The 44,823-nt window shown below is 69.2% G+C and carries 40 protein-coding genes; 7 read left to right on the top strand and 33 right to left on the bottom strand.

The features are described from left to right. The first annotated feature begins 173 nt into the window (after positions 1-173). Entirely contained in the window at positions 174-1,511 is a 1,338-nt protein-coding gene (locus WBL06_RS09430; RefSeq protein WP_424455738.1) for a M20/M25/M40 family metallo-hydrolase, read from the top strand. Here the strand turns inward: WBL06_RS09430 and WBL06_RS09435 are convergent. From WBL06_RS09435 to deoC, 4 genes are all read right to left on the bottom strand, one after another. Then, a complete protein-coding gene (locus tag WBL06_RS09435; protein WP_424455739.1) occupies positions 1,508-2,410 on the bottom strand; it encodes a glycerophosphodiester phosphodiesterase in 903 nt (300 codons plus the stop codon). The two genes, WBL06_RS09430 and WBL06_RS09435, sit on opposite strands and share 4 nt — an antisense overlap. A gap of 146 nt (positions 2,411-2,556) precedes the next feature. Next, positions 2,557-3,420 carry an aldehyde dehydrogenase family protein gene (locus WBL06_RS09440; protein WP_424455740.1) on the bottom strand — a complete coding sequence of 288 codons (864 nt, stop codon included), beginning with the start codon at positions 3,418-3,420 and terminating at the stop codon, positions 2,557-2,559. Next, positions 3,420-4,994, bottom strand: a complete 1,575-nt coding sequence (locus WBL06_RS09445; RefSeq protein WP_424455741.1) for an aldehyde dehydrogenase family protein — start codon at positions 4,992-4,994, stop codon at positions 3,420-3,422. The genes WBL06_RS09440 and WBL06_RS09445 overlap by 1 nt, the downstream gene beginning before the upstream one ends. Further along, positions 4,995-5,999, bottom strand: coding sequence for a deoxyribose-phosphate aldolase (gene deoC / locus WBL06_RS09450; RefSeq protein ID WP_424455742.1), 1,005 nt, complete (start codon positions 5,997-5,999; stop codon positions 4,995-4,997). Between the two features lie 15 nt (positions 6,000-6,014). On the opposite strand from deoC, the gene WBL06_RS09455 reads away from it, so the two are divergent. Then, the gene (locus WBL06_RS09455; protein ID WP_424455775.1) at positions 6,015-6,914 is read left to right on the top strand and encodes an ROK family protein; all 900 of its coding nucleotides are present in this window, start codon (positions 6,015-6,017) and stop codon (positions 6,912-6,914) included. Here WBL06_RS09455 and WBL06_RS09460 read toward each other — a convergent pair. The 3 genes from WBL06_RS09460 to dusB are packed head-to-tail and all read right to left on the bottom strand — an operon-like array spanning position 6,883 to position 10,551. After that, positions 6,883-8,121, bottom strand: coding sequence for an MFS transporter (locus WBL06_RS09460; RefSeq protein WP_424455743.1), 1,239 nt, complete (start codon positions 8,119-8,121; stop codon positions 6,883-6,885). The genes WBL06_RS09455 and WBL06_RS09460 overlap by 32 nt on opposite strands. Next, on the bottom strand, positions 8,118-9,374 hold the full coding sequence (locus tag WBL06_RS09465; RefSeq protein ID WP_424455744.1) for a deoxyguanosinetriphosphate triphosphohydrolase: 1,257 nt from the start codon (positions 9,372-9,374) through the stop codon (positions 8,118-8,120). The genes WBL06_RS09460 and WBL06_RS09465 overlap by 4 nt, the downstream gene beginning before the upstream one ends. Further along, positions 9,367-10,551, bottom strand: coding sequence for a tRNA dihydrouridine synthase DusB (dusB, locus tag WBL06_RS09470; RefSeq protein WP_424455745.1), 1,185 nt, complete (start codon positions 10,549-10,551; stop codon positions 9,367-9,369). Before dusB ends, WBL06_RS09465 begins: the two co-directional genes overlap by 8 nt. Before the next feature lie 147 nt (positions 10,552-10,698). Here dusB and WBL06_RS09475 point away from each other — a divergent pair, with 147 nt between their 5' ends. Next, positions 10,699-11,169 carry an aminoacyl-tRNA deacylase gene (locus WBL06_RS09475; RefSeq protein WP_424455746.1) on the top strand — a complete coding sequence of 157 codons (471 nt, stop codon included), beginning with the start codon at positions 10,699-10,701 and terminating at the stop codon, positions 11,167-11,169. Between the two features lie 4 nt (positions 11,170-11,173). On the opposite strand, the gene WBL06_RS09480 is transcribed toward WBL06_RS09475, so the two are convergent. The 24 genes from WBL06_RS09480 to recO form a co-directional block, all read right to left on the bottom strand. Beyond that, the gene (locus tag WBL06_RS09480; RefSeq protein ID WP_424455747.1) at positions 11,174-12,562 is read right to left on the bottom strand and encodes a UDP-glucose dehydrogenase family protein; all 1,389 of its coding nucleotides are present in this window, start codon (positions 12,560-12,562) and stop codon (positions 11,174-11,176) included. Between the two features lie 44 nt (positions 12,563-12,606). Further along, positions 12,607-13,980 (bottom strand): right-handed parallel beta-helix repeat-containing protein, encoded by a 1,374-nt coding sequence (locus tag WBL06_RS09485; RefSeq protein WP_424455776.1) that lies wholly within the window; start codon positions 13,978-13,980, stop codon positions 12,607-12,609. A gap of 88 nt (positions 13,981-14,068) precedes the next feature. Then, positions 14,069-15,757 (bottom strand): glycosyltransferase, encoded by a 1,689-nt coding sequence (locus WBL06_RS09490; protein ID WP_424455748.1) that lies wholly within the window; start codon positions 15,755-15,757, stop codon positions 14,069-14,071. A gap of 311 nt (positions 15,758-16,068) precedes the next feature. Then, positions 16,069-17,088 (bottom strand): hypothetical protein, encoded by a 1,020-nt coding sequence (locus WBL06_RS09495; RefSeq protein WP_424455749.1) that lies wholly within the window; start codon positions 17,086-17,088, stop codon positions 16,069-16,071. Between the two features lie 119 nt (positions 17,089-17,207). Then, a complete protein-coding gene (locus tag WBL06_RS09500; RefSeq protein WP_424455750.1) occupies positions 17,208-17,510 on the bottom strand; it encodes a chromate transporter in 303 nt (100 codons plus the stop codon). Between the two features lie 71 nt (positions 17,511-17,581). Continuing rightward, entirely contained in the window at positions 17,582-18,979 is a 1,398-nt protein-coding gene (locus WBL06_RS09505; RefSeq protein ID WP_424455751.1) for a UDP-glucose dehydrogenase family protein, read from the bottom strand. Between the two features lie 68 nt (positions 18,980-19,047). After that, positions 19,048-20,160, bottom strand: a complete 1,113-nt coding sequence (locus WBL06_RS09510) for a right-handed parallel beta-helix repeat-containing protein (RefSeq protein WP_424455752.1) — start codon at positions 20,158-20,160, stop codon at positions 19,048-19,050. Further along, entirely contained in the window at positions 20,157-22,037 is a 1,881-nt protein-coding gene (locus WBL06_RS09515; protein WP_424455753.1) for a right-handed parallel beta-helix repeat-containing protein, read from the bottom strand. The genes WBL06_RS09510 and WBL06_RS09515 overlap by 4 nt, the downstream gene beginning before the upstream one ends. Before the next feature lie 8 nt (positions 22,038-22,045). Next, positions 22,046-23,338 carry a glycosyltransferase gene (locus WBL06_RS09520; RefSeq protein ID WP_424455754.1) on the bottom strand — a complete coding sequence of 431 codons (1,293 nt, stop codon included), beginning with the start codon at positions 23,336-23,338 and terminating at the stop codon, positions 22,046-22,048. 223 nt (positions 23,339-23,561) lie between these two features. After that, positions 23,562-24,245: a DsbA family oxidoreductase gene (locus tag WBL06_RS09525; protein WP_424455755.1), complete on the bottom strand. Its 684-nt coding sequence runs from the start codon at positions 24,243-24,245 to the stop codon at positions 23,562-23,564. 7 nt (positions 24,246-24,252) lie between these two features. Continuing rightward, positions 24,253-25,287 carry a lysostaphin resistance A-like protein gene (locus tag WBL06_RS09530; RefSeq protein ID WP_424455756.1) on the bottom strand — a complete coding sequence of 345 codons (1,035 nt, stop codon included), beginning with the start codon at positions 25,285-25,287 and terminating at the stop codon, positions 24,253-24,255. Further along, positions 25,284-25,877, bottom strand: a complete 594-nt coding sequence (locus WBL06_RS09535; RefSeq protein WP_424455757.1) for a PadR family transcriptional regulator — start codon at positions 25,875-25,877, stop codon at positions 25,284-25,286. The genes WBL06_RS09530 and WBL06_RS09535 overlap by 4 nt, the downstream gene beginning before the upstream one ends. 106 nt (positions 25,878-25,983) lie before the next feature. Continuing rightward, the gene (ligM, locus tag WBL06_RS09540; RefSeq protein WP_424455758.1) at positions 25,984-27,387 is read right to left on the bottom strand and encodes a vanillate/3-O-methylgallate O-demethylase; all 1,404 of its coding nucleotides are present in this window, start codon (positions 27,385-27,387) and stop codon (positions 25,984-25,986) included. Positions 27,388-27,462: 75 nt separating this feature from the next. After that, the gene (gene purU, locus WBL06_RS09545) at positions 27,463-28,362 is read right to left on the bottom strand and encodes a formyltetrahydrofolate deformylase (protein ID WP_424455777.1); all 900 of its coding nucleotides are present in this window, start codon (positions 28,360-28,362) and stop codon (positions 27,463-27,465) included. Positions 28,363-28,364: 2 nt separating this feature from the next. Further along, positions 28,365-29,228: a methylenetetrahydrofolate reductase gene (locus WBL06_RS09550; protein ID WP_424455759.1), complete on the bottom strand. Its 864-nt coding sequence runs from the start codon at positions 29,226-29,228 to the stop codon at positions 28,365-28,367. Between the two features lie 86 nt (positions 29,229-29,314). Then, positions 29,315-30,697, bottom strand: coding sequence for a glycine--tRNA ligase (locus tag WBL06_RS09555; protein ID WP_424455760.1), 1,383 nt, complete (start codon positions 30,695-30,697; stop codon positions 29,315-29,317). Next, positions 30,690-31,856: a cysteine desulfurase family protein gene (locus tag WBL06_RS09560; RefSeq protein ID WP_424455761.1), complete on the bottom strand. Its 1,167-nt coding sequence runs from the start codon at positions 31,854-31,856 to the stop codon at positions 30,690-30,692. The genes WBL06_RS09555 and WBL06_RS09560 overlap by 8 nt, the downstream gene beginning before the upstream one ends. Then, on the bottom strand, positions 31,853-32,698 hold the full coding sequence (nadC, locus tag WBL06_RS09565; RefSeq protein ID WP_424455762.1) for a carboxylating nicotinate-nucleotide diphosphorylase: 846 nt from the start codon (positions 32,696-32,698) through the stop codon (positions 31,853-31,855). The genes WBL06_RS09560 and nadC overlap by 4 nt, the downstream gene beginning before the upstream one ends. Beyond that, a complete protein-coding gene (gene nadB, locus WBL06_RS09570; protein ID WP_424455763.1) occupies positions 32,695-34,230 on the bottom strand; it encodes an L-aspartate oxidase in 1,536 nt (511 codons plus the stop codon). Before nadB ends, nadC begins: the two co-directional genes overlap by 4 nt. After that, positions 34,230-35,492 (bottom strand): quinolinate synthase NadA, encoded by a 1,263-nt coding sequence (gene nadA / locus WBL06_RS09575; protein WP_424455764.1) that lies wholly within the window; start codon positions 35,490-35,492, stop codon positions 34,230-34,232. The genes nadB and nadA overlap by 1 nt, the downstream gene beginning before the upstream one ends. Further along, positions 35,489-36,181 carry an NUDIX hydrolase gene (locus WBL06_RS09580; protein WP_424455765.1) on the bottom strand — a complete coding sequence of 231 codons (693 nt, stop codon included), beginning with the start codon at positions 36,179-36,181 and terminating at the stop codon, positions 35,489-35,491. The genes nadA and WBL06_RS09580 overlap by 4 nt, the downstream gene beginning before the upstream one ends. A 75-nt stretch (positions 36,182-36,256) precedes the next feature. Next, positions 36,257-37,303: an aminotransferase class V-fold PLP-dependent enzyme gene (locus tag WBL06_RS09585; protein ID WP_424455766.1), complete on the bottom strand. Its 1,047-nt coding sequence runs from the start codon at positions 37,301-37,303 to the stop codon at positions 36,257-36,259. A 61-nt stretch (positions 37,304-37,364) separates the two neighbouring features. Then, positions 37,365-38,129, bottom strand: coding sequence for an isoprenyl transferase (locus tag WBL06_RS09590; RefSeq protein WP_424455767.1), 765 nt, complete (start codon positions 38,127-38,129; stop codon positions 37,365-37,367). After that, the gene (gene recO / locus WBL06_RS09595; protein ID WP_424455768.1) at positions 38,126-38,863 is read right to left on the bottom strand and encodes a DNA repair protein RecO; all 738 of its coding nucleotides are present in this window, start codon (positions 38,861-38,863) and stop codon (positions 38,126-38,128) included. Before recO ends, WBL06_RS09590 begins: the two co-directional genes overlap by 4 nt. 54 nt (positions 38,864-38,917) lie before the next feature. On the opposite strand from recO, the gene WBL06_RS09600 reads away from it, so the two are divergent. The 3 genes from WBL06_RS09600 to WBL06_RS09610 all read left to right on the top strand — a co-directional run bounded on the left by WBL06_RS09600 (position 38,918) and on the right by WBL06_RS09610 (position 41,188). Continuing rightward, a complete protein-coding gene (locus WBL06_RS09600) occupies positions 38,918-39,652 on the top strand; it encodes an SDR family oxidoreductase (RefSeq protein WP_424455769.1) in 735 nt (244 codons plus the stop codon). Positions 39,653-39,768: 116 nt separating this feature from the next. Next, on the top strand, positions 39,769-40,467 hold the full coding sequence (locus WBL06_RS09605; RefSeq protein ID WP_424455770.1) for a trimeric intracellular cation channel family protein: 699 nt from the start codon (positions 39,769-39,771) through the stop codon (positions 40,465-40,467). Next, positions 40,460-41,188 (top strand): N5-glutamine methyltransferase family protein, encoded by a 729-nt coding sequence (locus WBL06_RS09610; protein WP_424455771.1) that lies wholly within the window; start codon positions 40,460-40,462, stop codon positions 41,186-41,188. Before WBL06_RS09605 ends, WBL06_RS09610 begins: the two co-directional genes overlap by 8 nt. Before the next feature lie 153 nt (positions 41,189-41,341). Here WBL06_RS09610 and WBL06_RS09615 read toward each other — a convergent pair whose 3' ends face one another. Next, positions 41,342-42,268: a tetratricopeptide repeat protein gene (locus WBL06_RS09615; RefSeq protein WP_424455772.1), complete on the bottom strand. Its 927-nt coding sequence runs from the start codon at positions 42,266-42,268 to the stop codon at positions 41,342-41,344. Between the two features lie 29 nt (positions 42,269-42,297). Beyond that, positions 42,298-44,103, bottom strand: a complete 1,806-nt coding sequence (locus WBL06_RS09620; protein WP_424455773.1) for a hypothetical protein — start codon at positions 44,101-44,103, stop codon at positions 42,298-42,300. Positions 44,104-44,323: 220 nt separating this feature from the next. Here WBL06_RS09620 and WBL06_RS09625 point away from each other — a divergent pair. After that, positions 44,324-44,823, top strand: a 500-nt coding sequence (locus WBL06_RS09625; protein WP_424455774.1) for a DivIVA domain-containing protein, incomplete at its 3' end; no start/stop codon positions are given.

Here is a 44,823-nt window from a genome sequence, read left to right on the forward strand (position 1 = left end):
GAGGCCGGGTCTCGACACGCCGCCGCAGGCGGCTACTCGACCACCGAGACGAGGCCGGGTCTCGACACGCCGCCGCAGGCGGCTACTCGACCACCGAGACGAGGCCGGGTCTCGACACGCCGCCTGCGGCGGCTACTCGACCACCGAATTGGCCGAAACCCTAGGCTCGGGGCGTGGATGACGACGCCGCCGTTGAGCGACTGCGGGAACTCATCCGCGTGCCGACGGTGTCGCGCGACGACAGCGACATGCAGGACGCGGCCGCCTTCACCCGCTTCCCGGTGCTACTCGCCGAGCTGTACCCCCGCATCCATGCCGCTCTCGAACTCGAGCACCTCGACGGCCCCGGACTGCTCTACCGCTGGTCCGGCCGCGAGCGGGGGGATGCGCTCATCCTCATGGCGCACTGGGATGTCGTGCCCGCCGACGAGGAGGGCTGGACGCACGAGCCGTTCGACGCCGCTCTGACGACCGATGAGGATGGCGTCCGCCGCATCTGGGGACGCGGCGCGATCGACGACAAGGGGGCGCTCGCCGGCATCCTCGAAGCGGTCGACGACCTGCTCGCCGCCGGCTTCGTGCCCGAGCACGACGTCTACCTGAGCTTCGGGGGCGACGAAGAGGTGCAGGGCACGGCAGCGGAACGCGCCGTCGAGGTGCTGCGCGAACGCGGAGTCGCCGTTGACTTCGTGCTCGACGAAGGTGGCGCGGTCGTGCAGGGGCAGTTTCCCGGAGTGGCCGCACCGACCGCCGTCATCGGCATCGCCGAGAAGGGCATCGCCACGATCGAGCTGCGCGCCGTCGAGCCGGGCGGGCACGCCGCCCACCCGCCCCGCTCGGGCGTGACGGCGACCGCGCGACTGGCCCGCGCCATCCAGCGGGTGTCTCGGCCCGTGCCCGCCGGGCTACCGCCGACGGCGTTCCCGATGTTCGCCGCCCTCGCCGCCCGCGCCCACGGGGTGCTCGGGGTGGCGTATCGGCATCCTCGGCTGTTTCGGCCGGTTCTGCTGCGGGCGCTCTCGCGCGGCAGCGACGAGGCGAACGCGCTCATCCGCACCACCCGGGTCGTCACCCGGCTGCGCGGTGCTGCGGCCGACAACGTGCTGCCCGAGGTGGCGACGGCGTCGATCAACATGCGCATCGTCGTCGGGTCGAGTCTCGAGGCAGAGGTCGAGCGCATCCGCCGTGACATCGGCGACCCGCGCCTCGAGGTGCGGGTCGTGCGCGGCTCCGACCCGCCCCCCGTGGCGCCGACCACCGGCCGCCCGTGGGAGCGGCTCATCGCCGCTCTCGGCTCGTCGCATCCCGATGCCGTGCCGGTGCCCTACGCGATGCTCGGCGCCACCGACGGCCGGCACTTCACCCGCCTCACCCCCGCCGTCTACCGCTTCACGCCGTTCGAACTGACGAAGGCCGAGATCGCCGGTCTGCACGCGATCGACGAGTCGATCCGCGTCGAGTCCTATCTGCGCGGCATCCGCTTCTACCGAGCCCTGCTCGAGGGCGCCTAGGTTCCAGGCGCCGTCTGCGCGATCCAGGCGTCGAGGGCCGAGGGCTTGTCGGTCACAATGCCGTCCACCCCGTAGGCGAGTGCCTCACCCCAGCGCTCCTCGCTGTTCAGGGTGTAGAGCAGCACGCCCAACCCGGCTTCGTGCATCCGCTCGACCGCGTCCGGTCGGGCCTCGAGCGCCGACGAACGGGTCATGATCGCGATCACGCCGTAGCGCTGGGCGACGGCAACCGGGTCGATCGGCAGGATGCGGCGGATGAGCACGCGCGGGAAGAGCGGGGCCGTTTGCTGCAACCCCTGCACCGTGGTCGTCGAGAAGGATGCGAACACGACGCGGTCTTGGAGGCCGCGGAAGTAGATGCCGCTCATGAGCGTCTCGATGTCGTCGGGAGTCCACGCGTGCTTGAGCTCGACGAGCGCGGTCACGTCGTTCGCGCCGACGAGGGTGTCGAGGAACTCGCCCCACAACGGCACCTGTACTCCGGCGAACTGCGGGGCGTACCAGGAGCCGGCGTCGAGGGTGCGGATCTCGGCGAGCGTGAGATCGCCAACGGCGCCGCTGCCCGTCGTGGTGCGATCGACGGTGCGGTCGTGGATCAGCACCGGGTAGCCGTCGGCGGTGAGTTGCACGTCGACCTCGATGAAGCCGGAGCCGCTGACAACCGCCGCCTCGAACGCGGGCACGGTGTTCTCGGGGGCCGTCGCGCGGTCGCCGCGGTGGGCTGCGATGAATGCCGCCTCCCCGGGAGCCCGCAGTGGCCCCATCAGGTTGGCGGCGTACGCGCGGATCGCGCCGGGTGCGAGTACGAGAACGGCGACGGATGCGATGGTGACCAAGGCGGCGGCGCCCACGCGCAGCAGGTGCCGGTCGGCACGCTCGGCCCACGACATCGTCGTCATGCATCGCCCTCGGGTTGCGGGTTGCCCGCGACACTGCGGGTGCCGACGACGATAGCACGGCTCGTTACCGTTCCGTTATCGTTCGTTCACCATTTCGTGACCTTGGTCTCGACACGCGCCCTTCGGGCGCTACTCGACCACCGAGGTCAGAGGAGGGCCATGGTGTGCCAGACGGTCTTGGTCTCGGTGAAGGCGAGGATGCGGGAGAGGCTCAGGGCGGGGATGCCGGGCTCCGGCGACATCACGCGCTTCAGGGTGTCGGCGGCGGCGATCTCGAGATCGACCCAGTCGAGGTCTCCGGCCCCGGTGAGGTCGAGCGCGTTGACGTCGGCGTGCGCGGCGAGCCACGGGGCGATCTCGGCGGGTGATCCGGTGAGCACGTTGACGACTCCCCCGGGCACGTCGCTGGTGGCGAGCACTTCAGCCAGCGAGATCGCCGACAAGGGCCGCGTGAAGTCGGCGATCGCGACGACGGTGTTGCCGGCGACGAGAGCCGGGGCGACCGTAGCCACGAAACCGAGCAGTGAGCCCCCGGCGACCCCCTGCGGCGCGATCACCACGACGACACCCGTCGGCTCGGGAACCGACAGGTTGAAGTACGGGCCGGCGACCGGGTTGCCCGAACCGGCGACCTGGCTGTACTTGTCGGCCCAGCCGGCGTACCAGACCCAGGCGTCGATCGCGGCATCCACCTGCCGGGATGCGGCAGCCGCCGACGCGCCCTCGGAGAGGCGCAACTCTTCGATGAACTGCTCCCGGCGGCCCTCGAGCAGTTCGGCGATGCGGTACAGCACCTGCCCGCGGTTGTACGCCGTTGCACCCGCCCAGCCGGCGTGTGCCGCTCGGGCGGCGACCACGGCATCCCGGGCGTCCTTGCGGGATGCCAGCGCCGCGTTCGCGAGGAACACGCCCTTCGGGGTGGTCACCTTATACGTGCGGCCCGACTCGCTGCGCGGGAACGCCCCGCCGATCGCGAGCTTGTACGTCTTGGGGATGCTGAGGCGAGCCATCAGCGACCTGCCTTCTTCGCGCGGGGCGTCTCGACACGCGCGCTGTGCGCGCTAGATCTCGACACGCGCTGCGCGCTACTCGATCCATCGCTCGACCCACGAAGGTAGGCCGCCAATCCGTGGCGGCCGCCCTCGCGGCCGTACCCCGACTCCTTGTAGCCGCCGAACGGGGAGGCGGGGTCGAAGCGGTTGAAGGTGTTCGCCCAGATGACTCCGGCACGCAGCTTGTCGGCGACGGCGAGGATCTTCGAGCCTTTGTCGCTCCAGATGCCTGCCGAGAGGCCGTAGGGCGTGTTGTTGGCTTTCGAGATCGCCTCGGCCGGCGTGCGGAAGGTCAGCACCGACAGCACCGGGCCGAAGATCTCCTCTCGGGCGATCGTCGACGAGGTCTGCACTCCGGTGAAGATCGTCGGGGCGTACCAGAACCCGTTCTTCGGAATCTCGCACGGCGCACTCCAGCGCTCGGCGCCCTCGTCTTCGCCGATCTTCGAAAGCGCCGTGATGCGGTCGAGTTGCTCGCGGGAGTTGATCGCCCCGATGTCGGTGTTCTTGTCGAGCGGGTCGCCGAGGCGCAGCGTCGAGAGCCGCTCCTTGAGCCGCGCCACGACGTCGTCGTGCACGTTCTCTTGCACGAGCAGCCGGCTGCCGGCGCAGCAGACGTGACCCTGGTTGAAGAAGATGCCGTTGACGATGCCTTCGATCGCCTGCTCCATCGGGGCGTCGTCGAAGATGATGTTCGCCGCCTTGCCGCCGAGTTCGAGCGTGACCTTCTTGCCGGTACCGGCGACGGCCTTCGCGATCTCACGGCCGACGGCGGTCGATCCGGTGAAGGCCACCTTGTTGACATCCGGATGCCGCACCAGCGTCGCGCCGGTCTCCCCGGCACCGGTGACGATGTTCACGACGCCCTTCGGCAGGTCGGCCTGCTGCAGGATCTCGGCGAAGATCAGCGCCGACAGCGACGTCGTCTCGGCGGGCTTGATCACGACGGTGTTGCCCGCGGCGAGCGCTGGCGCGATCTTCCAGGCGAGCATGAGCAGCGGGAAGTTCCACGGGATGACCTGTGCCGCGACCCCGAGCGCGCGGGGCGAGGAGCCGAGCCCGGCGTAGTCCAGTTTGTCGGCCCACCCGGCGTAGTAGAAGAACCAGGCGGCGACGAGGGGGATGTCGACATCCCGGCTCTCTTTGATCGGCTTGCCGTTGTCGAGACTCTCGGCCACCGACAGTTCGCGCGCACGCTCCTGGATGAGCCGCGCGATGCGGAACAGGTACTTGCCGCGGTCGGCGCCCGACATCTTCGACCAGGTCTTGTCGAACGCCCGACGGGCGGCGATGACCGCCCGATCGACATCCGCGGGAGTCGCCGTCGCGATCTCGGCGATCTTCTTCTCGGTCGCCGGCGAGATGGTGTCGAAGCCCGAGCCCGACCCGTCGACGAATTCGCCGTCGATGAACAGCCCGTACGACTTCTTGAGATTCAGGATGCTCGTCGACTCGGGGGCCGGGGCGTAATCCAGGAAGTGTTGCGTCTCGACACGCGCTGACGCGCTACTCGACGACCGAGCGTCTGCCATTTAGTCCACCGTCACGTAGTCGGGGCCGCTGTAGCGACCGGTTGTGAGTTTCTGCCGCTGCATGAGCACGTCGTTGAGCAGCGTCGACGCGCCGAAGCGGAACAGGTGCGGCTGCAGCCACTCCTCGCCCGCCGTCTCGGCGACGGTCACCAGGTATTTGATGGCGTCCTTCGAGGCACGGATGCCGCCCGCCGGCTTCACCCCGACGCGTTCGCCGGTGAGGCGGTGCCACTCCTGCACGATCTGCAGCATGAGCAGCGTCCCCGGCAGCGTCGCCGCGGGCTGCACCTTGCCGGTCGAGGTCTTGATGAAGTCGCCACCCGCGAGGATCGAGAGCCAGGATGCGCGGCGCACGTTGTCGTAGGTGTTGAGTTCGCCGGTCTCGAGAATCACCTTGAGGCTCGCGTACGACCCGTCTTCCCGGCGGCAGGCTTCCTTCACCGAGATGATCTCTTCGAAGACCTTGCCGTAGTTGCCGGCGAGGAACGCCCCGCGGTCGATGACCATGTCGATCTCGTCGGCGCCGGCGGCCACGGCATCCTCGGTGTCGGCCAGCTTCACCCGCAGCGACGCCCGGCCGCTCGGGAACGCCGTCGCGACCGCCGCGACCGAGATCTTGCCGTCATCCGGGTCGCCGTGCAGGTCGCCGAGCGCCTCGACGGCCGTCGCGACCATGTCGCCGTACACGCACACCGCGGCGACGCGCGGGGTCGACGGGTCGGTCGCATCGGGCGTGATCGCCTTCGACACGAGCGACCGCACCTTGCCGGGCGTGTCGGCTCCCTCGAGGGTCGTCAGGTCGATGAGGGTGATGATCTTGTCGAGCGCCCACGCCTTCGAGGTGGTCTTGATCGACCGCGTGCCGAGACCGGCGGCGCGGGATTCGAGGCCCACGGCATCCACCCCCGATAGCCCTTCGAGGTGCAGCCGGAGGCTCTTCTCGGTGAGGTCGCCGCCGAGCAGCTTGACCGCCCGTTCGGCTGGGGCCAGCGACGTCGCATTCATCCGAGGAAGTCTACGCTGGGGGCCGTGACTGAGCAGGGACCCGTTCTGGCGGTGGACTTCGGCGGAACCAAGGTCGAGGCGGCGCTCGTCACCGACGGGCGCATCGTCGAGGGCACTCGCACGCGCCGCCCGACGGGACCCGAGCGCTCGTCCGACGAGCTGGATGCCGCGGTCGCCGAGGTCGTGCGGGGTGCGTTGGGTTCGTCGACCGTGGCCCGGGTGGGTGTCGGCTCGGCCGGCCCGGTCGACACGGTGCGCGGACTCGCCTCGCCCCTCAACGTTCCGGCGTGGCGCGACCACCCGTTCCGTGACGTCGTGGCGGCGCTGGTGCCCGGTGCGGAGGTCGTGTTCGCGGTTGACGGTCTCGCGATCACCCTCGCCGAACAGCGCTACGGTGCCGCTCGCGGGTCGGACAACGTCATGGGGATGGTCGTCTCGACCGGCGTCGGCGGCGGACTCGTGCTCGACGGCCGCGGCATCCGCGGTGCGAGCGGCAACGCCGGGCACATCGGGCACATCCAGGTGTCGGGCTACGACGATTTGTGCGCGTGCGGACGGCGCGGGTGCGTCGAAGCGATCGCGTCGGGTCCGAGTTCGGTGCGCTGGGCGCGGGCCCAGGGCTGGGAAGGGTCGACGGGCGAAGACCTCGCCGCCTCGCCCGACCCGCGAGCGCGCGCGGCGATCGAGCGCTCCGCCCGGGCCGTCGGCCTCGCGATCGCGTCGGCGAGCGCGCTCGTCGACCTCGACGTCGTCGCGATCGGCGGTGGCTTCTCGCGCTCGGCGCCCGACTACATCGACCTCGTGCGCGCCGCCGCCGACGAGGGCTTCGGGTTCGTGCGGGCCACCCGCATCGTGCGCGCCGGGCTCGGCGACGAAGCCCCGCTCATCGGGGCCGCCGCGCTCGTGTCTGACTGACCTCGTCATCGACCATTCGATCGCGACGCAGCACCGCGACGGCCGGTACGACGAGCACCATTGTCGCGAGCAACAGGATGATCGGCACCGCCCAGCTGCCCGTCGCGTCGTGTAAGAGGCCGACGATGAGGGTGAACAGCCCCGCCGCGACGTAGCCCACCCCCTGTACGAAGCCGCTCACCGACACGGTGACCTGGTGGTCACGCGTGCGCGTGTTCACCAGGAGGAGCGCGAGCGGGAAGACGATGGGTATGAGCCCGATCAGCACCCCCCAGAGGAACGGTGCCGACGACGGAGCCAGCAGCATCCCGGCCCACCCGGCGACACCGCACACCCCGGCGACGACGATCATCCCCAGCACGGTGCGCGAGCGGGTCGCCAGCAGCGGCACGATCAACGCCTCCGGGATGCCGATCACGATGACGATCCCGAGGGTCGCGGCGGCGACGGCCGGGATCACCCCGACGGCGGTCAGCATCGCCGGCAGGTAGGCCATCGCGGCGTAGATACTGATCGAGCTCAGCGTGAACGTCGCCGTGATCGCCCAGGCGGTCGGCGAACTCATGACGCGGCGCGCCTCTCGCCCGGGCTCGACGCCCGACGCAACGACGCTCGGTGGCGCCACGCCGCGATAGGCGCGCACATTCGCCAACCAGGGCAGGAGCGCGAGAAGAGGGATGACGAGCCACAGCCCGATCGCGACCCGCCAGCTGGTGGCCTCGGCGATCTGCACCGCGACGAACGCCGGACCGGAGGCACCGACCCCCATCAGCACGAGGTAGAGCGACGTGAAGCCGCCGACGCGGTCGGGGTAGTACCGCCGCACGAGAGGCGGAAGCAACACGTTGATCGCGCCAATGCCGCCCATCAGGACCAGCGTCGAACCGACAAGCACCGCGGCGTCGCCGGAGAGGGCACGCACGGCCTGGCCGACGACGAGCACCGCGAGCGCCGCGATCAGCGTCCACTCGAGACCGAAGCGTTGGGTGATCGCCGGAAGAATGAGCCCGGCGAGCGCGAACCCGATCGGCGGTGCCGCCCCGATCAGCGACAACACCACGACGTCGAGCTGCAGGTCGCCGGAGATGATCTGGAACAGCGGGCCGGCGACGGCGACCGCGTTGCGCATCGACAACGCGACCAGCACGAGACCGAGAAGCGCGAAGAGCCGCCCGTTGCGCACCGCGGGGTAGCCGGGCGACGTCACCCGACGAGCCGGTCGTGCCAGGCGTTCGCCGACACGTCAGTAAGCGAGGCGACCTGGTCGACGACGACGCGTTTGCGCGCGGCATCGTCACCCGCGGCCGCCCAATCCTCGGCGAAGCCGACATCCAGGTGGCTCGGGTCGGCGAGCAGCGCGTCGGCGAGCTCGGCGAGTACCTCGCGCTGCCGCGCGTAGAGCGGTTTGCGGGCGTTCGTCGACATGACGTTCGCCGCGACGATCCCCTTGAGCACCGCGATCTCGGCCTGCGTTTCGCGCGGCACCACGACATCCGCCCCGAAGCGCGCGAGCGCCGGCTGCGGGTAGGCCTCGCGAGTGGCGCGCTCGGCGTGCCCGGCGAAGCGCCCGATGAGGAAGCTGGTGAGGTTCTTGAGCCGGGCGAGGTCGCGGCGGCTGCCGTCCCAGGAGTCGATCCAATAGTCGAGGTTGTCGAGGCGGTCGAACGCGGCAACCAGGGTGTCGTGGTCGAACTCGCCGCCGATCCAGGCGAACATCGAATCCACGAGGGCGTCGTGGTCGACCCGCGCGCCGAGCGCCCGCACGTCGAGGAAGTTGCCGACGATCGCATCCTCGAAATCGTGCACCGAGTACGCGATGTCGTCGGAGAGATCCATCACCTGGGCCTCGATGCAGCGGACCCGCTGGGGTGCGCCCGCGCGGATCCACTCGAACACGTCGGTGTCGTCGGCGTAGAAGCCGAACTTGCTGCGGCCCGACGGGTCGGGGATGCCCTGCGCCGCCGGCCACGGGTACTTGCACGACGCGTCGAGGCTCGCGCGCGTGAGGTTGAGTCCGTAGGAGCGGGTGTCGTCGAAGACCTTCGGCTCGAGCCGGGTGATCAGTCGCAGCGTCTGCGCGTTGCCCTCGAAGCCGCCGATGTCGCTCGCCCACTCCGCGAGCGCGCGCTCCCCGTTGTGCCCGAACGGCGGATGCCCGAGGTCGTGCGCGAGACACGCGGTGTCGACGATGTCGGGGTCGAGGCCCAGCCTTGACGCGAGCTCGCGCCCGACCTGCGCGACCTCGAGGGAGTGGGTGAGCCGGTTGCGCGCGAAGTCGAGCCCCGCCGTCGGGCTCAGCACCTGGGTCTTCTGCGCCAGCCGGCGCCAGCCGCTCGAGTGCAGGATGCGCGCACGGTCGCGGGCGAAGTCGCCGCGACGGCTCACATGGTTCTCGGGAAGGCGACGTTCGGCATCCGCCTCGTCATACCCGGCCGTGAGCGGGGCGGCGGACTCAGCCACCGCTGTTGTGCAGTTCGGCGTCGGCGACCTCGGCCCGCATGCCTTCCGCGATCTCGCGGCTATCGAGCCAACGGTCGGGCAGGCTCGGGGTCTTCGGGGTTCCCGCGCGGCCGCGTTGGCCCTCCGCGGGCGCACCCGGGTACGGCTGGTCGTGGTCGAGGCCGCCGAGCAGCTGGTCGATCTCGTCGAGGCTCGACGCCATCGCGAGCGCCGCGCGGGTTTCGCCGCCGACCGCATAGCCCTTGAAGTACCAGGCGACGTGCTTGCGGATGTCGCGCGTCGCCCGCCCTTCGTCTTCGAAGAACTCGACGAGAAGCTCGGCGTGACGCTTGTAGGCGCGGGCGACCTCCCCAAGGTTCGGCTGAATGTCGTCGGTGGTCGAGTAGGCGGCGGAGCCGCCGTGTCGAGGCCCCCCGCCGAACGCAACCGCCAGGTCACCGAACAGCCACGGCTTGCCCAGGCATCCCCGCCCGACCACGACGCCATCGCATCCGGTCTCGGCGACCATGCGCAGGGCATCCTCGGCCGACCAGATGTCGCCGTTGCCGAGCACCGGAACATCGGTCACCGTCTCTTTCAGGGCGCGAATCGCCGACCAGTCGGCGTGGCCCGAATAGAACTCGCTCGCGGTGCGGGCGTGCAGGGCGATGCTCGCGACCCCGGCCCCCTCGGCGATGCGGCCTGCCTCGAGGTAGGTGAGGTGCTCGGGGTCGATGCCCTTGCGCATCTTGATCGTCAGCGGAACCTTGCCGGCAGCCTGTACGGCGCCCTCGACGATCTCGCGGAACAGGTCGAGCTTCCACGGCAGCGCCGCTCCCCCGCCCTTGCGGGTGACCTTCGGCACCGGACATCCGAAGTTGAGGTCGATGTGGTCGGCGCGATCCTCGGCGACGAGCATCGTCACCGCCTCGCGCACCGTCTTCGGGTCGACCCCATAGAGCTGGATGCTGCGCGGCGTCTCCGACTCGTGGTGGCGGATGAGCCGCATGCTCTCGGGCGTGCGCTCGACGAGGGCGCGGCTGGTGATCATCTCGGAGACATACAGCCCCGCGCCGTACTCCCGGCACAGCCGACGGAACGCCGTGTTCGTGATGCCCGCCATCGGCGCGAGCACGACCGGAACGGTCAGCTCGATGCCCCCGATGCTGAGGGGCTTCGCGGCGAGGGACGTGGACACCCTCCGATTGTTTCAGACCGGGCTTCGAGGTGTCGGTGCCCGAGCCGCCGCGACGCTAACTCTCACTCAGCAAGGGCGGCGAGGCCCTAGTGCAGCCGCCTGCCCGTCTGGTGAAGAGTTAGTGCCGGCACACCCGAGAATTGTCAGATGACGAGCGGCAAGGAACGGGTGGCGGCGGATGCGGAAGCCCGCGGCATCCCAGTGGAGATCATCGAGCGGATGCCGGCGAGCACACTCGAAGAAGCGGCGAGCATCCTGGGCATCCAGCCCGGCGACATCGTGAAGTCGCTCGTCGTGCGGCGTCACGACGGCAGCTACCTGTTCGCGCTCGTGCCGGGCGACCGGCAGATCTCCTGGGCGAAGTTGCGGGCCGTCGTCGGGGTCAACAAGCTGCGACTGCCCGAAGCGGAACTCGCGCTCGAGGCGACCGGGTACGAACGCGGCACGATCACGCCGCTCGGGTCGACGACCGCGTGGCCCGTGTTCGCCGACTCTACGATCGCCGGGAAGCGCGTCTCGATGGGCGCCGGCGAGCACGGCTACTCACTGTTCGTGCAGGCGGATGACCTCGTGCGCGGCCTTGAGGCGACCCTCGCCGACATCACCGAGGCACTGTAGTTGGTCAACTCGGCGGCGTCAGCACGTCTTTTTCGTGCGGGGTGAGCTGCGCCGCCCCGGCCCCGTCCGGACGCCCGAGGGCGCGGTACTCCCAGCCCGCGGCCCGATACCTTTCGGCGTCCAGCGCATGGCGGGCATCCACGATGCGGCGCTGGGCCACGATGTGACCCAGCAACCCCGGGTCGGCCGAGCGGAACTCGTCCCACTCGGTGAGCAACACGACGACCTCCGCTCCGTCGGTCGCATCGCCGAGCGAGTCGACGTAGTCGAGGTCGGGGTACGCCCGGTGCGCGTTCGCGTTCGCCTCCGGGTCGTAGACCACGACGTGCGCGCCCTCGAGGTAGAGCAGCCGCGCGACGTCGAGCGCGGGGGCGTCGCGCACGTCGTCGGAGTTCGGCTTGAACGCCGCCCCGAGCGCCGCAACGCGCACCCCGGTGAGGTCGCCTCCCGCGAGTTCGCGCACCAGATCGACGGTGCGCTCCCGGCGCCGGATGTTGATCGCGTCGACTTCTCCGAGGAAGGCGACGGACTGCCCGATCCCGAGCTCCTCGGCACGGTGCCGGAAGGCGCGGATGTCCTTCGGCAGGCAGCCGCCGCCGAACCCGAGCCCCGGCTTGAGGAACCGCCCGCCGATCCGATCGTCGTACGACAGGGCGGTGGCGAGCAGATCGACGTCGGCACCGGTCGCCTCGCACACCTCGGCCATCGCATTGATGTATGAGATCTTCGTCGCCAGGAACGAGTTGGCGGCCACCTTGACCAGTTCCGCCGTCGCGAGGTCGGCGACGACGAGCGGCGTGTCCTCGTCGAGGATCGGGCGGAACACGGCGCGCAGCTGCTGCTCGGCCCACTCCGACGTCACCCCGAACACGAGCCGGTCGGGATGCAGGGTGTCTTCGACCGCGAAGCCCTCGCGCAGGAACTCGGGGTTCCAGGCGAGTTCGAGTTCGTCGCCGGCCGGCGAGACGTCGTGCACCATCTCGGTGAGACGCTGGGCCGTCCCCACCGGCACCGTCGACTTGCCGACGAGCAGCGCCTTGCGGTCGATCCGGGTGGCGAGTTCGCGGAACGCCGATTCGACGTACGCCAGCTCGGCCGCGTTCGAGCCCTCCTGTTGCGGGGTGCCGACGCAGACGAAATGGATGTCGCCGAAGCGAGCGGCCTCGTCGAAGTCGGCGGTGAAGCGGATGCGGTCGGAGCCGAGCGCCTCGCGCAGCTTCTCGTCGAGTCCGGGTTCGAAGAACGGCACGCGGCCCGCCGAGAGTTCCGCGATCTTCTCGCGGTCGACATCCACGCCCAACACGTCGTAGCCGAGGATCGCCATGCAGACGGCGTGCGTGGCGCCGAGGTAGCCGGTGCCGATCACCGTCACGCGCAGGGGTTCGGTGTTCATGCGCTCTTCTCCTTTACTGATGGGTTTGTCGTTCAGGTCGCGGTTCATCCGCTGAACCGTCCGGCTTCGGCGCGGTCGAAGACGCCGCGGCTCATCGCTTGAAGCGGCCGGCGGTCGCGTAGCGGGTCGCCCCGCTTGCGGCCGGCGCCGAGCCGGGTGATGAGGGCGACGATGACGAGCGTCACCACGAGCATCCAGACGATGGTGAGCGGCTGCATGAGGGTGCGCAGAATCTGTTCGATCGATCGGCTCGAGGCCCACCCGTCGATCAAGTTCGCCTCGACGCGGGCGTTGAGGGCGCGGTCGTCGTTGATCGCTGACGGACCGGTTCCGGAGAGTTCGTTCTCGGTGATCTTGCTGCCGGCGAGGCGGCCGGTGAGCACGATGCCGTGCAGTTCGACGTCGGAGATCACGTTCGAGGTGACGTCGGCCTTGGCGTTGCGCACGTAGACGCCGACCTGCACGTTCGAGATCTCGTTATTGCCGACGGCCACATCCTGCGCGTCGTCGCGGATCGAGATCGCGTGACGGGTCTGCCCGGAAAGAGCGCTGTCGGTGATCTGCACGTCGACGGGGCCGCCGCCGAGCACGATGCCCATGTCGCCGCCACTCACGGTGACGCCCGCGACGCGCACCGCGGTGCCGCCGACGACGTCGATCGCGGCGCGCGTGTTGTCGTCGAATGTTCCGCCCTCGACCACCGAGTCGCCCGACACGGCGGTGGGTGCCCCGGTCGAGTTGGGACCCTCGGCCGGGGCCGTCCCGTCGAGAACGAGGCCGTTCCGGGAGTTGGCATTGACGACGAGACCCGTCATCCGGGTGCCCGAGGTGGTGTTGTCCACGACGATCCCGTCACGCGCGTTGCGGGATGCCTCCACCTGATCGACGGTCGCCCCGGTGACGGCGCGGTCGAGCACCAGCCCGTCGGCGAGGCTCTCGACGAAGGCCGAGTCGCCGATGATGGGGCTCTCGACGTTGGCGACGGTGAGGCCGAACGCGCAGCCCTGCACCAGAACACCCGACACCTCGAGCCGCGCAGGTTCGACGGCAGCCTCCGTGATCTCGACCGTCGGGGCGCCATCGGGGCCGACAACAGGCGTCTGCATTTCGCGCTCGGCGCTACGGTCGCCGTCGTACGCGAGGCCCCCGGTCTCTCCGCTCCAGAATCCGAGGGCGCGGAGGTCGGTGAAGGCGACGCGCAGATCGCCCCCGATGACCCTCAGGTAGGGACGTCCGTCAGCGGTGACGTCATCCGGGCCGCCGGTGGTGGGGTTCCAGCTCTCGATCGTGACCCGGCTCTCGGCGGTGCCTTCCACGCTCAGCCGGCCGCCGAGCGCCACGAGCGTGCTGAAGCCCGATTGGTCGGCCGCGAGCAGCAGTCGTGCCCCGGCGGGGATGACCAGGACCGCCCCGTCCATCAGCGCGAGATGCTCTTTGAGCACGTAGGCGCCATCGGGCCCGTCCGCCGCCAAGGTGTCGGGGGCGAGTTCCGCGATCTCCGCGAGATCATAGGGAGTCTCGCGCCCCGGCACGATGAACGTCGGCCGCCCACCGCTCGCCAGGCGGAACGGCGCCGTCGTGTCGAGTTGCTCCGAGGGGCCGGCCGATGCCGCGGTGCGTACGGCGACGAGCCGCTCCGACTCTGCGTCGACGAGAGCCGCCTCCGCATCCGGATCGCCGGGATACGGGTCGCCGGTGATCTCCTCGACCTCCTCCGGATCGGTGGTGGCGACCGGCTGCTCGCCGATGACCTGGCCGATCAGAGTGCCGGTGAGTTGGGGGGCGAACAGTGCTCCGCCGACGAACGCCGCGACGGCGAGCACGATGATCGCTGCCAAGAATTTTCCGATCGCGCTCATGCGTTGACCACCTCTCGAGAGACGGGTTGAAGGGTGCGGGCCGTTTGGCCGTCACCGCCGACCTGGCCGGCCCGCCGGGTGAGCCAGCCCTGCGATTCATCGTGACGAACGCCCAGACCTTGATCGGCAGCGCGACGAGAATCACCGTGAACGTCATCAGCGGCAGCAGCAGCAGATCACGCGGATGCCGCCGCAGGTGCGACCAGCCACGGATGCCGCGGCCGAGCACCACCCAGCCGAGCGCGAGGGCGACGCCGAGTGGGGTGAGTTCGAGCCGGGAGAACACCAGGTAGGCGATCGTCAGCCCCATCGTGAGCGGGGTGAGCAGAATCTGCAGCACCGTGATCTGCGTCAGGATCGGCTGGCGCCACAGCCAGCCCTTCGCGATCGCGGTGAGGTAGCAGCGCACCGAGTTGCGACTCCAGCGCACGCGCTGCTTGACGAACGCGCGGAACGTTGTGGGAAACATCGAAAGCGCCTTCGCCGAGCTCTGGTGCACCGTGCGGTACCCCTGCGCGAGCACGAGCCAGGTGAGTCGCCCGTCGTCGCCGGCCACGCAGCGGCGACCGAGGAAGTACTCGTTCTCGAGCTGGTACAGCACCGGGATGACGGCGGCCCGTCGGTAGACCGCGGTGCGTCCGGAGAGGCACGGCACCGCTCCCAGCTTGCCCATCGCCGGCACGTAGTCGTAGTAGCGGAGGTTGACCATCCAGTCGGCGATCCGGCGCCAGACGCTCGTCTCGCGTTGGTACACGTTCTGCTGCGTTCCGACGCCCCCGACCCTTCGGTCCTTGAAGGGCATCTGCACGGCCTCCAGCAGGCCCGGAGTCCATCTCGTGTCGGAGTCGACGAGTGCGATGAGCTCCGAACGAGCCTCTCGGATTCCGATTCCGAGCGCCGAGCGCTTTCCGACGTGTTCGAAGAGGATCGGACGCACCCGGCTGTCGCCGAGGGCGACGATGCGGTCGTACGCCTCGAGGTCGCGCACGTCGAGCACGATGATGATCTCGTCCGGCTTCTGCGCGCGCCAGGTGTCGAGGCACTCGAGCAGGATGTCGGGGTCTTCGTGGAACGACGGCACGACGACCGACACGCTCGTGCGGAAATCGGTGACGATCGGGCGGGCGGTGCGCGAGACGAACACCCGGACGAGCCAGATGCTCCAGACCACCGTCCCCGCGACGGCGATCGGGATGAACGGCTCGACCGCGGCCGCCCATGCCCCGAGCTGGTCGAACACCCGACCGAGCACGACGATGACGGTGTTCCACCAGTCCTGCCAGGGCAGCGAATTCCACCAGTCGTCGAGGTCGCTAAGCGGGTCGCTCGGGGCCATGGCGGATCTCCTCGGGTTCGAATGCGGTGCGCCGCACCCTGGGAGAGGTCTTTCGGCGAGGCCCCCAGGCGAGTCGACGTGCATCGACGGTAGGCACGCGTCGACGCGCGTTCGGTGGCCCTTTCAGGAGTCTTCCAGGGCGCGTTCAGCGCGCTCTGGAGCACAGTGCGTCACCGGCGGACACATCGAAAATCCTGATCAGAGGCCGGTTCCGCGCGCCACGGAGTCAGGTTGCGGCCGCTGCCGATGAGAGAACCCTCATCGGCGCCCCGGCTGGACCGATCGGGTCTTGACTCGGGACGAACCGCTCGCTATGGAGACCGGCACTCGACGTTCGCGAGGCCGCTCTCCGCCCCCTCGGCGACGTTGTCGCAGTCGACGGTGTTCCCACGTTCGGGGGTGAGCGCGAAACCGAACCCCGGTCCGTTCACCTGGGCGACGTTGCCCGAGAAGCTGTTGCCCGTCCCCCAGCCCTCGAGGATCTCGTGGGTCTGAAAGCCGTCGGCGGGCGAATTCGTTCCTCGGTTGCCGGTGATCACCCAGTCGTTGCCCTTGACGTCGACCCACGAGTCCGCGTCGCCGGTGAGCGCCGAGCCGTCGAAGTCGTTGTCTTGCACGAGCCCGCCCGTCGTGCCCTCCTTGATGTCGATCGACTCCGCCGTCGTGGCACTGATCGTGTTGCCGACGATCTCGTTGCCGTCGCTGGCGTCGGGCTCGCAGTCGCTGACGTCGCACCAGCTCTCTTCCGCGCTGCCGATGTAGATGCCCTCGCCGAACTCCGGCTTGCGCAGCCCGGTGTCCGAGACCACGTTTCCGACGATCAGGTTGTCGGTGCTGAAAGCCCGCAGGTGGATGGCCTCGTCGCCGATCTCGCGCACCGTCAGGCCGCCGATCACGCTGCCGACGACGCCATCGGCCATCACGCCCTTCTTGCCGTTCTGCACGGTGAAGCCCAGCAGCATCCAATTGCTCGCGCCGTCGAGGTGCAGCACGGTGCCGTCATCGGTGCCGCCGCCGTCGAGCACAGCGTCCACGCTGCCGCAGAGGTGGATCGGCGCGTCGCGCTCGCCGGGAGAGTCGGCCACGAACGTGCCCTCGTACGTGCCGTCGGCGAGCCGGATCACATCGCCCGGCTTCGCTTCGGCCAGGGCGTCGCTCAACTCCTCAGCTGTCGCGACCTCGATACCGCCCTCGGGACACACGGGGATGCCGCTCGACGCACCGGTCTGCGACGGGGACGGCGTGCCCGCCGACCCATCGGACGCCGCGCAGCCGCCGAGAACGGCGAGGGCGAGAACGGCGATCACTGCGGATGTCGGCGTGCCAGACATCCATTCACGCTAAACCGGGTCTGCGCTCACGACAACCCGGGGCGGAACCAGGCACACGTCGTCTTCACACACCTCGCCCGCCTCGCCGAACGGCTGCAGCACGATCTTCGGCGTGTCGTTCACCTCAGGATGCCGCCTCCGACGGGACTGTCGAAGAGTCCCGCCCCGAAGTCGAAGGCGGCCAGCAGCAGTGCTGAGGGCAGGGTGAAGGCGAGGAACGCGGCGAGCACCCCGAACGGACCGGCCCGCACCAGCTGGAGGGCGAAGCCGACCTGGCTCGACGCGGGACCGGGCAGGAACTGGCACAACGCGACGAGGTCGGCTAGCCCTTCTCGTCGATCCAGCCGCGCCGGGTCGACGCTCCCACGTGGGGCGGCATCCGTCTCCACGCTCGACTCGGTCCTGCGTAGAGTGGCAGACACCCTGAAGAGGGTGTCTGCCGGGGTCGTGGCTCCCGATAAGCGTCGGACCCCGGCAGAACTCTGATCGATCGCTAAGCGACCGCTTCCGACTCCGCCGGAACCTCGACAGCGGCCGGACGGCCCAGCGCGCGGTACGTCCAGCCGGCGGATCGGTAGGCCTCGGCATCGAGCACGTTGCGCGTGTCGATGATGCGACGCTCGGCCACGAGCACCCCGAGGGCGGCCGGGTCGGCATCCCGGAACTCGTCCCACTCGGTGAGCAACAGCACCACATCGGCGCCGTCGACGACTTCGGCAAGGGACTCGACGTAGTCGAGGTCGGGGTAGACCCGGTGCGCGTTGACGTTCGCTTCCGGGTCGTAGACGACGACGTTCGCACCCTCCAGGTAGAGCATCCGTGCCACGTCGAGCGCGGGAGCGTCTCGCACGTCGTCGGAGTTCGGCTTGAAGGCCGCCCCGAGTGCGGCGACCTTCACCCCGTCGAGGCTCCCGCCGACGAGCTCCCGGGCGAGATCAACGGTGCGACTGCGGCGACGGAGGTTGATCTGGTCGACCTGGTCGAGGAAGGAGATCGCGTCTCCGACCCCCAACTCTTCGGCGCGGTGCCGGAACGCGCGGATGTCTTTCGGCAGGCACCCGCCGCCGAAGCCGAGGCCAGGCTTGAGGAACTTGCCGCCGATCCGGGCGTCGTGGCTGAGCGCTTCGGCGAGCACGGTGACGTCGGCTCCCGTCGTCTCGCAGATCTCGGCCATCGCGTTGATGTACGAGATCTTCGTCGCGAGGAACGAATTCGCGGCGGCCTTCACCAACTCCGCGGTCGGCAGGTCGCCCACGACTAGAGGCGTGCCCTCCTCGAGAATCGGGCGGAATACGCGGCGCAGCTGCTCCTCAGCCCACTCCGACGCGACACCGAACACGAGACGGTCGGGGTGAAGGGTGTCCTCGACGGCGAAACCCTCGCGCAAGAACTCGGGGTTCCAGGCGAGTTCGAGCTCGGTGCCGATCGGCGACACCTCCTGCACGAGCGCGGTCAGCCGGTCGGCGGTCCCGACCGGCACCGTCGACTTGCCCACGAGCAGCGCCTTGCGCGTGATCCGGCGGGCGAGTTCAGTGAAGGCCGAGTCGACATAACGCAGGTCGGCGGCGTGAGAGCCCGGCGCCTGCGGGGTGCCGACGCAGACGAAGTGCACGTCGCCGAACGCGGCGGCCTCGTCGAAGTCGGTCGTGAAGCGCAGGCGGCCGGCATCCAATGCTTCCCGCAGCTTCTCGGGAAGACCGGGTTCGTAGAACGGCACGCGGCCGGAGGCGAGCGCGTCGATCTTGGCCGGATCGACGTCGACGCCGAGCACGTCGTAGCCGAGCACTGCCATGCAGATGGCGTGGGTGGCGCCGAGGTATCCCGTCCCGATAACGGTGATACGCGGCGATCCCACCCGGGGGGTGACGAGATCGAGATTCTGGGTAGCCACTTGATCCTCCAACAGGACGTGGGTGTTGCGGATGGGGGAAGCGCCTTAATCGGGGCGGCGCTCTTCTGTCAACCGGAGCAGGTCACATTTGCGGTTCCTTCTCCGGCGGCGGAAGCTTGGTTGTCGCAGGTGACGACGTTGTCGCGTGCGGGAGTGAGCGAGAACCCAAAGCCGGGTCCATTGACGTTCGCGGTGTTCCCGCGGAAGACGTTGCGGGTGCCCCAGCCGTCGAGGATCTCGTGAGTCTGGAAGCCGTCACGTGGCGAATTCGTGCCCACATTGCCCTCGATGAGCCAGTCGTTGCCTTTGACGTCGACCCACGAGTCGGCGTCATCCTCGACCAACCGGGATCCGTCGAAGGTGTTGCCGCGCACGATGCCATCGCTCGTGCCCTCCTTGATGTCGATCGACTCGGCGGTCGTCGCCCAGATGGTGTTGCCCTCGATGAGGTTGCGGTCGGACGCGTCAGGGGCGCAGTCGGTGATGTCGCACCAATTGCTCTCGGCGGTTCCGATGTAGATGCCTTCGCCGAACTTCTCCCGACGCAGGCCGGTGTTGCTGACCTGATTGCCGGTCACCGTGTTGTCGGTGCTGAAGCGGCGCAAATGGATGGCTTCGTCGCCGATGGTGTGCACCGTGAGCCCCTCGATGACCGAACCGACGGTGCCGTCGGCCATCACGCCCTTCTGCCCGTTGGTGACGGTGAAGCCCACGAGGTGCCAGTACGACGCCCCGTCGAGGTGCAGCACGTACCCCCCGTCGATGTCGCCGCCGTCGAGCACGCTGTCGCGAGAACCGCAGAGTGTGATCGGTCGGTCGGCGGTGCCCGAGGCGCCCGCGACGAAGTTGCCGAGGTAGCTGCCAGGGGCGAGCGCGATGACGTCACCCGGCGCCGCCGCGTCGAGCGCATCCTGCAGCTGAGCGGCATCCGCCACCGTGGTGCCGGATGCGGGACATCCCTCGACCGCGTCCGCCGGGGCGGGGCCTGAACCGTCGAGCGGACCGTCGGGGAGCTCGTCGGTCGGCTCGAGGGCGCCGACCGCTTCGGCATCCCCGTCGGCGGGGCGGACGGCGTTCGTTGCGGCCCAGACCGAGCCGACGAGCACGGCACCCAGCACGAACGCCGCGACGACGGCCGTTATCGGTCGGGCTCTGATCACGCCCGGGATTCCGTCGGTCACGACGACCCCGCCCCGACGAGCTCCCGCTCGAGCTCGCGCTGCTGCTCCACGACCGGTGCCGGCGCTGCCTCCTCACGCGACACGATGCCGCGTGTGAAGGTCGTGAGCGGCGCGTGGTCGGCGAACGGATCGCGCACAACCCGCGGCCGCCGAACGAACAGCGCCGACCCGAGGATGGCGAGCGCGATCAGGATCCACAGGATCGTGAGCGGTTGGAAGACGGCGCGGAGCACCACCGAGATCGGTTTGGTGCTGCGCCACTCAGCGATGTCGTTGTCGCGCACCGCGACACCCGCGGTGCGATACACGTCGATCGCGCTCGGACCCGATCCGGAGACCGTGTTGCCGACGATCGTCGACGCGCCGGTCTCCCCGACGAGGGCGATCCCGTGGTTGGAGACATCCGTCACCGTGTTGTCTTCGAATGCACCTCCGGCGTCACGGGCGAAGATGCCGATCTCGGCGCCGTCGACCCGGTTGTCGGTGACCACGGCATCCAGCCCGGCATCCCGCAGGGCGATTCCCTGATTCGCGGAGGCCGACACGTCGTTGTCGCGCACCGTGATGCCGGTGGCGCCGCTGTCGACCACGATGCCCATGTCGTTGCGGGCGACATCGTTACCGACGACGGTGACATCCTGCCCACCGACGACTTCGATTCCGTAGCGACCGTTGTCGGTCGAGGTGGAGTTGCGCACCTCGTTGTCGCCGTAGACCGTCGTCGCGATGCCGGTCGCGCTGGGTCCGTCGACGAGCGAGCGACCCTCGATCGTGATGCCGTTTCGACCGTTCGAGCGCGCGGTGAGCCCATCGAACACGACGCCCGAGGTGGCGCGGGTCAGGTTGAATCCATCCTGCGCATTGCCGACCGCACTCGTGCCGGTCACGGTCGTGTTGGTGACGTCGCGATGAAAGACGAGGCCGTCGACAAGACTGTCGGCGAAGCGCGATCCGCGGATCTCGACGCGGTCGGAGTTCGTGACGAACAAACCGAAGGCGCTGCCGGTGACCGTCACCGATTGGATGAGGGCGGAGGCGTAGCCGTTGACGGTCAGCCCCGAGTCGAGGGCGAGGGTGTCGAGCGCCTCGCCGCCGCTTCCGGCGAGAGCCTCACTGCCCTCGATGCCGGAAACCTCGACCGGGTCGGCCGGGGCAGCAGCGCTCCCGAGGTCGTCGGCCAACAGGGGCTCGGGGATGACGGTGCCGGTGAGCGACAGACCTCCAGTAATCCCACTCCAGAAGCCCAGGTCAGAGAACTCCGCATTCATGATCGACGCGTGGCCGCCGTGTTCGCGAACATAGGCACGGCCATCCGCGGTGACCAGATCGGGGCCGTCGCCATCCCAGCTCGAGATCGAGACGGGAGCACCGGCGTCTCCCTCGATGAGCAGATCGCCGCCGTCGCCGACGATGGAGGCGAACCCGTCGGCGGATGACGCCAGCAACACCCGCAGACCGTCGCCGGAGAGCCGGAGCGTGGCGCCTTCGGCGACGTAAAGGTGCTCAGAGACGAGGTAGGAGCCGTCGCCTTGCACGGCAACGCTACGTGGCGCGATCCGAGCGAGTTCTTCGAGCGTGTACGCGCCGCTGCGGGCGACGAGCACGACGGTCGGCACGCCGGTGGTCGTCAGGCGGAAGGGACGCGTCGGAGCCATCCCGGCAGCGGCGGCGCTCGACATGCTCGCCTCGATGTCGATCAGTCGTCGCTCTTCGGCGGCGACGAGACGGGCCTCCTCGGCAGGGTCGCCGGGATAACCACGACCGGCGGTGACGTCGTCGTCCGGCGCCATGCCGACCGGCAACCCGGCGACCGGGGCGGCGGTGGCGCCGATCGAGCTGCCGGCGATCAGGCCGACGGCGAGGACGCCGGCAGCCATTCCGCGCATCACGCGGTCACCTCCGCGCCGAGCGACCGGGCGGTCTGGCCGTCGCCACCGATCTGGTGGGCGTGTCGAGTGAGCCAGCCCTGCTTGTTCATGGTGACGAACGCGTAGAGCTTGATCGGGAGGGCGATGAAGATCACGACGAGGGCGACGATCGGCAGCAGCAACAACTCTCCGGGATGCCGACGCAGATGCGAGAAGCCGCGAATGCCCCGGGTGATCAACAGCCACGCGACGACGGCGGTGATCGCGATCGGGGTCAGGTCGAACCGGCTGAACAGGATGTAGCCGATGGTGAAGCCCATAGTCACCGGGGTCAACAGGATCTGCAGAACGGTGACCTTCGTGACGAACGGTTGGCGCCACAGCCAGCCCTTGGCGATCGCCGTCAGGTAGCACCGGTAGGAGTTGCGGCTCCAGCGCACCCGTTGCTTCACGAACGCCGCGAAGCTCGACGGGAACATCGACAACGCCCGGGCGGAGCGCTGGTGCACCGTCTTGTAGCCCGACGCGAGCACGAGCCAGGTCAGACGCCCGTCATCGCCCGAGATGCACCGTTTGCCGAGGAAGAACTCGTTCTCCAGGCGCTCGAGCACGGGGAGGACGGCGGCTTTGCGGTACACCGCGGTGCGACCCGAAATGCAGGGCACCGCTCCGGCACGGCCCATCGCCGGCACGTAGTTGTAGTAGCGCAGGTTCACGAGCCAGTCGGCGACGCGACGCCAGATGCTCGTGGTGCGGGCGTAGACGTTCTGCTGAGTCGACACGCCGCCGACCGCGGGGTCGACGAACGGCTTCTGCACCTCGATGAGCAGTCCGGGCGTCCACGAGGTGTCGGAGTCGGTGAGCACGAGCAGCTCGAAACGAGCGAGCCGGATGCCGGCCCCGAGTGCCGATCGCTTGCCGGCGTGCTCGAAGAGGATCGGGCGCAGGCGGTCGTCGTCGAGAGCGACGATGCGGTCGTAGGCCTCGAGGTCGGCGACGTCGAGCACCACGATGATCTCGTCAGGGTTCTGCGCGCGCCAGGTGTCGAGACAGCGCATGAGGATGTCGGGGTCTTCGTGGAATGACGGCACGACCACGGATGTCGTGGTGCGGAAGTCGCTCTCGATCGGGCCGGTGCGTGCCGACAGGATCACTCGGAATAGCCAGAGCAGCCAGACGACGGTTCCCGCGAGTGCGAGCGGAAAGTACGGCACCAGAGTGGCGAGGAAGTTCGCGATCGGTTCGAGGTCGAACGTATCGGCGAGAATGCCGTCGGCGGGGTCGGGAAACGACAAAACGATTGCGGGCATCGGGGGCAGCCTTCGTTGGGGGGACGAAAAGGTGGCGCTGGCCGACGTCGCCTGATCTGACGTAATCCCCATTGACCGAGTGCGACGATCCAGAACCCTAATCGGGGTGGATTCCCGTCACCGCACTACCGGCTGTTGATGCTCATCATGTCGGCGCAATGGGGGACCGCGTCAAGCTGAGAACGCAAATATCGAGGAAGGTTTACGTCCCGTTCACCCTGGTTTACACCCCCGAAACATGAGAGGCGCTCGCTGCGAGACGCTCCGTGGCCACCTGCTCGAGGGCGTCGGCGAAGGTCGCCGGCTCCTGCGCACCCGAGATGCCGTACTTGCCGTCGAGCACGAAGAACGGCACACCGCGGATGCCGAGGCCACCCGCCAGCGCGACGTCTGCCCGCACGTCGGCGAGGTACTCCCCCGACTCCAGAGAGCGCACGACCTCGTCGCGGTCGAAGCCGATCTCGGCGGCGAGGTCGGCGAGTTCGGGGATGCGGCCGACGTGGCGGCCCTCCTCGAAGTACGCCTTCATCAGGCGTTCCTTCATCTCGGGCTGCCGGCCGCGCGCCTTGGCGTAGTGCACGAGTTGATGAGCGAGAACCGTGTTGGTGGTCTGCAGCCGGTCGTAGTCGAACCTCAGCCCGACCGCGGCCGCGAGGACGGTGACCCGCTCCCCCATCGCCGCGGCTTGCTCGAGCGAGACGCCCGCGTGACCGGCGAGGAACTCGTGGTGACGGCCCCGGAATTCCGCCGGCGTGGTCGGTGAAAGTTCGAACGAATGGAACTCCACCTCGACCGCAAGACCCGACGCGGCGACCGCCGCCTCGAACTTGCGCTTGCCGATGAAACACCACGGGCAGGCGATGTCCGACCAGATGTCGACCTTGATCGGTTCAGAGGAAGCAGTCACTCCAGGTTCAACTGCCGTACGGCCGCAGCATTCCCGCGGGTGGCGCGGGGATCAGGGGAACGCCGATACGGCTCAGCCGCTCGATCCCGTTGCGCCGCGCGAACCACTCCACACCGGCGACCCACAGTCCGACCGTGATGATCTGAGCGACCAGCCCGGCAGGCCCGCCGGTGTCTTCCGTCATCCCCGTCGGACCAAACATGCCGGTGCCCATCACGGCGAAGGCGGCGACGTTGTTCACGGTGTGCATCGCGATGCTCGCCTCGAGACCGCCCGTGCGGATCGTGACGACCGCGAAGCCCACCGCCATGACGACGACCGTGAGGATGCCCCATCCGTCGTAGGCGTGACTGACCCCGAAGATCGCGGCCGAAACGACGATCGTCACCGGCGCCCAGCGCACCCATGCGCCGACCGACTGCAACAGCACACCGCGGTAGAGGTACTCCTCGGTCGCCGCCTGCAGCGGCACCAGCAACACCACGATGAGCACGGAGATCAGGTAGGTCGGTACATCGATGCTGAAGGGAAGCAGCTCATCACCGAGCGAGAGACCGATTCCGATCTGCCCGGCGAAGGTCACGATCCACACGGCGGCGGCGGGGATGAAGGCGACGAGGAGCCAGCGCCACCGCAGCCTCATCAGCACCGAGTGCAGGATGTTGACCCGCACACCGGCGGGTCGGATGCCGGCGATGCGCAACGCGAGCGGCACGAGCGGCAGCACGAGGATGATCGAGCCAAGCCCGAACAGGAGGGTCCATGGTCGCGCCATGTCGGGGCTGACCAGCGCCGTGAGCTCGTCGTTCACGTCGGGGCTGAGGAAGTCGATCGCGTTGGTCGCGAACAGCACGATGAACAGCGGCACGGCGAGCAGCAGGCTGACGCCGAGGAAGAACACGGCGGTCATCACGATCGCGACGAGCGGACGCCACCAGCGGTAGGCGGGTTGAGCACGGTACAGCCGGTGGTACGGCAGTTCGACGATCGTGAGTTCGGGCTGTGCCGCCGGTGCGGCGGGGGGCGCGGTAGCGTCGGTCATCCGTCCTTCTCCTCTTCGAGTTCGTCGATCAGCCGCAGCCCGTCACGTGCCCAGGCGATCTCTTGTTCCGCACGCTGAACGAGGCCCTCGTAGGCGTACCGCTTGAACGCCACCGTGCGCTTCTTGTCCTGCACGGGCGTCACGGCGAGGCGGCGGTTGAGCATCGGGGAGGTCGCCGTGTCGATCTGGTGGATCTGCTCTTCCCACTGAGCGAGTTCACCCTCGTAGTGGGCGATGTGGGCGCGCAACTGGGCGCGGGCGGCATCCGGACTGGCCCACTCGAAGTACGCCGACTTCAGGTGCATCGCGTCGCGGAACCGCGCGTAGGGCAGCATCGCGTTCATCCAGCCGCGCAACGCCTCGCGGCCCGCGTCGGTGATGGAGTACTCGCGTTTGGTGCCCTTGGTGCCCCACGGCACCTCTTCGGCGGTGACGACGCCGTCGGCTTCCATCTTGCGCAGCTCGGGGTAGATCTGCGAGTCAGGGGCGTACCAGACATGACCGACCGACGAGTCGAAGCGCTTGTGCAGGTCGTAGCCCGTCATGGCGTCGACGCTCAGCAGCGCGAGCAGCGCGAATCGCAGTGACATCGGAGAAATACCTCAGGCCGGATGCGGAGACGAACTTCTCTCCGCATCCGACCCTAAGGTCTCGACACGCGTCACGCTTCGCGCGACGCTACTCGACCAGCGATTTTCAGCCCTGGTAGCCGGTGCGCCAGCCACCCTGGTACGACTGACGGGCGACCGTCGAGTACGGGACCGGGCTGACGACGGCCCGCACGGGAAGCTGTTCGTGCTTCTCGACAGTGGCCTTCGACGTGTTCGGGTTCTCGCCCCACAGCACGCGCAGCTCGGTGCCTTCGGGCACGTCGGGCGAGATCGTCGCGAGCGACAGCGCGCGCTTCTCGTTCGAGCTGTAGCCGGTGAACATCGAGTAGCCCACGACCGTGCCGTCGGCATCCACGACGGCGTCGTAGTTGGCCGAGCCGTAGTTCGCCAGCGGCAGGTCGAAGAACTTGTGCGACGGGCCGTCGACGTCGAACAGCGACGCGAAGATCTTCGTGACGTCGTCGGCATCCCAGGCGAGCGTGACCTTCTTGCGCTGCGACGCGGGGTCGATCTTCTCGAGCGCGTCGCGGCCGATGAAGTCGTGGTCGAACTTCACGAACGAGCCGTAGCCGAGCTCCCACGGGGTGAGGTAGTAGTCCTCGATGTTCTTCGACAGGAACGAGCCGGCGAGGGTGCCGGTGGCCTCGTAGGAGTCACCGGGCAGCCAGTCGCGGTAGCCCTGCTCTTCGGCGCCCGTGTAGATCGCGGGCAGCGGCGACGGGATCCAGCCCGACTCGAGCGTGTTCGACGGGTAGGCACGCGACCCGACGGGCACGAGACCGAACTCCTTGCCGGCTTCGACGATCGCGTCGCGGATGAGGTGGTGGTCGGCGTAGGGACCCCACAGCTCGAGGCCGGGGGCGCCGGCCATGCCGTGACGCAGCGTGCGCACCGTCTTGCCGGCGATGTTCATCGTCGACATCGTGAAGAACTTCAGCTGCTCGAGCGGCCCGCCGTTGAGCTTCTCGATGACCGACCACGCGGCCGGGCCCTGAATCTGGAAGCGGTAGTACCTGCGCGACACCGCGTCGCCGTAGGGGCGCGAGTTCGAGCGGCGGTCGACCACGACATCCAGGTTCTGGTAGCCGCCGGTCTCGCCGTGGTACATGAGCCAGTTGGATGCCGGCGCGCGGCCGACATAGACGTACTCGTCTTCCGCTTCGCGGAACAGGATGCCGTCACCGATGACATGACCGGATGCCGTGGTCGGCACATACTGCTTGGCCTTGTCGACCGGGAAGACGGCGGTGGAGTTGATCGCCGTGTCGGAGATCAGCTTGATCGCGTCGGAACCCTTGAGGAAGACGTTGTCCATGTGGTGCGACTGGTCGTAGAGCACGGCCGTCTGGCGCCAGGCCTGCTGCTCCTTGATCCAGTTCTGGAAGTCGGCCGGCACGACGGGATAGATGTACGAGCCGATCTGCGAGTTGCGAAGCAGTTCGACGGGGCTGCCGGCCGCGGCGATGGCTTCGGTGAGGTTCTTTGCCATGGTTCCTTCTCCGTTGAATACCTATGGAAATAGGTGTTGTGTGGGTGTAAAAGGGCCCGGACGGGCCCGGGGGTGCTAAAAGACGATGGTCTGGCGACCGGCGCGGATGACGCGGTCTTCGCAGTGCGCGAGCACGGCACGGGAGAGCACTTCGCGCTCCACGTAGGCGCCCTTGCGCTGCAGATCACTGGCCGTGTCGGCGTGGTTGACGCGCACGACGTCCTGCTCGATGATCGGGCCCTCGTCGAGCTCTTCGGTCACGTAGTGGGCGGTCGCACCGATGAGTTTGACGCCGCGCTCCTTCGCCTTCTTGTAGGGCCCCGCGCCGATGAACGCGGGCAGGAAGGAGTGGTGGATGTTGATCACCGGAACGCCGACCTTCTCAAGGAAGCCCTCCGACAGGATCTGCATGTACCGAGCCAGCACGACGAGGTCGGCATTGCCCGTGATGAGGTCGACGATCTTGTTCTCCGAGACCGACTTGTCGGCTCCGGTGACGCTCGGCACGTGGAAGAACGGGATGCCGAACGAGCGCACGTCTTCGGCCATGTCGGTGTGGTTGCTGATCACCATCGGCACGGCCATCGGGATCTCACCGCGGCGGTGCCGCCAGAGCAGGTCGAGCAGGCAGTGGTCGCTCTTCGAGGCCAGGATGATGACCCGCTTCGGGCTTGCGCGGTGCGTCAGCGTCCACGTCATCCCGAGGTCTGTGCCGAGGATCTGCTCGAGGTCGGCTTCGAGCGCCGGGGAGTTGACCACCAGGTCGGGCAGGTCGAAGACCGTGCGCTGGAAGAACTGGCCGCCCTCGGGATCGTCGGTGTACTGGTCGAGTGCGACGATGTTCGCGCCGTGCTGCGACAGCGTCGACGAGACCGCCGCGACGATGCCCGGGCGGTCGGCACCGTGCACGATGAGGACGGCCTGGTTCGAACGGCCCGCGGGCGCCTGTGCCGCAGTCGGCTTGGCGTCGGTCATGGTCACAGCTTCTCCTTGAAGTCGCGGATCCACTCGGATGTCGCGGTCAGTCCGCCGAAAGTGTAGAAGTGCAACTTCACCACACCGTGCGTGGCGGGGTCGAGTTTCTTGGCGAGGCGTTTGATGAACTTGTCGGGGCCGGCGGTGCCCATGAGGTTGGTGAGCGACAGGCCGTACTTCTTGGCGATTCCGGCGCTCGACGCGACGCCGAACCGGGCGGCGAACGACAGCAGCCGCTTGATGCCGGCCGGGCCGGGAACGCCGACACGGATCTCGTAGTCGATGCCCGCGGCGCGCACCTTCTCGATCCAGGCGACGACCGGGTCTTCGTCGAACCCGAACTGGGTGAGGATCGTGCCCGGCGTGCCCTGCTCGGTGAGGGTCGCGTGCTTGCCGGTGATCGCCGTCCAGAGCTGTTCGTCGGAGATGTCGGGGTGACCCTCCGGGTAGCCGGCGATCGAGATGTCCTTCGCGCCGAACTGCTGAAGCAGGCCGGTCTTGATGACGTCGTGCGAGTCCTCGTACGGACCCTCGGGCGTCGACGGGTCGCCGCCGACCGAGAACACGTGCGTCGAGGTGCCCTGCGCCTGCAGCGCGCCGAGGAACTCCTCGAGCTGCGCTTGCGACGACAACCGCCGGGCGGAGATGTGCGGCACCGGCACGAAGCCGTGGTCGAGCACGGCCTTCGAGGCGACGAGGCGCATCTCGAGGTCTTCGTTGCCGAGGAAGGTCACGTTGACGCGCGTGCCGCGCGGCAGCAACGGTGCCGCTTCGAGCAGGCCGGGCACGTCTTTGCCCGTCATCTCGAGCGAGAAGTCTTCGAGCAGCTGGGCGGGGGTGTAGTTGGCAGATTCAGCGGTCGCCATGAGGGTGTTCCTTCCGACATCGTCGTCGCGAGACAGACTACCTATCACCATAGGTAGTTGTCCAGTAACGGTTCCGATGAGCGGAATCAGCCCTTCAACTGTTCGGCGAGATACCCCTTCAGTCGATCGAGAGAGATCCGCTCCTGCGCCATCGTGTCGCGTTCCCGGACGGTCACGGCTTTGTCTTCCAATGAATCGAAGTCGACGGTCACGCAGAACGGGGTGCCGATCTCATCCTGACGGCGGTAGCGGCGCCCGATCGCGCCGGCGTCGTCGAACTCGATCATCCAGTCCTGCCGCAGGTCGGCGGCGAGCTCCTTCGCGACGGGCGAGAGCTGTTCGTTGCGCGACAGCGGCAGCACGGCGACCTTCACGGGCGCGAGTCGGCGGTCGAGCCGCAGCACGGTGCGCTTGTCCACGCCGCCCTTCGTGTTCGGGGCCTCGTCTTCGGCGTACGCGTCGACGAGGAACGCCATCAGGGCGCGCGTCAGCCCGAACGCCGGCTCGATCACGTACGGCGTCCAGCGCTCGTTCGTGGTCTGGTCGAAGTACGACAGGTCGACGCCCGACTCCTTCGAGTGGGTCGACAGGTCGAAGTCGGTGCGGTTGGCGACACCCATCAGTTCGCCGAACTCACTGCCGGCGAAGCCGAAGCGGTACTCCAGGTCGACGGTGCGCTTGGAGTAGTGCGACAGCTTCTCTTTCGGATGCTCGTAGCGCCGCAGATTCTCAGGCGTGAGCCCCAGGCCGAGGAACCACTGCTCACACTGGTCGATCCAGTAGGTGAACCACTCCTCGTCGGTGCCCTCCTGCACGAAGAACTCCATCTCCATCTGCTCGAACTCGCGGGTTCGGAAGATGAAGTTGCCGGGGGTGATCTCGTTGCGGAAGCTCTTGCCGACCTGGGCGATGCCGAACGGCGGCTTCATCCGGGCGCTCGAGAGCACGTTGGCGAAGTTCACGAAGATGCCCTGCGCCGTCTCGGGACGCAGGTAGTGCAGGCCCGCCTCGTCGTCGACCGGGCCGAGGTAGGTCTTCAGCAGGCCGCTGAATTCACGTGGCTCGGTCCACTGACCGCGCGTGCCGCAGTTCTCGCAGGCGATGTCGGCCATGCCGTTCGCAGGGTAGCGGCCCTTTTTCTCTTCGAAGGCTTCGAGCAGGTGATCTTGGCGGTAGCGCTTGTGACAGCTCAGGCACTCGACGAGCGGGTCGGAGAACACCGCGACGTGGCCGGAGGCCTCCCACACGCGCTTGGGCAGGATGACGGAGGAGTCGATGCCGACGATGTCGTCGCGCGTCTGCACCATGAACTTCCACCACTCGCGCTTGATGTTCTCTTTCAGCGCGGTGCCGAGCGGCCCGTAGTCCCAGGCGGAGCGGGATCCCCCGTAGATCTCGCCGGACTGGAAGACGAAGCCGCGACGCTTCGCGAGCGAGATGATCGAGTCGAGCGGGGTGGGACTAGGCATCCTGGCCAGAATACCGGCGCGCCATCCCCGACACTGACGCCACCGCAGCAGCGATCTCGGCGACGACGGTTTCGGCCACCGCCGGGGTGAACCCCGCGCCGAAGCTGAAGCGCACCGCCGTCTGTGCCACTTCGGGCGCGATCCCGAGCGCGAGCAGCGTCGGCGAGGGCTCGTCGGACCCCTCGGCGCACGCCGATCCGCTCGAGCAGACGATGCCGCCCATCCCCAGTTCGATCAGCACCGCCTCGCCGGCGGTTCCGGGGAAGCAGAACGAAGCGTGGCCCGGTAGGCGGTGCTGTCGCGACCCGGTGAGGATGCTGCGGGGCACGTCGCGCAGGACGCCGTCGATGAGGATGTCGCGGGCTGCGGCGATCGCACCCGCCGACATCCGCAGGCGTGGCCGATCGGCGAGAGCCGCGGCGAGCGCAATCGCTCCGAGGAGGTTCTCGGTGCCGGCGCGGCGCCCGCGCTCCTGGCCGCCGCCGTGCAGCAACGGTTCCAGCGGCACGCCGGCACGCACGAGCAGCGCCCCGACGCCCGGGGGCGTGCCGAGCTTGTGCCCGGCGATACTCACGGCGTCGACCCCGAGTGCGGCGGGCGAGACGTCGAACCACGGGGCCGCTTGGACCGCGTCGACGTGCATGCGGGTACCCGCGGCACGCGCCACGGCCGCCAGGTCGGCGATCGGTTGGACGGTTCCGAGCTCGTTGCTCGCGTAGGCGATCGACACCAGCGTCGTCTCGGCGCGGATCGCGTGTCCGAGCGCGGCGGGACTCACGCGACCCGCCTCGTCGACCGGCAGCACCTCGATCTCGAAGCCGTGGGCGCGCCGCAGGTACTCGCAGCTCTCCCGCACCGCTTCGTGCTCGAGCCGAGAGATCACGATGTGCCGACCGCGGGGATCGGCCAGCGCGATCCCCTTGATGGCCAGGTTGTCGGCCTCGGTGCCGCCCGAGGTGAGCACGAGCTCACCGGGACGGCAGCCGAGCTCCGCGGCGATCTGCGCCCGGGCATCCGCGAGTGCGCGTGCGGCCCGCTCCCCCGGCTCGTGCCGACTCGACGGGTTGGCCGAGTCGGTTGTCGTCAGAAACGTCGTCAGGGCCGCGACGACCGCGGGGCTCACGGGGCTCGCGGCGGCGTGGTCGAGGTTGAATCTCACGCGCGTACCTCCACGTCGAGCCCGAGGTCGAGCGCCCGCGGGCTGTGGGTGAGTGCACCGACCGAGATGACATCCACGCCCGTCGCGGCGATCGCGGCGACCGTGTCGAGGCTCACCCCACCGCTGGCTTCGACGAGGGCGCGGCCGGCGACGAGCGCGACGCCTTCGCGCAACTCGTCGGGCGTGAAGTTGTCGAGCATGATCGTGTCGACTCCCGCCGCGACGACGGGTTCGATCTGGTCGAGCCGGTCGACCTCGACCTCGAGGTGGGTGGTGTGGCCGATGCGGGCGCGCGCGGCGCGGATGGCATCGCCGATCGGCACCCCGGCGGCCGCGAGCACCGCGAGGTGGTTGTCTTTCGCGAGCACGGCATCCGACAGCGAGAAGCGGTGGTTGTGTCCGCCGCCGTCGCGCACGGCCTGGCGTTCGAGCACCCGCAGCCCCGGCGTGGTCTTACGGGTGTCGACGATGCGGGCGGTTGTGCCCGCCGCCGCCTCGACATAGCGGGCCGTGAGCGTCGCGATGCCCGACATCCGCTGCGTGAGGTTGAGGGCGATCCGCTCGGCGCGCAACACCGCCCGGGCGGATCCTTCGACGCGGGCAAGCACGGTGCCGACCTCGAAGCGTCCACCGTCGGCCACCAACAGTTCGACGGTCGTCGCCGGGTCGACGAGGCCGAAGACCCGCGCGAACACGTCGGCCCCGCTGAACACCCCCGGCTCACGCGCGACGAGTGCCGCCGTCGCCCGTGCATCAGCCGGCAGGAAGACCTCCGAGGTGAGGTCACCCCACGGCGCGTCCTCGTCGAGAGCGCGCTGGATGATGTCGTCGATCGCACTCATGCGGCGGCCTCGGCTGCCCGCGCGGCCGGGAGGGCGTCGTGCACCGAGTGCGTCCACGCCTCGCTCGGTGCGGGGAAGTCGGTGCGGAAGTGCGCGCCGCGCGACTCCTCGCGTCGCAGGGCGGCGTGCACGAGCAGCCTGCCGAGGTCGAGCAGGTTGGCGTCTTCCCGCCCGGCGGGCGTCGGATCGTCAGCCCGCCACCCGGCGAGCACGGCGGCAGCCTCGGTGAGCCCGCAGGCATCCCGCTCGAGGCCCGCGTGCTTCCACATGAGTTCGCGCAGCGCGCCACGGTCGACCGGGGCAGCGCCCGCAACGGGGACCAAGGCGGATGATTCGGCCATGAGTTCGAGCGGAGAGCCGGGCACCTCGAGCGCGTCGGCGGCCCGCCAGGCGAACACGAGCGACTCAAGCAGCGAGTTGGAGGCGAGCCGGTTGGCGCCGTGTACACCCGTGCACGCCGCCTCGCCGACCGCGAAGAGTCCGGGCAGCGTCGTGCGGCCGTCGATGTCGGTGGGGATGCCGCCCATCGCGTAGTGCGCTGCTGGGGTCACCGGCATCGGAGTCACCGTCCAGTCGATGCCGCGCTCGGCGCACGCGGCGGTGATGCCCGGGAATCTCGCGCGCAGGAACTCCGCGCCGAGCGCCGTCGCGTCGAGGACGACGGGCTTCCCGCCTTGCCACGCCATCGCCTGCGCGATCCCCCGGGCGACGACATCGCGAGGCGCGAGCTCGGCATCCGCATGCAGGTCGACCATGAATCGCTGGCCCTCGGCATCACGCAGAACCGCGCCCTCACCGCGCACCGCCTCGGAGACCAGGTGATTGCCGGGCAACGCGAGCGCGGTCGGGTGGAATTGGTAGAACTCGAGATCCGACACCGCGGCACCCGCCCGCCACGCGGCGGCGATGCCGTCGCCCGTCGCGACCTCGGGGTTGGTGGTGTGGCGGAACAGCTGCCCCGCACCGCCGCTCGCGAGCACGACGACGTCGGCCGGGATGCGATGGGCCGCCCCGCCGGCGGAGAGAACGTCGACGCCGCGAACCTCGCCGGCATCCATCACCAGATCGGTCACGAAGGTGTGCTCGTGCACCTCGATCGCCCGCCGCCGCACCGCGCGCAACAGGGCCGACTCGATCGCGAACCCGGTCGCATCCCCGCCGGCGTGCAGCACGCGGCGCGAGGAGTGCGCCGCTTCGTGGCCGCGCACCAGCTCGCCCTCGGCCCCCTCGCCCGCAACTCTGTCGAACTCCACGCCGAGGGCGATGAGGTCGCGCACCCGCTGCGGCCCCTCGGCGCACAGCACCTCGACCGCGCCCGGGTCGCACAGGCCTGCGCCCGCGCGCAGAGTATCGGCGATGTGGCTCTCGACCGAGTCGTCGGGAAACATCGCCACCGCGATACCGCCCTGCGCGTACCGGGTGTTGCTTTCAGAGAGGCGCGACTTCGTGACGAGCACGACGTCGTGGCGCTCGCTCGCCCGGTGCGCCGCGATGAGCCCCGCGATGCCCGTGCCGACGACAACGACGCGCATCAGGCCCCCTTCGGCTTCGCGGCGAGCATCCGGTCGAGGGCGACGCGCGCATCCGCCGCCACCTGCTCGTGCACCCGGATCAGGTTGGGCCGCCGCCCGGCGACCAGTTCCTCGAGCACCCACGCGAGATACCCCGGGTGGATGCGGTACATCGTGGAGCACGGGCACACCACCGGGTCGAGGCAGAAGATCTCGTGCTGCGGGTGCTCGGCGGCGAGCCGGTTGACCATGTTGATCTCGGTGCCGATCGCGAACGTCGTGGGTTCGGTCGCGGCGGCGACGGCCTTGCGGATGTAGTCGGTCGACCCCGCCTCGTCGGCGGCGTCGACGACCGGCATCGGGCACTCGGGGTGCACGATCACCCGCACGCCGGGGTGCTCGGCCCGCGCCCGCTCGACCTGGGCGACGGTGAAGCGCTTGTGCACGCTGCAGAAGCCGTGCCACAACACCACGCGGGCATCCTGCAGTTCCTCGGCCGTGTTGCCGCCGAGCGGTTTGCGCGGGTTCCACATCGGCATCCGCTCGAGTGGCACGCCCATCTTCTTGGCGGTGTTGCGGCCGAGGTGCTGGTCGGGAAAGAACAGCACCCGCTGCCCGCGCTCGAACGCCCACTCGAGCACCGTTTCGGCGTTCGACGAGGTGCAGACGATGCCGCCGTGCCGGCCGCAGAACGCCTTGAGCGCGGCCGAGGAGTTCATGTACGTGACCGGGATGATGGGCGCGCGGCCGTCGGCATCCTCCTCGGTTCCGTAGAGCTCTTCGAGTTGCGCCCAGCACTCCTCGACGCTGTCTTCGTCGGCCATGTCGGCCATCGAGCAGCCCGCGGCGAGGTTGGGCAGGATGACGTCCTGCCCCGGCCGGGCGAGGATGTCGGCCGTTTCAGCCATGAAGTGCACGCCGCAGAACACGATCGCCTCGGCGTTGGGCACCGTCTGCGCGGCGTTCGCGAGCTGGAACGAGTCGCCGAGGAAGTCGGCGTGCTGTATGACCTCGTCGCGCTGGTAGAAGTGCCCGAGGATGACGACCCGCTCGCCGAGGGCGGCCTTCGCGGCGCGGATGCGGGCGTGCAGGTCGGCGGCGTCGGCTTCCCGGTACGCGGCGGGCAGCTCGCCCTGCCGAGGTGAACCGGTCGGGATGACGTCGCCCATGCTCGACCCCGGGCCGTAGCCGGGCGCGGCGTCGAACTCCCACGGCCCCTTCGCGAGGTCGGTGCTGCACGCCTCGTCGGGCGCGGAGCGGATGAGCACGTCGATCGAGGTCACTGCGATTCCTCCGGGGTGGGGCGGGTGAGCGGGCCGTTGTCGGCGAGCTGCAAGGTCGTGTCGTAGCGATACAGGCGCGGCGGGCGGTGGCGGCCGCCGGGCACCGTCTCGCCGGTGTCGACGAGCACACCCGAGGCTTCGATGTGCCGGCGGAAGTTGGCCGGGTCGAGGGGCCGCTCCAGCACGATCTCGTGCACGCGACGCAGTTCGGCGAGCGTGAAGGTCTCGCCGAGCAGGGCGTGGGCGATGCGCGAGTACTCCATCTTGGTGCGCAGCCTCCAGAGGGCGTACCGCACGATGAGGTTGTGGTCGAAGGCCAGGTCGGGCAGCTCGTCGGCGGCGAACCAGCGCACGTTGTCGTCTTCAACCGCGCGGTCGGCGAGCTCGGCGCGCACGAGCGCCCAGTACACGACCGACACGACGCGTCCGGTCGGCGAGCGGTCGGGGTCGCCGAACGCGTAGAGCTGCTCGAGGTATGCCGGGCGGAGGGCGGTGGTCTCGAAGAGCTTGCGCGCGGCGGTGTCGTCGAGACTCTCGGCGGGCTCGGCGGCCCCGCCGGGAAGCGACCACCGGCCGGCGAACGGGTCGCGGGTGCGGCGTACGAGCGGGATCGACAGCTCGGCCTCATCCCCCTCGGGGCGCAGCGCGAAGATCACCGTCGACACGGCGAGATCGATCCGCGTGCTCACCTGACCCCCTTAGTAAAGGTCGATATGACCCGAACAGAGGATATCACTTAAGGTCGGCGCGACCCTAACCGGGGCCTACCCGATCACTCGGGCAACGGCTTCGACGTCGGAGAGGTCGTTCCAGAGGTGGAACGACGCGCGTAGGCGTCCGGCGCGACCCGAGACCCGGATGCCGGCGTCGATGAGCTTCTTCAGGTCGCCACCCGACGCATCCGGCCAGGTGACGATCGCCTGATGCTGCGGCGGGATGCCGACCGCCTCACACAGCGCGTCGCCGAGTCCGCTCGTGAGGGCCCACACCTCGGCGATGTCGAGTCCCGCGAAGAGGGCAATCGCCGGTTCGGCGCCGATCCAGGCCTGCCACGCCGGCGACACGTCGAAACGCCGCGCGTCGGTCGCGAGGTGCATCGTCGGGCCGTAGGTGCTCGTCCACACGTCGTCGCCCGCATACCAGCCAGCCTGCAGAGGTGCGAGCAGCGGGTCGAAGCGCTCGCGGAGTGTGAGGAACGCGACGCCGCGCGGCGAGCACAACCACTTGTAGGTGTGGCACACGGTGACGTCGAACAGGCTCGCGTCGACCGGCAGCACCCCGGCCGCCTGGGTGACGTCGCAGAACGTGAACGCGTCATGTCGCGCGGCCGCCTCGAGGATCGCGTCGGTCGCGGCCACCACCCCGGTCGCCGACTGCACGAGCGAGAAGACGACGAGCCAGGTCTCATCCGTCACCGATTCGGCGAGCGCTTCGAGTGGAACGACCCGGGTACGGATTCCCGCCCGCTGCAGGAAGGGGAACTCGATCGACGAGAAGTCGCCCTCGGGCATCAGCACTTCGGCACCCTCGGGCACCGCTGCCGCAACGAGGGCGGCGAGTACTGAGGTCTGCGACCCGATCGCGACGCGGCCGGGTGGAACACCGACGAGGCGCGCATACGACTCCCGGGCACGGGCGATTCCCGCGTCGTAGCCCTGCGGGTCGCGGTCGGCCGCCTCCCACGCGTTGAGGTCGGCGCGCATCGCCGCGACCGCGGAATCGGGCGGGAGCCCGATCGACGCGACCGCGAGGTACCCGCGCGGTTCCCGGAACTCATCGATCGCAGCGACAAGCGCCGCGGAATGTGCCATGGCCCGAGTCTCGTCGCCTGTTCTCGCGGCGACAAGAGGCCGCATCGCCCGGGCCGGACTGCTACGCCTGCGGGGCGTCGACCGCTCCGCCGAAGCGCCGCGCCCGTCCGGCGTAGATCTCGATCGCGTGCCACAGGTCTTCGCGGGTGAAGTCGGGCCAGAGCGTGTCGAGGAACACCATCTCGGCGTAGGCCGACTGCCACATCATGAAGTTGCTCGTGCGCTGCTCGCCCGATGAGCGCACGAAGAGGTCGACATCGGGCAGATCGGGCACGTAGAGATGCTTCTGCAGGGTCTTCTCGCTGATGCGGTCGGGTTTGATTCGCCCGGCCGCGACGTCCGCGGCGATCTTGCGCACGGCATCCACGACTTCGACGCGCCCGCCGTAGTTGACGCACATCGTGAGGGTGAGGGTCGTGTTGCGCGCCGTCAGGCGTTCGGCGACCTCGAGTTCGTCGATCACCGAGCGCCACAGCCGCGGCCGACGTCCGGCCCATTTCACGCGCACGCCCCACTCGTGCAACTGGTCACGGCGGCGGCGGATGACGTCGCGGTTGAAGCCCATCAGGAACCGCACCTCGTCGGGGCTGCGCGACCAGTTCTCGGTCGAGAACGCATACGCCGACAGGTGGGTCACCCCGACTTGGATGGCGCCGGCGACGACATCCAGCAGGCTCGCCTCCCCCGCCTTGTGCCCCTCCACCCGCGACAGCCCACGCCGGTTCGCCCAGCGGCCGTTGCCATCCATCACCAAAGCGACATGCTTCGGCACTCCTGCGACGGAGGGCGGCCGCAGCCCCGTCCAGTCGATCGGCAAACCGGTCATGCGATGGTCCGATCGACGTGTTGCAGCGACCGCAGGCCGCGCTCGAGGTGGAACTGCGTGTAGGCGGCGACGACGCCGGATGCCTGGGCTCGGGTGCGCTCATCGGCGCCTTCCGCGGTGGGCCAGTCGCCGGCGAGCAGGGCGGCGAGGGCGCCGAGGGTGCCGGGGTCGAGGCGCGGAGCTCCGGGCGGCGCGACGGCGTCGCTCACGACCCCGCCGAGCTGCACGACGAACGCCGAATGACCAGGCCCCGCCTCGCCGGTGACGGCACAGTCGACGAACGACGGCGCCCAGCCGGCGATCGAGAGGGCACGCAGCAGGTACGAGTCGAGGGTGAGCCCCGGAGCGTGCTCGGCCTTCGCGAGTGACCGCAGCGCTCCGACGAGCAGTAGGTAGTGCTGTAGACCGGCGTCGTGGTCGGTGAGCCGGTCGGCGGCTTCGACCATCGCGGTCGCCGCGGTGAACCGCGGGTAGTCGTCGACGATGTCGGCGCCGTAGGCCCCGATCGATTCGGCCTGCTGGATGATGTCGAGGCTGCGGCCCTTGTAGAGCTGCAGGTCGGCGACCATGAACGGCTCGAGCCGCGCGCCGAAGCGCGACGCCGTGCGCCGCACGCCCTTCGCCACGGCGCGGATCTTGCCGTGCTTGCGGCTGAGCATCGTCACGATGCGGTCGGCCTCGCCGAGCTTGTGGGTGCGCAACACGACGGCTTCGTCGCGATACGTCATGCCCATGGGGATAAGTCTCCCGCGTTCCGCCTGTGATGATGGGGAGGTGGAGGAGAGAGAATGACCAACATCCTCGTCACCGGCGCCACCTCCGGCCCCGGGCGCCCGCTCGTCGAGAAGCTCCGTGCCGCAGGCCACGAGGTTCGGGCGATGAGCCGCACCCCGGGTGACGGCCGGGCCACCGCCGACCTTTCGAGCGGCGCCGGACTGAATGCGGCGCTCACCGGAGCCGAGACCGTCGTGCACCTGGCGACCAACCGCCGCAAGGATCTGCCCGACACCGAACGGCTGCTCGCCGCTGCGCGGGCGGCCGGGGTGGCGCATCTCGTCTTCCTGTCGATTGTCGGGGTCGACCGCATCCCTTACGCGTATTACCGCGACAAGGCCGCGAGCGAACAGGCGATCGCGGCGTCGGGCATCCCGTTCACGATCCTGCGCGCCACCCAGTTCCACTCGTTCCCGGGCGAGGTCATCGCGATGCTCGGCGGCCGGCTGTTCGTCGGGGGGCTGAAGATCCAGCCGATCGGCGTCGAGGACGTCGCGACCCGGCTCGCGGAACTCGCGACCGGCGCACCCGCGGGGCGGGTTGCTGACATCGGCGGCCCCGAGATCCTCGAGGCGCACGACATCCTCACCCGTCTACAGCGCGCGGGCCGCGCGAAGCCCCGCGTGCTCTCGATCGCCCTGCCGGGAAAGACGTTCGCGGCCTTCACAGCCGGCCACCACCTCGCCGGGCTCCCCGGCTCCGGCACCCAGACCTTCGACGAGTGGCTCGCCTCGGGCGCCTCGAAGTAGCGCAGCTGCTTTCCGTTTTCAGGATGGTGTGGGGTTGGAGTGACGGATGTTGCGTTCCGACCGCGATCCTCACCACACCCGTCACATCCGCCACATCCTTTCCTGAAAACGGAAAGATGAGGACCGTGCCCCCCGAGCTGACCGCGTTCACCATCCCGTTCTGGGCCGACCTGTTGGCCGTCGGCATCGGGTCGCTGCAGGGGGCGATGTTCGCCGCGCAGTTCCGGGATCGGCGGCTCGACTTACTCGGGGTGGCGATCATCGGCATCGCGACCGGGTTCGGTGGCGGTCTCATTCGCGACCTGCTGCTGAACGAGACCCCGAAGGCACTGCAGAGCAACTGGTATCTGCCCGTCGCGACCGGGGCGGCCCTCATCGGGATGCTGCTGGAGCGAATCTTCTCGCGGCTTGCGAAGGTGATCACGGTGCTCGACGCCCTCACGATCGGGCTGTTCGGCGCGATCGGCACGACCGCCGCCCTCGCCGCCGGGTTGCCCGAGATCCCGGCGGTCTTCGTCGGCGTGCTCGCGGCGGTCGGCGGCTCGATCCTGCGTGACCTGCTGCTGGCGCTGCCGATCGCCCTCATGCACGTCGGCTCGCTCTACGCCGTCGCCGCCCTCGTCGGAGCGATCAGCATCGTGGTGCTCGTCGGCTTCGGCGTCGCCATCCCGATCGCCGCGAGCGTCGGGGTCGTGCTGACCTTCACCGTGCGGGTGCTCGCGGTGCTCTTCCGCTGGAGCCTTCCCGAGCAGCGGCGCATCGAACGCATCCCCCGCCTCATCCGCAAACCGAAGCCACCCACCCGGGATGCTTGATTCCCTCGTCGCCCGGCTGCGCGCGGTGGGTTGCGTCTTCGCCGAAGAGGAGGCCGCCGAGATCCGCCGCGTCTTCGGCACCGATGAGCAGCGGACGGAGCAGATAGTCGCCGCCCGCACGAACGGCATCCCCCTCGAACACGCTCTGGGTACGGCCAACTTCGCGGGAGTCGAGGTCGCCGTCGGCCCCGGCGTCTTCGTACCCAGGGCGCGTGCCGAGGTTCTCGTCGATGCCGCCGTCGCGGCGCGCCCCGGCGCCCGCGTCGTCGTCGATCTCGGCACGGGCTCTGGCGCGATCGCCGCGGCACTCGGCACACGCCTTCCCCGCGCCGAGATTCATGGCGTTGACCTCGACCCCGCGGCGCTCGCCTACGCCCGCTGCAACGCCGCCCGCTACGGCTTCACCGTGCACGAGGGCGACTGGTGGAATGCCCTGCCGCAGGACCTCCAGGCACGGGTCGACCTCGCCGTCGCCTATCTCCCTCACGTACCGACATCACGCCTCGACGAGATCCCCGGCGACTACCGTACCCACGAACCGGACCTCGCCGTGGCGGGTGGCCCCGACGGCCTCGATCCCCTTCGTGCCGTGTTGCGCGACTTGGACTCATGGTTGTCACCTGACGGCGTACTCGTCACGCTCGTCGCCGAAGAGCAGCTGGGGGCAGCACGAGCACTGGGCCAAGGAAGACGCGTCGCCCTCACCGTTGGCGTTCGCTGATCATCACCATGTCTTCGATCTTCGACCCGTTGGGTCACGCGCCCCGGGGCCGTCACAGGGTTCCGGGCGCAGCCCACCGCGACCCTGACCGTAGGTATGGGCTTGCCCGGGGATCTCGATGCACGCTTCGCGGCACTCGGCCCGCGGGCAGGGTCAGTAGAGCAGCAGGGTGAGGCGGCGGCGGGCTGCGGCGACTCGGGGGTCGTCAGCGCCGGCGATCTCGAAGTACTCCAGCAGACGGCTGCGCACCGCCTCGCGGCCCTCGCCGTCGAGTGACGGGAAGAGGTCGAGCAGTCGGGCGAAGGCGTCGTCGAGGTGTCCGCCGCTGACGTCGAGGTCGGCGACGGCGAGTTGTGCGGCGGCGGATGCCGGGGCGGCCGCGGCCGCGGCTCGCAGGTCGTCGGCGACCGCACCGTCGAGACGTTGCAACAGGGACGCCTGGGCGAGCCCGGCGACGGCGAGGGTGTCGCGGGGGTTCTGCGCGATCGCCTTGCGGTAGGCCGCGACGGCGCCCGCGTAATCTCCGGTGGAGATCGCGTCGAAGGCTTCTTGGTGGAGGGGCGGCAGCGGCTCTTCGACGGGTTCCCCGGGTTCGGGTGCGTCACCGTCTGGGGCGAGCGCGTTCGGGTCGAGCGCGCCGGTGATGCCGTTCTGTTGCGCCACCTGCAACAGTTGATCGAACACCTGCCGCACCTGCTCGTCGGCGGGGGTGCCCACGAAGAGCGGCACCGGACGACCACCGAGGATGCCCGCGGCAGCCGGCACTTCGCGCACCTGGAATGCCTCGGCGATGCCCGGGTTCGCCTGAGCGTCGACGGTCGCCAACACGAGGCGTCCGCCGTAGGACTCGACGATCGGGCCGAGAGCTGGGGCGATGCCGGCCCCGTAGAGCTCGACGATCACCGGCACGCGGGAGGAGAGTTCAACGATCTGCGGGAAGGTCGCCTCGGTGACCTCGACGACGAGTCCGCTGCCCGCCGGTTCGGGGGCGGATCCCGGGGCAGGGGGCGGGGTGTTCGCCCGACGAACGAGGCCGGAGAGGTCGACGGCGCCGCGCAGGCTCGGTCCAGGGTTGCTCATCGGTTCCAGCTTCGCACGGTGCGTGGACGCTAGGGGATTTCGGTGGCGGCGACGAGACCCTGCGCGTAGCCCAGCACAATGATCTTCTGATCGGTCGCGCCCGCAGGCGGCACGTAGAACAGCAGTTGCACACCGTAGGTCGCGACGATGCCGCGAGTCGACTGCGTCTTGCCCGACAGCGCCTTGACCTGCCCCGCCGGGTTGACGGCGGCGCCCGCCTCCACCGGGGTGACGGTCTCGACATCTTCGAGGACAGCCGCGACGAGCTGTCCGGAGTCGTTCGTGTTGAAGGCGACGACCGGATCGTCACCGGGGCCGTTGGCGAACTCGATCGTCGCGCTGGAGGGTAGTTCGGCCCGCCGCTGCGTCTTGTAGTCGGCGCCGATCTGCTCCCGCAGGGCGTCGCCATCCGCCTCGAACAGGTCGGCGAACTCGCTGTCGTCGCCGTTGATCAGCACATCGCCATACGCGGCGGCGAGTTCCTCAGGAGGCAGCAGGCCGAAGCCGTTGCTCGGCGGAAGGGCCGGCGCCCCGAGCTCGGGCGGCGCGACGTTGGGCACCGACGCGATGAGGGTGACGACGTAGGAGGCCTTGTAGTTCTCGCGCGGGGACTCCTGGGTGAGCATGATCCCGACGGCCTGTACACCCGTGTCACGGGTCACGGCGAACACCCGCCGCGGCCAGCTGTCGGTCTGTTCGGGAAGCACGACCTCGACGATTTCGGACGGGATCGCCGCGAGGGGCGCGACCGCGGAGTCGGCGGCGCGGATCGTGTAGTTGGCCGTGCGCAGTGCGAGCGCCGGGCCGGTGAGTCTTTCGGTCGCAAGAGTGGCATCCGCGGTCGCGTCGGCGTCGGCCACCGTATCGACGACGTCGACGAGGATGGTGGCGAACTGCCCGGAGGTCACGGCCACCGGAGTCGTCTCGAAGTCGGGGGTCGGACTCGCGCCGGGCGCCGGCTGCACGCCGACGGTGCACCCGCTCAGCAACAGACCAGCGACCGTGAGCGAGCCTGCCGCCACGAAGGCCCGGCGGCGGCCGGAGCCGGACTTCGCGGGCTCCAGCTCGGGAGTCGGTTTGCCACCTCGCCGCTTGTCGGGCTTGAGCTGGGGCGGCTTGGGTCGTTTCGGCAGTTTCGGGGTCGAACGGCGCGGCCCGCGGCTGCCGCGGACATTGACCAGGGCCCAAAGGAACGCACCGAGTCCGACGAGCAGCAGCACGATGCCGCCGACGATGAGGGGCCCGGATGCCGGGGCGGAGTTGTCGAGCGGCCAGGTGATGCTGACGTCGACGGGAACCGATGGCTCCTCGGCGGCCTCGGCTCCGTCTTCGGTCGATTCGACCGGTGCCTCGTCGGTCACCTCGGTGCCGTCCGCGGGGATCGGATCCACCCCGATGATGACCGAGATGCCCTCGGGGGCGTTGATCTTGCGCGTCAGAACGTCAGTGCCGGTGAACTCTCGCAGCCACAGATCCGACCCGGCGATCGAGGGCACCTCGGCTGCGGTCTCGGAGCCCTGAACGACCTGAGTTGTCAGCTCCAGCGACTCGGCATCCCAGCTGATCTCGTTGTAGCTGGCCTCGCCGACCCACGCCAGCACGTCGGAGGTGCGGCCGTAAGCGAGCACGATCTCGCCGTCGGCCGCGAGCTCGATCGACTGCGTTCCCGCGTTCGCGTTGAGCGTCGCGGCGTCGATCACGGTGAGCGGGGCGTCGCCGGTGACCACCGACGAGGAGATGGATGCCGGTCCAGCGAACACGGTGCGCTGAGCGACACCGAGCCCGATAGCGGCGGCGGCGAGGACGAGCGCGACGATCGCGACGACGAATCGCACGGGTGGGTACCTCCCGGCGGTAGTTAGGCAAAGACATTCCAGAATACCTGGCCTCCTGTACGGGGCCTGGGAGTCGCCTGAAACGCGACGCCTCTCACCGGCTGTCCCCCGGCGGCATCCCCCGGTCTGGCGGGGCAGATGGGCCGTTACACTTGCGAGGGTTCCCAGCATTGTCGGGAACCATCCACGCAAAGTCGAACCATCGAACGGGGAGTTGCACGTGGCGTCCGAAGACACGGGTTTCAGCACCGAACTACGGGGCTACAAGAAGGACGAGGTCGACTCGGTCGTCAGCGAGCTACGCCGCGACCTGATCAAGGCCAACGCCGAGAAGACCGACCAGACCAAAGAGATCAAGCGGCTGCAGGCCGTCACCGAAGACCTCCAGGCGGAACTCGACGAGGTGGGGAGCCCCACCTACTCGGGCCTCGGCACCAAGCTCGAGAACACCCTCCGCGTCGCCGAAGAGCAGTCCACCCGGCTGATCAGCCAGGCCGACATCGACGCCGAGCGGATGCGTCAGGCCGTGCAGCAGGAAATCGACTCGTTGCGTGCCGAAGCAGCCGCGCACGTCGACAGCACCGTGTCGGAGGCCCGCGCCGAGGCGGAGCGCACGGTTCGCGATGCCCGCGACGAAGCCGACGCCATCATCTCCGCCGCGCAGGCCGAGGCCGAGACCGCCCGCCAGGACGGGTTGCGGGAGGCCGCCGCGCTGCGCGG

The sequence above is a fragment of the Pseudolysinimonas sp. genome (assembly GCF_049651805.1).
GTDB lineage: Bacteria > Actinomycetota > Actinomycetes > Actinomycetales > Microbacteriaceae > Pseudolysinimonas_A.

Bases quoted from the DNA above. Each gene is read 5' to 3' on its own strand.
- WBL06_RS09435 (WP_424455739.1), bottom strand. From the start codon at position 2,410: ATGACGACGATGTCGTGGGCCGAGCGTGCCGACCGGCACCTGCTGCGC.
- WBL06_RS09440 (WP_424455740.1), bottom strand. From the start codon at position 3,420: ATGGCTCGCCTCAGCATCCCCAAGACGTACAAGCTCGCGATCGGCGGG.
- WBL06_RS09445 (WP_424455741.1), bottom strand. From the start codon at position 4,994: ATGGCAGACGCTCGGTCGTCGAGTAGCGCGTCAGCGCGTGTCGAGACG.
- deoC (WP_424455742.1), bottom strand. From the start codon at position 5,999: ATGAATGCGACGTCGCTGGCCCCAGCCGAACGGGCGGTCAAGCTGCTC.
- WBL06_RS09475 (WP_424455746.1), top strand. From the start codon at position 10,699: ATGACGAGCGGCAAGGAACGGGTGGCGGCGGATGCGGAAGCCCGCGGC.
- WBL06_RS09480 (WP_424455747.1), bottom strand. From the start codon at position 12,562: ATGAACACCGAACCCCTGCGCGTGACGGTGATCGGCACCGGCTACCTC.
- WBL06_RS09485 (WP_424455776.1), bottom strand. From the start codon at position 13,980: ATGGACGGGGCGGTCCTGGTCATCCCCGCCGGGGCACGACTGCTGCTC.
- WBL06_RS09490 (WP_424455748.1), bottom strand. From the start codon at position 15,757: ATGGCCCCGAGCGACCCGCTTAGCGACCTCGACGACTGGTGGAATTCG.
- WBL06_RS09495 (WP_424455749.1), bottom strand. From the start codon at position 17,088: ATGTCTGGCACGCCGACATCCGCAGTGATCGCCGTTCTCGCCCTCGCC.
- WBL06_RS09515 (WP_424455753.1), bottom strand. From the start codon at position 22,037: ATGGCTGCCGGCGTCCTCGCCGTCGGCCTGATCGCCGGCAGCTCGATC.
- WBL06_RS09520 (WP_424455754.1), bottom strand. From the start codon at position 23,338: ATGCCCGCAATCGTTTTGTCGTTTCCCGACCCCGCCGACGGCATTCTC.
- WBL06_RS09530 (WP_424455756.1), bottom strand. From the start codon at position 25,287: ATGACCGACGCTACCGCGCCCCCCGCCGCACCGGCGGCACAGCCCGAA.
- WBL06_RS09535 (WP_424455757.1), bottom strand. From the start codon at position 25,877: ATGTCACTGCGATTCGCGCTGCTCGCGCTGCTGAGCGTCGACGCCATG.
- ligM (WP_424455758.1), bottom strand. From the start codon at position 27,387: ATGGCAAAGAACCTCACCGAAGCCATCGCCGCGGCCGGCAGCCCCGTC.
- purU (WP_424455777.1), bottom strand. From the start codon at position 28,362: ATGACCGACGCCAAGCCGACTGCGGCACAGGCGCCCGCGGGCCGTTCG.
- WBL06_RS09550 (WP_424455759.1), bottom strand. From the start codon at position 29,228: ATGGCGACCGCTGAATCTGCCAACTACACCCCCGCCCAGCTGCTCGAA.
- WBL06_RS09555 (WP_424455760.1), bottom strand. From the start codon at position 30,697: ATGCCTAGTCCCACCCCGCTCGACTCGATCATCTCGCTCGCGAAGCGT.
- nadC (WP_424455762.1), bottom strand. From the start codon at position 32,698: ATGAGTGCGATCGACGACATCATCCAGCGCGCTCTCGACGAGGACGCG.
- nadB (WP_424455763.1), bottom strand. From the start codon at position 34,230: ATGCGCGTCGTTGTCGTCGGCACGGGCATCGCGGGGCTCATCGCGGCG.
- WBL06_RS09585 (WP_424455766.1), bottom strand. From the start codon at position 37,303: ATGGCACATTCCGCGGCGCTTGTCGCTGCGATCGATGAGTTCCGGGAA.
- WBL06_RS09590 (WP_424455767.1), bottom strand. From the start codon at position 38,129: ATGACCGGTTTGCCGATCGACTGGACGGGGCTGCGGCCGCCCTCCGTC.
- recO (WP_424455768.1), bottom strand. From the start codon at position 38,863: ATGGGCATGACGTATCGCGACGAAGCCGTCGTGTTGCGCACCCACAAG.
- WBL06_RS09600 (WP_424455769.1), top strand. From the start codon at position 38,918: ATGACCAACATCCTCGTCACCGGCGCCACCTCCGGCCCCGGGCGCCCG.
- WBL06_RS09605 (WP_424455770.1), top strand. From the start codon at position 39,769: ATGAGGACCGTGCCCCCCGAGCTGACCGCGTTCACCATCCCGTTCTGG.
- WBL06_RS09610 (WP_424455771.1), top strand. From the start codon at position 40,460: ATGCTTGATTCCCTCGTCGCCCGGCTGCGCGCGGTGGGTTGCGTCTTC.
- WBL06_RS09615 (WP_424455772.1), bottom strand. From the start codon at position 42,268: ATGAGCAACCCTGGACCGAGCCTGCGCGGCGCCGTCGACCTCTCCGGC.